The following is a 56849-nucleotide window of genomic DNA, read 5'->3' on the forward strand; positions in this document are numbered from 1 at the left end:
GGTAGCGGTCTACAACCACTACAAGCGGGTGCAGATGGGCTCGTCGGATCCCGAGGTGGAGCTGTCCAAGTCGAACATCTTGCTGCTCGGCCCCACTGGGTGCGGCAAGACGCTGATGGCCCAGACACTGGCCCGGATGCTCAATGTGCCCTTTGCCATCGCCGATGCCACCGCTTTGACCGAGGCCGGTTATGTGGGCGAGGACGTGGAGAACATCCTCCTCAAGCTGATCCAGGCCGCCGACTACGACGTCAAAAAGGCCGAGACCGGCATCATCTACATCGACGAGATCGACAAGATCTCCCGCAAGAGCGAGAACCCGTCCATCACCCGGGACGTGTCCGGCGAGGGCGTGCAGCAGGCGCTTTTGAAGATCTTGGAGGGCACCACTGCATCGGTGCCGCCCCAGGGGGGGCGCAAACACCCCCATCAGGAGTTCATCCAGATCGACACCACCAACGTCTTGTTCATCGTGGGCGGCGCCTTCGCCGGCTTGGAGCAGATCATCGAGCAGCGGGTGGGCAACGTCGGGGTTGGTTTCGGTGCCGACATCCGCACCGAGACCGAGCGCGACCACGGGGAGCTGTTCACCCAGGTTCAGCCGGAGGATCTGATCAAGTTTGGCCTCATCCCCGAGTTCATCGGACGCCTGCCGGTGGTCGGCGTGGTGTCCCACCTCGAGCGGGACATGCTGGTGCGGATTCTGGTTGAGCCCAAGAACGCCCTGATTAAGCAGTACTGCAAGTTTTTCGAGTTCGAGAACGTGGAGCTGTTGTTCTCCGACGAGTCGCTGGCCGAGGTGGCCGAGTTGGCCCTCTCCCGCAACACCGGCGCCCGGGGGCTGCGGGCCATCTTGGAAGAGGTTCTGCTCGACGTTATGTACGATCTGCCCAGCCGAGATGATGTGGTCCAGTGCGTGGTCAACGCCGAGGCAGTCCGCGGCGACCGAAGCCCCCAAGCTGCTCAATGCGGCCAAAGCCCGTTCAAGCGACCGGTCCCGTCGCCAAGCCAGCTGACTGCTTGGCGTCCCTCTAGGACCGGCTGAGCGTCGGCATGGACAACCTGGCCTCCTTTTCGTCGGTGGCCGAGGCCCGGGCGTGGCTGGACGGACACGTCAACTTGGAGGCCACCGCCGGCGATTCCGATGGCTTGTCGCTGGCCCCCATGCGCAGGCTGCTGGCCGCACTGGGCGACCCCCAAGCCGACTACCCGGCTGTCCACATCTCCGGCACCAACGGCAAAGGCTCGGTGGCCGCGCTGATTGCCGCGCTGGCCCAAGCGTGGGGCATGAGTGTCGGGGTCTATGCCAGCCCCCATGTCGAGCGCATCAACGAGCGCATGGCCGTGGGCGGCGATCACGTCAGCGATGCCGAGCTGGCCGAGCTGTTGGGCCATCTGCGGCTGGTGGAGAGCCATCTGGCCTCGGGCCCCGCCTGCGCCCAGCCCTCATGGTTTGAGCTGGTTACCGCGGCGGCTCTGCGCTGGTTCGCCGATGTGGCCGTGGACCTGGCCGTGGTGGAGGTGGGCAAGCTGGGCCGCTACGACGCCACCAACGTGGTGAACAGCCGGGTGGCGGTGATCACCAACATCGGTCGCGACCACACCGACGGCCGCTTTGGCTGGGAGGCCGCGGTGATGGGGGAGAAGGCGGGCATCCTCCATCCCGATATCACCGCCGTGCTGGGACCGATGGACGCCGAGTTAGTGGCGATTGCCGCTGAGGAGTCCCCTGGAGAGCTGCTGGTTTCCGGCCAGCACTTCGAGTTGGTGGAGAACCACCCGGCGGTGGGCGGCCGGCTGATCACGGTTCGCACCCCCCGGGCCAGCTACGAAGACATCTACGTCAGCCTGTTCGGCGCCCACCAGGGGCACAACGCCGCAATGGCCATCGCCGCGTTTGAGGCCCTGGTGGAACAAGCATTGGATGGGCCTCTCCTGGACGCGTTGGGCGCCGTGGCGGTTCCGGCTCGATTCGAAGTGGTGGCCCGTCAGCCCCTGGTGGTGATCGACGGGGCCCACAACCCTGACGGCCTCGCCGCGGCGGCGGCCGCGCTGGCCGACCAGTTCACCGTTTTGGGCACGGTCACCTGGGTGGTGGGCATGATGAGCGACAAGGATCCCGACGCCATGCTGGCCGCTATCGCTGCCTCCGACGCCCGCTGCGACTTGGTGGTGTGCTGCGCTCCCGACTGGCCGCGGGCCTTGCCGGCCGCTGATTTGGCGGACGCGGCCCGGAACCAGGGGATCGACGCCGAGATCGCTCACGACGTAACCGAGGCGGTGGAACGAGCCCTGGCGCTGTCTGGTGACGAGGGCGCGGTGGTGGTCACCGGTTCTCTGTATACCGCTGGTGCGGCCCGCCTTCACCTCGTGCCACGAGATCAGTAGGGTTCTGGCGGTGTTGAGTGACGGGTCGAGATCAGTAGGGTTCTGGCGGTGAATCGGACACTGGTGCTGTGCAAGCCCGATGCGGTGGAGAGGGGCCTGGTGGGGGCCATATTGTCCCGTTTTGAATCCCGGGGTCTGCGGATCGCGGCTATGCGCTTGCTGACCATTGACGCCGACCTGGCCGCCCGCCACTACGCCGAGCACGTGGACCGCCCGTTTTATCCCGACTTGGTGGCGTTCATCGGCCGCTCCCCCTCGGTCGCCTTGGTGCTCGAGGGGCCTGACGACGTCTATGCCGTTGTGCGCTCCATGATGGGGGCCACCAACCCCTTGGATTCCCCGCCGGGGACTATTCGGGGCGATTACGGCTTGGAGGTTACCGAGAACCTCGTCCACGGCTCCGACAGCAACGCCTCTGCGGAGCGGGAGATCGCCATATTCTTTCCCAACCTGTGAGGCGCGGCCCGGCACAAGTAGGTGCAGTCGGCGTCGGGCTGGCTTCTTTCCCAACCTGTGAAACGCGGCCTCTTGGCCGGTGTGCGGTTTCAGGTCGGCTGCTCTAACCTTGCAGCATGGCGAAGCGGCGGTTCTCTTCCGGCAGCGGATTGGCGGGCCGCGATATCGCGATAGACCTGGGCACCGCCAACACGCTCGTATATGTCCGCGGCGAGGGCATCTTGATCAACGAGCCCTCCGTGGTGGCGGTGGACAGCAATGGCACGCCCTTGGCGGTGGGCACCAAGGCCAAGCAGATGCTGGGTCGCACACCGGCCTATATCCAGGCTATCCGTCCACTCAAAGACGGCGTGATCGCCAACTTCGACATCTGCGAGAAGATGCTGCGGTACTTCATCCAGCGAGTGTCTCCGGGGAGATTGACACGGCCCCGCATGGTGATCTGCGTTCCCTCCGGCATCACCCCCGTGGAGCAGCGGGCTGTGCAGGAGGCGGCGGTCTCTGCCGGGGCGAAGAAGCCGGTCTACATCATCGAAGAGCCGATGGCCGCGGCCATCGGCGCCGGCCTCCCGGTGCAAGAGGCCTCGGGCAACATGATCGTGGACATTGGCGGCGGCACCACCGAGGTGGCCATGATCTCGCTGGGCGGGGTGGTCACCGGCCAGTCGATCCGGATGGGCGGTGACCGGATGGACGAGGACATCATCGCTTTCATGAAGAAGGAGCACAGCCTTACCATCGGCAGCCGAACGTCCGAAGAGGTCAAGATGGTGTTGGGGTCGGCGTGGACGGGCAGCGAGAACCGCTATGCCGAGGTTCGGGGCCAGGACATGGTTACCGGCCTGCCCAAGACCGTGGTCACCTCCACCTCCGAGATCCGCGAGGCCATCTCCGAGGTGGTTAGATCTATTGTGGACGCGGTCAAAGTGACGCTGGACGAGACTCCCCCCGAGCTGGCCGCCGACATCATGGAGGCGGGCATCGTGCTGGCTGGTGGCGGGGCCCTGTTGAACGGCCTCGCCCCACGACTCGAGGAAGAGACGGGGATGCCGATCCGCTTGGCGCCCAATCCCCTCCACGCCGTGGCCATCGGCTCGGGCCAGTCGCTGGAGGAGTTTGACGCGCTCGAGGGGCTCCTCTTCTCGTCGTCGTACGACTGATCGCTCGGATCGGCCCCGTGGCAACGGGCACTCGTACAGGACGGTCGCGAGTCACTCTCATTTTCCTGCTGCTTAGTTCGGCGACTCTCCTCACCCTGGACGCGCGCGATTTTGAGCCTCTCCAGCGCACCGAGGAGACGCTCACCGATCTGATTTCACCGCTGCGATCCGGGGCCGATCGGCTGTTCGACCCGGTGGGCAACGCCTGGAACGGCATAACCGGCTATGACGAGCTGGAAGCGGAGAATGCGATGCTGAGCGAGGAGCTGCAAAAGCTCGAGGGGCAGCAGATTTTGGACACCGACGCGGCCATCCGCTTGGAGTCGCTACTTGATGTGCTGGGCCTGCCCTATGTGCAGGACATCCCCAACGTGGTAGCCGAAGTGGTGACCGCTAACGTGGGCAATTTCGACCGCTACTCAGTGCAGATCAACCGGGGGGAGGAAGACGGGGTCCGCAACGGGATGCCGGTGGTCACCAGGGGCGGGCTCATCGGCCGGATCGACGGCGACCCCGGTCGTGGGCACGCCCGGGTGGCGTTGATCACCGACCCCGGCTTCGAGGTGGGCGTGCTGGTGGTGGGCACCGACGACGTGGCGCTGGCCTCGGGCAGCGGCCGCGGAGGTCCGCTGATCGTGGGCAAGGGGCTGGAGATCGACACCGAAGTGGCCGTCGGGGATGAGGTTGTCACCAGCGGAGTGGACCGCAGCCGCTACCCCGCAGGCATTCCCGTCGGCACCGTTACCGAAATCGACTATGACGAGGCCCGTCTGTTCCAAATTCTCACCGTGAGCCCCTCGGCCAATGCCGACAACTTGAGCTTCGTGACGGTCCTGCTCTACGACCCCCTGGCGGAAGACTCGTGAAGGGGGCAATCGTGATGGACCGCGAAGGAGCATTTCTCCACGACTCTCTGGGTCAACAAGCATGAGCACCGCCAGCGCATACGCTCGAAGCGCTCTGTTTTTGATCACCGCACTGGTGCTCCACTTGGCGTTGTTCTCCGATCTGCGGGTACTTGGGGTCGCTCCTGAGGTTCCCCTGGCCTTAGCAGTCACTGCCGGCCTCGTCGGCGGTCCAGAGCGGGGGGCGGCCGCCGGGTTTGCCATCGGCTTGGGCATCGATCTGTACCTGCCCACGCTATTCGGACTCTCCGCTCTCATCTATACCGTGTGGGGGTATTCCGTAGGTCTGCTGGAAGAGCGGATCTTTCGCAGCGCCTGGTGGATAAACGTGCTGGTCGCCGCAGTTGCCACCGCCGGCGGGCTGCTGGTGTACGCGGTGCTCGGCGAGCTGCTGGGCGAGGCCAACCTCTATACCGATCGTCTGTACGTGGTCATGGGGGTGGCTGCGGCCTACAACCTGGTGCTGAGCCTTCCCCTTCTCGGCCTATGGCGCTGGTCGTGGCCCAGGCTTCTTGGAGAAGAGCGATGAGTCCCGAGTCGCTCCGCTTGCGGTTGAGTTTTTTGGCTCTGTTGGCCCTATTAGCTTTTGGGGTGCTGGCCGCCCGGCTTTGGTACCTCCAAGTGATGAGCTCGGAGGAGTTCGTAGATCAGGCTGCTGCAAACACCATCCGGGTGTTATATGAGCCCGCTCCCCGGGGGCGGATCTTCGACCGCAGCGGGAATGTGCTGGTGGACAACCGGGAGTCCTTGGTGGTGACCGTGGACCGGTTCACTTTCGACACCGAGTTCGACGAGGACGGACAAGATTCGCTGGTTCTGCGCCTAGCCACCGAGATCAGCCGGGCTGGCCGGCTCACCAAGGTGTTCGAGATCAACGATGCGCTGGAAGATTCCCGGTTTGGCCCGCTCGATTCGGTCCCGGTGGCCGACGACGTCACCGAGAACTTCGAGATCATTCTGGCTGAGCGGGCTGATGAGTTTCCCGGTGTGAGCACCGACCTCCGCAGCGTCCGCACCTATCCCTACGGCGACTTGGCCGCCCACATTTTGGGCTATGTCTCCCTGCTCAGCGAAGAGCAGTTCGAGCTGGTAGCCGACGATCCCAAGACCTACCGGAGAAATGACGAGATCGGGCAAACCGGCATTGAGGCGGCTTTTGAATCGGTGCTGAGAGGCGTTCCTGGCCACACCCGGCTGGAAGTGGACAACGTCGGCGATCCGGTGCACGTGATCGAGCAGATTGACCCGGTTGCCGGTGCCGATGTCCACCTCACCTTGGACATCGACATCCAGGCGCTGGCCGAACAAGAGCTGCTCGCCGGTCTGGCCGAAGCCCGCCAGCAAGAGCGAGACGACCCCGAAGACCTCCCCTTCAGGGCCCCCGGCGGCGCCATGGTGGTGCTGGATCCCAATGGAGCAGAAGTGCTGGCGATGGCGTCGTTCCCCACGTACTCGCCGAGCGAGTTCGTCAGCGGCTTCTCCGACGAGCGGTGGGCAGAGCTTCAGGATCCCAACAACCACCAGCCCTTGCACAACCGCGCTCTGGCCGGCATCTACCCGCCGGGGTCCACGTTCAAGCTCTTCACCGCCTACGCCGCGCTGAACGGCGGCGTGATCGGTCCTCGGGGAGTGTTGGACACGCGCACCCTCTACGAGGACGCCGGGGTCTACGTAGTGCCGTCCTGTGAAGAGGAGTCGATCGCCTCGTGTACCTTCAAGAACGCAGAAGAGGCTACTTATGGGCCGATCGATCTGGTCCGAGCCATCACCGTGTCGTCCGACGTGTACTTCTATTACCTGGGCGACACTATGGATCGAGCCGACCGCTTCGACCGGGAGGGCATCCAGCGGGCGGCGTTGCTGTTCGGCTTCGGTGCCCAGACCGGTATCGCGCTGCCCGGCGAGGGGGTGGGCCGGGTGCCTACTCCGACGGCGGCAGAGGCCGCAGGGGAGCCATGGCGAACCGGTGACTCCATCGTTTTGGCTATCGGCCAGGGCGTGCTGGGCGCCACCCCCTTGCAGCTGGCCAACGGGTACGCCGCGTTCGCCAACGGGGGCACTCTGTATGCCCCCAAGATTGTGGACCGGGTTGAGAACCCGGTCACTGGAGAGGTGAATCAGGCCTTTGCCGACCGGGTGCTCAACCAGGTCTACTTGCCCGAATCCATCCGAATTCCGATCCTCGAGGGCCTGCTCGGTGTTACCGGCGAGGTGGACGGCACCGCCTATTTCGCCTTCGGCGGATTTCCCCATGAGCAGTGGCCGGCGGCGGGCAAGACCGGCACCGCCGAAGTGGTGGGCAAGGCCGACAATTCGCTGTTCGCCGCCTTCGGCCCCAATCCCGACCCCGAGTATGTAGTCGTGGCGATTATGGAGGAATCGGGCTTCGGGGCGTCGGTGGCCGCTCCCGCAGTGCGCCGCGTGCTGGAACCCATTGCCACCAACTCGGTGCCCGCGGTGCGCACCATCGACGATCTCGCCGATCTGAGCGAGCCGGTTGATGGCGCGGAGACCGAGGAGGATGGAGTCGAGGCTTCATCAGAGGGGCCAGGCTGATGGCCGTAATCTCCCTGGAGGAGCGCCGTTCCCGAGAGCTGGACTCCCGGAGCAGCCGGTACGCGCCGTGGATGCATATCGACGTGCTCCTGGTACTGGCCGCGGCTGGTTTGGCCGCCATCGGCGTGGGGGCCATATACAGCACCACTCGGGGACGAGACCCGGAGAGTTTCGACACCTTCTTTTTGGAGCGGCAATCGCTGTTCGCGGTGGCTGGGGCGCTGTTGATGGTGTTCGCGGCGTGGGTTCCCTATCAGGAGCTGGCGAAGTTCGCAGTGGCCATCTACGGCGTTGGCATTCTGGCGCTGATCGTGGTGCTGGGTCCGCTGGGCGAAGAGGTCAACGGCGCCCGATCGTGGTTTCGATTCGGCGACTTCCAGCTTCAGCCCTCGGAGTTTCACAAGCTCGCGGTGATCGTTGCCGTGGCAGCTTTCCTGTCCCGTTTCGAAGACCACATGAGCGCCCCCCGGGTGTTCTTTGCCGTGGGCATTGTGGCGTGGCCCGGCCTTCTGGTGATTCTCCAGCCCGATGTGGGCACGGCGCTGATCTATGTGTTCATCGGGTTCGTGCTGCTGCTGATCGGCGGGATCCGCTTCCGCCAGGTCATCGGCATCGCCCTGATCGCCACCACGGTGGTGGTGGTGATGGTCAACTCCAACATGCTGAAGGAGTACCAGACCAACCGGCTTCGCACCTTTGTGGACCCGACCAGCGATATCACCGAGGCCGCGTACCAGCAGCGCCAGGCCCAGATCGCCATCGGCAACGGCGGAGTAAACGGAACCGGCTACGGTGAGGGCTCCCAGACGCTGAGCGGGTTGGTTCCCCAGCAGCACACCGACTTCATCTTCACCGTGATCGGCGAAGAGTTCGGCTTCGTCGGCTCGGCCACCACCCTGGGCCTATACGCCCTTTTGCTGTTGCGGATTCTCCAAGCCGCCCGTCTGGCCCGAGACCGGTTCGGCGCGCTGATCTGCTCCGGGGTTTTCGCCATGATTCTTTTCCAGATGTTCGAGGCGGTGGGCATGACCCTGGGCATCACACCCATCACCGGCATTCCCCTGCCCCTGGTGTCCTACGGCGGCTCTTCGGCCATCGCCACCCTCATCGGCCTCGGCCTGGTGGTGAACGTCCGCATGCGCCGGTTCGTTTGAAACTGGAAACTGGGCAGTCCAATGCGCCGGTTCGTTTGAACTGGTTCTGCCATTCCGGCAGCCGAAGGTAGATTGGTGCTGATGTCCCTTTGGTCGGAATTGGAGCTGGTGCTGCCCGACGTGTCCAAACCGGCGCGCTACATCGGCGGAGAGGGCGGGATGGTGGAACCGGAGCACCATCCGTCGAAGGTGGCGTGGCTGCTGGCCTACCCCGACACCTACGAGATCGGCCTGCCCAACCAGGGTCTCCAAATCCTCTATGAGATCCTCAACGAGCGGGACGACGCGGTGGCCGAGCGGGCCTATGCCCCCTGGGTGGACATGGAGGCCGAGATGCGGGCCGCAGGACTGCCGCTGTTCTCGGTGGACACCCACCGGCGGGCGGCAGATTTCGACGTGCTGGCCTTCAATCTGTCGGCCGAGCTGGTATACACCAACGTGCTCAACTGCATCGACCTGGCCGGCGCGCCGGTGCGAGCCGAACGCCGGGCCGACAGCGACCTGCTGATCGGCGCCGGTGGGCACTGCACCTACAACCCAGAGCCGCTGGCCGACTTCGTCGACTTCTTTGTATTGGGCGACGGCGAGGAAGCGGTCTCCGAGATCAACGCGGTGGTCCGCGACTGGAAGAGGGCTGGCAAGAAGTCGCGCCAGGCCGTGCTGCGGGAGCTGGCCAACGTCGAGGGTGTTTACGTGCCGTCGCTGTACGACGTGGCCTACGACGGCCCGGCGCTGGTGTCGATTACTCCGCGTTTCGCCGATGTGCCCGCAGTGGTGGAGAAGCGCACGGTGGCCGACCTGGCTGCCTGGCCCTATCCCAAGCACCAGCTGGTGCCGCTCACCGAGGTGGTCCACGACCGGCTGAACGTAGAGGTGTTCCGGGGCTGCACCCGGGGATGCCGCTTCTGCCAGGCGGGAATGATCACTCGCCCGGTGCGGGAGCGGCCCGCCGAGCAGGTCCGCACCATGGTGGCCGACGGGCTGGCCCGCTCCGGCTATGACGAGGTGGCGCTGACCTCGCTGTCCACTGCCGATTTCAGCGGGATCGAAGAGGTGGTGTCAGCCACTATGGACTGCGGCGCCGGCGAGGTGTCGGTGTCGCTGCCCAGCCTGCGGGTGGACGCCTTCACGGTGGGGCTGGCGGCCCAGATCCAGCGGGCTCGGCGCACCGGGCTGACCTTCGCCCCCGAAGCGGGTTCGTGGCGAATGCGCCAGGTGATCAACAAGCTCATTGACGAGCGGGACCTCTACGGGGCGGTGGAGTCGGCCTTCTCCCAGGGGTGGCGGCGCATGAAGCTGTACTTCCTCACCGGTCTGCCCACCGAGACCGATGAGGACACTCTGGCCATCGGAGAGCTGGCTCGCAACTGCGTGGATCTGGGCAGAGCTCACACCAAGAACCCTTCGGTGACGGTGTCGCTGGGCGGATTCGTGCCCAAGCCGTTCACCCCCTTCCAGTGGTTCGGCCAGAACACCGTGTCTGAGCTCCGGCGCAAGATCTTCTTGTTGCGCGACGACATCAAGCGGAACCGGGGCGTCCAGATGAAGTGGCACGATCCCAAAGCCAGCCTGGCGGAGGGCATCGCCAGCCGGGGCGACCGCCGCATCGGACGAGTCATCGAGGAAGTGTGGCGCCAGGGGGGAACCTTCCAGGAGTGGTCTGAGCACTTCGACTACGACCGCTGGACCAAGGCCATGGAACGCAACGGGCTGTTGGTGGACTGGTATGTGCACCGACACCGCACCGAAGACGAAGTTCTGCCCTGGGATCACGTTTCGGCCGGTCTGCACAAGGACTTCTTGTGGCAGGACTGGAGGGACGCCCTCAACGAGGTGGGTTTGGAGGACTGCCGCTGGACCCCGTGCTATGACTGCGGCGCCTGCACCGGCTACAGCATCGAGCACATTGTGGCCTCTGCTGTTCCCCCCGCCGGGGGCAGCCAGGGCACCGGCCAAGTCCCGGCCGGGTACCAGCCTCCTGCGGCAGTGGCCGTTCAGCTCTCCGGCTTAGGCACAAGGGCTTCGTCGTGAATCCGACTGGCCAGCAAGTTGGCCTGGGAGCCTCGTCGTGAATCCGAACGAGGCGCCCCGTACCCGGGTCAGGCTGCGGTACGGCAAGAACGGTCGAATCCGGTTCACCAGTCATCGGGACATGGCCCGCATCTGGGAGCGCTCGCTACGGCGGACCGGGCTGCCGGTGGCCCAGACGGAGGGGTTCTCGCCCCGGGCCAAGTTGCACTTCGGGCTGGCGCTGGCCACCGGGTATGAGTCAGACGCCGAGTATCTGGACATCGACTTCAAGTGCGCCGAGGTGGCGGTAGGCGACGTGCTGGACGCCCTGGTCAGCGTGCTGCCTGATGGGATTGCCGCTACTGGGGGATCGGTGCTGGCCCCTGGGACGATGTCGTTGCAGCAGGCGGTCACCAGCTGCGACTGGGACATCGAGCTGCTGGGCGCGTCGGCCGACGATCTCGCCCGATGGGTGGATCAGGTGCGCGGGGCGACTACGCTAATGATCACGCGAGAACGCAAAGGCAAACAGATCACCGACGACTTGGCCCCTCAGGTGCATGTCCTGGAGGTCGGTGAGCCGACGAGCCGGGGGGTTCGCCTCTTGGCCACTTTGGGCACCCAGCCACGGTCAGCTCGACCGTCGGATCTCTTTGCCGCTTCCGAACTGCCGTACCGACCGGTGCTGGTTCGGCGCACTCGTCAATGGATTGAGCAGGATGGCGCCCGCTTGGAGCCACTTGAGGTCGGCGCAGCCCCTGCTCAGCGCACCCTGGTTGGTGTGCAATGAGAAAGGACCACATCGATGACCGACTCAGCAGAGCGGACCGCCAATCGGTCCGACGACGGCAATAGAGAGAACCGCCCCAAGATCGGGGATTCCCGCCCCGCGCCCCCTTCTTCTCAGAACCGCCCCAAGATCGGGGATTCCCGCCCCGCGCCCAGTGGCAACGGATCGGCTGCCGGCGGGGGCTCAGGTTCAAGGGGCAGTGGATCTGGTGGGGGTTCGGGGGGTGGCGGTTCCGGCGGGGGCCGCAAGCGCCGCCGCCGGGGCGGCCGAGGCCGAGGACGCGGGGGTGGGAACCGCCCCGTGCAGCCGGTGGAGCACCAAGTGTCCGACGGCCCGGTGGAACTAGATGAGAAGACCCTGGAGCGCCGGCGGGGCCGCCGCCGCAAAGGCCGTCCGGTAGGTCGTTACATGATGCTTGTCCAAGTCCGCCCCGAAGCCACCCAGATAGCGGTGGTGGAGGGCCGGGCACTGATCGAGCACTACGTCTCCCGCCCCGCGGACGATGTGGGCGAGATCCACGGCAATATCTACATGGGCCGGGTCCAGAATGTGCTGCCCGGCATGGAAGCGGCCTTTGTGGACATCGGCACTCCCAAGAACGCGGTGCTGTACCGCGGCGATGTGGTGTTCGATCCCGATGACGTGGAGACCTCCCAGGGCACTCCCCGAATCGAGAACCTTTTGGAAGCTCGCCAGACCATCATGTGCCAGGTCACCAAGAACCCCATCGCCCACAAAGGCGCCCGACTGACCCAGGAGGTTTCGCTGCCGGGCCGGTTCGTGGTGCTGGTGCCCAGCTCCAAGATATACGGCATCTCCAAGCGGCTTCCCGACAAGGAGCGCAAGCGCCTCCGCAAAGTGCTGGACCGGTGCAAGCCCGAAGAACACGGGATCATTGTCCGCACCGCGGCGGAGAACATCACCGCCAAGGAACTGGAGCGCGACGTGAAGCGGCTGGTCTCCCAATGGGAGAAGATCGACGCCCTGAGCAAGCGGAGCCAGGTCCCGGGACTGCTCTACCGGGAGCCGGAAATGGCGGTGCGGGTGATTCGGGAGGAGTTCAACCAGGACTTCCGCTCGGTTCACATCGACGATAGCCGGCTCTTCGAAGAAGTCAGCGACTACGTGTCCAGTGTGGCTCCCGAGCTGGTTGAGAGGCTTGAGTACTACGACGCAGAGAGCGAGCATCTGAGCCTGCTGGAGCGCCACCATGTACACGAGCAGTTCGTCAAGGCATTGGACAAGAAGGTGTGGCTGCCCGGTGGCGGCTCGCTCATTATCGAGAACACCGAGGCCCTCACGGTCATCGATGTGAACACCGGAAAAAATGTGGGTGACTCCAACCTTGAGGAAACCGTGTTCCGCAACAACTTGGAGGCGGCTCAGGAAATCCCCCGGCAGCTCCGGCTGCGCGACATCGGCGGCATCATCGTGATCGACTTCGTGGACATGGAGAAGCGGGGCAACCGCGAAGAAGTCATGAAGGTCTTCCGGGAGTCGTTGGCCTGGGACAAGACCCGCACCCAGGTACTTGACATCTCCGATTTGGGCTTGGTGGAGATGACCCGCAAGCGCATCGGCGAGGGGCTGTTGGAGTCGTGCTCGACGGTCTGCCCGACCTGCGAGGGGCGGGGACTCGAGCTGGATCGCCAGCTCATCGCTAAGAAGTGAGCGTGGTCAGCCCCCGTTGTCGGCGTGAAGTGTTAACGGTTGGGGTCGGCACCCGGTGGTTCGTCTAGAATCGCCCTTCGGACCTGCCAGCAAGTAGTGAGCGAGGCGCAAGCAGGTGTATGCCGTCATCCGCACAGGCGGAAAACAGTACAAAGTGGAACAGGGCCAGGTCCTCGACGTGGAGCTGCTGGGCGAGCCCGGCGCGGAAGTGGAGTTGACCCCGGTGCTGCTGGTGGACGGCGACTCGGTGACCGCTGCCCCCGAACAGCTCGGCAAAGCCACGGTCACCGCTACGGTGGTGGACTCGGTAAGAGACCGCAAGATCAACGGTTTCACGTACAAGAACAAGAGCAACCAGCGTCGGCGGTGGGGCCACCGCCAGCACAAGTCCCGCATTCGGATCACGGCCATCAAGGCCTAGTCCGAACGCTGAGGGGAGCTAGAGATGTCCAAGACGAAAGGCGGCGGCTCCACCAGGAACGGCCGCGACTCCAATCCCCAGTACCTTGGGGTCAAGGTGTTTGACGGCACCCAGGTGACCGCGGGATCGATAATCGTCCGCCAGCGGGGAACCCGCATCCATCCCGGAGACAACGTCAGGCGCGGTCGCGACGACACTTTGTTCGCCACCGCCGATGGACGGGTCAAATTCGGTCATCGGCGGCGCCGCAAGCTCGTCGACGTCATCACCGACTGACCGCCTACCGGCGGCTGATCGCCGCTCGGCTCAGGCGGGTGCGGATTGGCAGACGATGACCCAGTTTGCAGACGAGTGCGGCCTGAATGTGCGGGGCGGCGATGGCGGTGCGGGATGCGTCGCATTTCGCCGCGAGGCCCATGTGGCCAAGGGCGGTCCCGACGGCGGCGACGGCGGCGACGGCGGCAGCGTCTGGCTGGTGGCCGACCACAATGTGGCCTCGCTGATCGCGTTCAAGGACCACCCCCATCGCCGGGCTGACAACGGCAGCCACGGTCAGGGCAAGCGCCGCCACGGTGCATCCGGCGATGACGCCGTGGTGCGGGTCCCGGTAGGAACCTCGGTCAAAGACCAGGGCGGGGAGCTGCTCGCCGATCTCGCGGCCGACGGGGTCCGCTGGCTGGCCGCCACAGGAGGCCAGGGGGGCCAGGGCAATGCCCGTTTCTCCACCCATCAGAACCGGGCGCCGGCGTTTGCCGAGCAGGGCGAGGCCGGGGAGGAGCGCTGGCTGAGGCTGGAGCTGAAGCTGCTGGCCGATGTGGCGTTGATCGGCTTTCCCAATGCGGGCAAGAGCACGCTGATATCCCGCATCTCCGCGGCCCGTCCCAAAATTGCCGATTACCCGTTCACCACCCTCGAGCCCAACCTGGGAGTGGTCCGCACTGACGACGACTTCGAGATGGTGGTGGCCGACATTCCCGGTCTTATCTCCGGGGCCAGCGACGGCCGCGGTCTGGGCCATCGCTTCTTGCGCCACACCGAGCGGGCTCGGGTGCTGGTGGTGCTGCTGGATCTGGCCTCGGTAGAGGAGATCTCGCCCGCCGAGCAGCAGCAGGTGCTGCTCGAGGAATTGGGTGCCTACCGCCCTGAGCTACTGGAGCGGCCTCGGATCGTGGTGGGATCAAAGGCCGACGTGGGCCACCAGGATCCCCCGCCCGGGGCCTCGTGCATCTCTGCTGTGACCGGGAAGGGCCTACCCGAGCTGATCAGGCTCATGGCCGATTCCGTGCTGGAGGCCCGAACCCAGGGCAGTCTGGCCCAGGGTGCGGGGCGTTCAGAAGAGATGGTCATCCACCGGCCCGTACCCGAGGGGATCACGGTGGAACGAGCCGATGACGGCGCGTTCGTTGTAGTGGGCCGATCTGCCGAGCGCACGGTGGCATTGTCCGACCTCAACGCCCCAGGGGCGTGGGAATTCGCTCGCCGGCGCCTTGAGAGGCTGGGAGTGAATCGGGCACTGGCCCGAGCTGGGATCAATTCAGGTGACACCGCCCGGATCGGTGACTTCGAATTCGAATATCACGATGAAGACGAGTATTTCAACGAAGAGGTGTCGTCGTGATCGTCGTCGTGAAAATCGGCACGTCGTCAATCACCGAGGCCGATGGAACCATCAAGGCCGAGGCGGTGGCCAAGCTGAGCAGCGAAGTGGCCGCCGCGATAGCTGATGGGCATCAAGCAGTGGTGGTCAGCTCTGGGGCGATCGGAGCCGGGCTGCCGGTGCTGGGCTTCGAACAGGGCCGCCCCCGGGACTCGGTCACCCTGCAAGCGCTCTCCGCGGTGGGCCAGAGCAGGCTGATGGCCATGTACCAGGAGTGCTTGGACGGATATGGCCTAATTTGCGGCCAGGTGCTGCTGGCCCCCCGGGACTTCCTGGAGCGCACGCAGTATCTGCACGCGCAGCGCACGCTCAACCGGATGCTGAAGCTGGGGGTGGTGCCCATTGTGAACGAAAACGATGCGGTGGCCGACGACGCGATCCGCTGGGGCGACAACGATCGCATCTCGGCCCTGGTGGCCCACATGGTGGGGGCGGAGCTGCTGGTGCTTTTGACGGACACCGAGGGGGTCCATACCGCCGATCCCCGCTCCAATGATGAGACCCGGATCGTGGAGGAGATCACCGATCTGAGCCTGCTGGATGAGTTGGCCGCTGCCGCAGGCGGGGCAGGCACCGATCGGGGAAGCGGCGGCATGGTCTCGAAGCTGGCCGCTGCCCGAATTGCCAGCTGGTCGGGGGTTCGCACCGTGATCGCGGCCGCTGATCGGGACCAAGTGGTTGCCGACGCGGTGGCAAACCAGCCCGGTGTCGGCTCGACTGTGGCCGCCCAGCCCCAGCGACTGAGTGCCCGAAAGCTGTGGATAGGATTCGCCATGGTGCCCTCCGGCACGGTGTGGGTGGACGCCGGCGCCCATCGGGCGGTGGTGGAGCGAGGGGCCTCGCTCCTGGCTATTGGCATCACCGGACACGAGGGTGTTTTCCAGCCTGGTGATGCGGTGGATGTGCGGGGGCCCGACGATCAGATCTTTGCCCGGGGACTGGTGGAGGTGTCCTCAGACGACATGGGCTCGGTGGTGGGCTTGCGCTCCGAAGCCATGCCCCCTGGCGCACCCGACGAGGTCATTCACCGCGACTCTTTGACCGTGCTGCCCTAGAGATACGACCCCATATCTGCTCCAACAAGCCCGCAGCCTCCTCGGCAGCGACCACCCCCGAGCCCCGCCCCAAGACCACGTATACCACCCCGGTCACCAGCAGCGCGAGCGGTGCGGCGACCAGCAATGGCAGGGGCTCGAACCCCCAGGCCAGTACTGCTCCCAGCACTGCAGCGGACAGCCCGGCAATGGCCAGGCGCCCTGTCGGGCCTCGCACCGGTTGGCGTCGCCGCAACAGGTAGCGGACCCGGTGGCGCAATATGCCGTATTCCATCCAGGCAGCCACGGTGCTGCCCAGGGCCAGGCCCACCGCCCCCAGCCGAACAGCCCCTTCGGCCCGCTCCGCGTCTGACAGCGGAGACAGCACCTTGAAGTCACCGATGCGCTCCACGCTGCCGTCGACCACAGCGTAGGAGTCGAAGCTGAACATCAGCACCACCCCCACCGCCGCGGCCACCGCCACCCGCACCACCGCCACCCGGGCCGGGCCTTTGGCGTCGCCCGCCGCGAAGCAGGCATTTTGCAGCAGGCGGGCCGACGCCGAAGCCACCAGCCCCAGGCTGTAGGCGGCGAGGATCCACCAAACCTGCACTGAGTGGTCGCCGTTGAACTGCCCCCGTTCCAGCAGCGCTCCTACGATCAGCCCGCCCAGAGTTATGAAGGCAACCGCGGAGAACAGCACGTAAAACCCGATGCGGTCTAGCCCGGTTTGCAGCCGCCGCACCAGCGCCTCGGAGTTATCCTGCTCGCGGGCCATCTCCGGCAGGTCGCTGGCTGCCACGCTCATGGCGAACAAGCTGATGGGCAGGAAGTAGATCACCTGGGCGAACCCCAGTGCGGCGATGGCCCCTCCGGCCAGCAGCCCGGCCAAGATCAAGTCGACATAGGCCGACACCTGCACCACGCCCCGACCGATGAACGCGGGCCCGAACCGGCTGAGCACGATCCCGAGATCGGGGCGCCGCCAGTTCAGGCTGAGTCGCAGCGTCGGGACCAGCCGGAGCACCAGCGGCACCTGCACCAAGAACTGGAGGCCTCCCCCCAGCACCACCCCCCAGGCAGCCATCCTGGCCACGTCGGACGCCCGAGTAGAGGCGTCCACGTCTTGCCACACCAACCAGGCCCCCACCATGAACCCCACCTGGGCGGCGTTCCAGATCACCGGGGCGGCATAGGACAAAAAGAACCGGCGGTGGGCGTTCAACACCCCCAGCGCCCACGCGGCCAGCACGATGAAGCCGATCCCGGCGAACATGACCCGTGCCAACTCCACGGTCAGGTCGGCGGTGTCCTCCGACAGCCGCCATAACAGCAGCGACACCAGCGGCTTGGCCAGCACCCATCCGGCCAGAACCACCAGTCCGGTGACGACGGCCAGCAGTCCGAACACCGCTCCGGCCAGCCGGCCAGCGTCCTTGCGCCGTCCCTGCTCGACCAGTTGCGAGTAGATCGGGATGAACGAGGCCGACAGCACCCCCTCGCCCAGCAGATTTTGGAGCAGACGGGGAATGGTCAGGGCAGCCCGGTAGGCGTCGCCGATTCGGCCCCCGCCGATGAACGCGGCCACGGCCACCTCCCGGCCGATACCGGAGATGCGAGATAGGAAGATCCCTGCCCCCACTAGGATGGCCCCTTTGCCGCTAGGGCGAGGGGTGCCGTCGGGGCCGTCGAGTTGCTGTTCAACCGCTGGAATGTCAAAACACGCTACCGGAGCAAGTGGCTTTACTTGGGTCAGCTCGCGCTCGGCCATGCTCTTGCAAAAGGCGCTCCAAAGGGACAAGCCAAGGTCGGGTACGCTCGCGCGGTGAGCGCTGACACACCCATGGCGGAGTTGGCCGACCGGGCCAAGGCTGCGGCCCGAGTTCTGGCCACGGCTGATACTGAAACCAAGAACCATGCGCTACTGCTGGCCGCTGACCAACTGGAGCAGGCCCGAGACGATTTGTTGGAGGCCAATCGGACAGACGTGGAGTCGGCCAGCGCGTCGGGTATGAGCGCCACGCTGGTCGACCGCCTCCGGCTGACCGACTCCCGGCTGGAGGGCATGGCCGGGGGCTTGCGCAAAGTGGCCGGTCTGGCCGACCCGGTGGGGGAGATCGTCGGCGGCTGGGTGGTGCCCACCGGCCTGCGAATCAGCCAGGTGCGAGTGCCCCTCGGCGTGGTAGCCATCGTCTACGAGAGCCGTCCCAACGTGACCAGCGACGCTGCCGGTCTGTGCCTGAAGTCGGGCAACGCCGCCTTCTTGCGGGGGTCGTCCAGCGCCCTGGGTTCCAACCTGGCCATCGCCGGAGTGATGCGGGATGCCTACGAAAAGGCCGGCCTGCCCAGCGACTCCCTGGTGCTGGTGGCCGACACGAGCCACGAGGCAGCCGCGGAGTTCATGCAGCTCCGAGAAAGCATCGACTGCCTCATCCCCCGAGGCGGCCCCGGGTTGATCGCCTCCATCTTGGAGAACGCCACCGTGCCCTATGTGATTGACGGCGATGGCAACTGCCACGTGTACGTTGACGCCTCAGCCGATTTGGACATGGCCCGGCGCATTGTGGTGAACGCCAAGACCCAGCGCCCGTCGGTGTGCAACGCGGCAGAGTCCTTGGTGGTGCACCGGTCGGTGGCCGATGAGCTGCTGCCCCCGCTGGCCGACGACCTGGCCGGAGTCGAGCTGGTGGGCGATGAGTCAGCCCGGTCCATCCTGGGGCCCGACCGAATTGGCGAGGCCACCGAGGCGGACTATTTCACCGAGTTCTTGGACCTGAAGCTGTCGGTCAAGGTCGTCGACGACCTTGACGAGGCCATCGCCCATGTCAACGACACCGGCAGCGGCCACAGCGAGGCCATTATCACCGCCGACCTGGAAGCCGCCGACCGATTCTGCACCGAGGTGGACGCCGCTGCGGTGCTGGTCAACGCTTCCACCCGGTTCGTGGACGGAGAGGAGTTCGGCTTCGGCGCCGAAATCGGTATCAGCACCCAGAAGTTGCACGCCCGGGGGCCGATGGGCCTGCGCCAGCTCACTACCACCAAATACGTGGTCCGCGGAGATGGCCAGGTGCGGGGTTAGTTTTCCACCTGGCTAGCCCACTGATTTCGGAGCTTGATCGGGCGAGGCATACCCTTCAGTCATGAATTTTTCCTTTGCTGACGTCGACTCGGTGCGCAAGGGCCTGAGCGATGTGCAGTATCTGGCAGATGAAGGCATCGCCGGAGTGGTCTACTTGGCCGAGCGGCTGCAAAAGCCGGTGCTGGTAGAGGGACCGGCCGGCACGGGCAAGACCCAGCTGGCCAAGAGCGTGGCCGAGGCCACCGGTGCCCGCCTCATCCGCCTCCAGTGCTATGAGGGCCTCGACGAGTCCAAGGCGCTGTATGAGTGGAACTACAAGAAGCAGCTGTTGCGCATTCAGGCCGAGCGCCAGGGTGAGGACTCCGAGGGCGATGGCATGTGGCAGCAGATCGAGGACGACCTGTTCTCTGAGGAGTTCCTGCTCACCCGCCCGCTGCTGGAGGCCATCAGAGCTGCCGAGCCGGTGGTGCTGCTCATCGACGAAGTCGACCGGGTGGAGATCGAGACCGAGGCGCTGCTGCTGGAGATCCTGTCCGACTACCAGGTGTCCATCCCCGAGTTGGGCACTGTGTCCGCCAGCCAGATTCCGCTGGTATTCCTCACTTCCAACAACACCCGAGAGCTGTCGGAGGCACTCAAACGCAGATGCCTGTTCCTACACATCGACTATCCCGATCTGGATCGGGAGAAGGAAATTGTGCTGGCCAAGGTCCCCGGCGTGGGGGAGAGCCTGGCCGACCAGGTGGCCCGCATCGTGCGCTCGGTTCGCCAGATCGAGCTGAAGAAGGCCCCGTCTGTGTCGGAGACCCTCGACTGGGCTCGCACCCTGGTGCTCTTAGGTGTCGAGCACATCGACGCCGACACCGCAGCCGAGACGGTGAACATCTTGCTGAAGTACCGCAGCGACATCGAGAAGGCGCTAAAGGAGTTCGCCACCTCCGATGAGGACTTCGCGGTGCCCGCGGCGACCCCGTGATCTTGCCCAGTCGGCGCAAGGCTGTTTTTTCAGCTGGCAAGCCCTTCGCGTCCGGGTGCTGAGCCTGCCGTGAAAGTCGAGCCTGCCACTTCGCCACTGCTGGCGCTTTTGGCCGGGTTCATCTCAGAGCTGCGGGCCGCCGGGCTGCCTGTCAGCCTCACCGAGAACCTCGATGCCATGGAGGCCATCCAGCACATCCCCATCGAGGATCGTGATGCCTTCAAGTACGCCCTGGCCGCCACGCTGGTGAAGAACCACGCCCATTGGCGGGCCTTCGAGACTGTTTTCGAGGTGTACTTCTCGCTGCGGGGGGCCGAGTACGACCTAGTAGACGGCGAATGGCCCGAAGGCATGGACCTGTCCGACTTCGTCGACGGGTTGGACGGCCAGCAGCGTCGCCAAGGCGGGGGTGGCGGCGAGGCCATGACGGCGGAGCAACTGGCCGAGATGCTGTTTCAGGCTCTCATGCGGGGCGATGACGCTCTCATGCGGGCCATCGCCCGCCAGGCGGTGCAGCGCTACGCTGGCATGGAGCCCGGCCGCCCGGTGGGAGGCACCTATTACCTGTACCGCACGCTGCGAAACCTCGACCTCGACGGCGTGCTGGAGCGCCTGATGGATCAGGCCCGCCAGGACGCCCCCGGCGACCTCACCCCGCTGGAGGAGCGGCTGGAGCGAGATGAGTTCGAAGCCCGAGTCGACCAGCTCCGCAAGGAGGTGGAAGCCGAGATCCGCCGCCGGCTGGTGGCCGACCGGGGCGTGGAGGCCATGGCCAAGACGCTGCGCAAGCCGCTGCCTGAGGACGTCGACTTCATGCACGCCAGCCGAGAGGAGATGATGGCCCTGCGCCGGGCCATCTACCCGCTCACCCGCAAGCTCGCCGTGAGGCTGGCCCGCAAGCGCCGCCACGGCCGCAAGGGCCCGCTGGACTTCCGCAACACCATGCGCCACTCGCTGTCGTACGGCGGGGTGCCGGCGGAGCCCAAGTTCCGCTATCCCCGCCCGGCCAAGCCCGAGATCATGGTGGTGGCCGACGTGAGCGGGTCGGTGGCCGCCTTCGCCCGGTTCACCCTGCATTTGGTGTACGCCATCAGCAACCAGTTCTCGAAGGTGCGCTCGTTCGTATTCATCGACGGCCTCGACGAGGTGACCAGCTTCTTCGAGGGGGTGGACGACATTGGCGAGGCCGTCCACCGGGTGAACGCCGAGGCCGACGTGGTGTGGGTGGACGGCCACTCCGACTACGGCCACGCCTTTGAGGTGTTCTGGGAGCGCTACGGCAAAGATGTCGGTCCCAAGACCACGGTGATGATCCTGGGCGACGCCCGCAACAACTACCACGCCTCTCAGGCCTGGATCCTCAAAGAGATCGAGCACCGAGCCCGCAAAGTGTTCTGGCTAAACCCCGAGCCCGGCGCCTACTGGGACACCGGCGACTCCATTGTCTCCGAATACGGCGTCCACTGCGACGGCGTCTTCGAAGTCCGCAATCTCCGCCAGCTAGAGGGCTTCGTCGAGAATCTGGTGTAGTCCCAAGTCGCTTTATCTTTCTCAACAACAAGTCCCCCGGCGGCCCTGTCTCCGCTAAAGGGTCAGCAGCGGGTCCCGGGTGGGCAGTTGGGGGAAGAGGGAGAAGTCGCGATCGCGGGTGAGCAGGGCCTCGACGCCGTTGGCCATGCAGATAGCGGCGATCCGAGCGTCGTGGACGATGGCACCGGAGACTTTGGGGCGGTTGACGAATTCTTCGAGGACATCCATGAACCCGTCGGTCTCGCCGATCATGCGACACATCGGCGACGCCTCCCAGACCCGCAACTGGTGCCAGGCATCTTCAGGAGTGGAGGCAGCCTCCTTCCAGATCTTCCGGTTCGTCACCACGCTGAAGAATTCGTGACCGCATGGCCAAGGGATGGCCCAGGGCTGATCGCCTCGGGCCAATTCTTCAAGTGTTCGGCGCGCCAGGGGATAGGGCTCAGATTCGCGGCGATGCGCGTATACCAAGATGTTGGAGTCGACGGCCAGCATCAGCCTCCTCTGCCCTCGTAGATCAGCGCCCGCAGTTCGGGCCATGTGTAGTGCTTCAGCGGGTCTTCCCCGTCGGGATCGCCCACGCTACAATCCTCCAGCTCGTAGGGAACGGCCGGTGCCGGTTCATCCAGCACCCGGCGAATCCCGTCTTCCACCACTGCCCGCAGCGTGCAACCTCTGGCCTTGGCATGGCGCTTGGCCCGCTCCAGCAGCACATCATGGATGTCGATTGTCGTCTTCATACGCCCATACTACCCATATTCCAAAATATGGGTGAGCAATATCCTGGTGGTGTGTCGCAGCTGGCGTCAGCCTCGCCGCAAGTACCAATTTGGAGAGTGGTCACACGAGGGCCGGTGAGCGTGCGGGCTCTTTTCGAACAGGGGCAGTCAAGGGGCTGATTTCGCGGACTCGCTGTTTGATCCAGGTGGCAGCCTTGGCGATTTCTGCTGCCACTTCGGTAGGCGGACCGCTGAGATCGATGGCCAAAGTGTGGAGCAGCTTGCCGACGTGGCGGACAGTGATGGTCCGTTCTGGCTGACCGCCATCGGCGAGACAATAGACCAGCGCGCCCTCGGGCAGGTCGAGCGCGGTGGCGTAGGCCAAGAGCTGGTAGTAGTCACTTGTTCTGGCCCGGGCGTCGTCGGTGAGCTTGTACTTGATGTCGGCCACATAGACCTCGTGGCCTTGCCTGCGGAACACCAAGTCGGGGCGGATAGGCACCTGTTGGCGAGTGTCCAAGTAGTTATTGCTGACCTGATCCCGTACTTCTAGGTGCCCTTTCAAGGCACGGCGCAGCCGCTGGGTGACGAAGTTCTCGAAGAGGCGGTTCATGTCCACGACGAAAGACGAGGCGGCGTGTTGCCCTCGCTGGTCAGCCAGGGTCAGATTCTCCAACAGCAGCCGGGCTAGTCGCAGTGCTGGCTGGTAGTGGACATTCAGACGAGTTATCGCTATTTGGTCCAAGTAGTCAGCCGGCATGAAGCCGTCGGCCACATCTTCGAGGGATGCCACTTGCTGGAGCAACCGTCGCCGGTCCTCTGAGTCGACTCCGGGCACACGCAGCGCCAGGCGCGTTGCCGCCTTCAGGTAGCGGTTCTCGGCTATGTCCGGGGTGTGCTCTTCAAATCGGCAAGCCACCGGCAAAGCGACCCCTGCTTGGCGGAACTGGGCTGCGGTATCGATGCGGCCCCGCAGCGCGATAAGCCGGTCTCCTTCGGGTCGGTATGACCGGAGCAGGCCGCGGGCCAGGGTGGTCTCCAGAGTCCGGGCATAGAACGCAATAACCGACGGCAAGAGGTCGGCCCTTTTGGCGTAGTCGAAGGCCTCCTGCCTCCATGCATGCTCGTCGAGTCCCACCTCCAGCAGCAGAAACAAGTTCTCGGGGCGGATCTTCGGGCGGATCAGCAGTCGGAGATCGTCCACAACCAATGTCCCCACGAGGTTGTGGGCAGTGATCGAATAGTGGTTGGTTTGGCCGGCGGGCTGAACCGTTATGACGCTTTTCCCCCTGGTTGCGAGACGTTGTGCCTGAGGCTGAGAGAGTTCGACGACGGCTGTCTCGTACTCGATCAGCTCGATGAAGTCGCTCACGGATCTGGGCTCGATTCCGTGGTGTCCTCGGGATCGGCCGCGGCTCGTGGGAGGGCAGCATCCTGCTCAGCCATCTCGCCTCGTCCCGAAAGGTCGAGATAGCGCTTGAGGACCTGATCGAAGCGGAAGCGCTCGATCTGCTCCCGGTCGCCGAAGAACTGGTCTTCGATGAACGGCTCGATGTTGTACTTCCAGATGCGACGTATCGCCTCCTCGTCGAGGCCTTGTTTCATGAAGTGGCTTGGTCCCAGAAGCAAGTGAGGCCCGCCCAGCTCTCTGTCGAGCTCGTCGTTGACTTGGGCCACGAGCTCGCCTATCCAGTCTGGCTCATCGTTTGCGGCCAGCCAACGCTCAAGCAGCCCTTCCATCGGCCAACGATTGGGGAAGAACGGGATGAAGTGGAACCGGCGCCGCAATGCGGCGTCGACGAGGGCGATGGAGCGATCGGCGGTGTTCATGGTGCCGATGAACCACAGGTTTTGGGGAAGCTCAAATGCATCGTCGGGGCGGTAAAGGGTGCGCACGCTCTCGTCGCGGTACTCCAGCAGAAACAGCAGTTCCCCGAACACCTTGGGCAAGTTGGCCCGGTTGATCTCGTCGATGACCATCACATGCCGCTGGCCGGGGGCATCCGCGGCTCGCTGTGCCATGTCCGCCAAAGGCCCGGGTGTGAGCTCGTAGACCATGTCGCCGCCGTCAGCTTGGGGTCGGTACCCCTCGAAGAAGTCCTCATAAGAACTTGAAGGGTGGAACTGAACCAACGCCCTCTGCCCCGGTTCAGGTGCCAGTACCCTGGCAAGCTCCCGAGCCAGGTAGGTCTTCCCCGTCCCCGGCGGCCCGTAGAAGATCACCTGCCCCTTGTCTTCCAGCAACTTGACGACGTCTTCTAAGAAGCTCCGTTCAACCAGCAGCTCCTCTGCCAACGTGCCAAGGTCAGGGTTGCTGGCCTCATCACGATCATCCTGATACGCAAAGGAATAGAAGAACTGGGACATCCCCCAAAGGTCGTTACCGAAGTAAGGCTGAAGGCACTCGCGTAGCAGCCTGTTGGCTTCCACTTGGATCTCGCCTCGCGAACCAGTTGGTTCCTCAAGCCCAAGGAAGGAGAGCATCGCCTTCTTTCCCTTGTCACCGCGGCCGTGGTAGGGGTAGACGCAGAGATATTCCTCTGGATGCGTGAGCGCCAGCAGCTTCATGATGACCGTCTCGCCGAGTCCTGCGACGCGGTATTGCTCGTAGGTGAGCAGCCGGTCGATGCGCTCTGAGTCTGGGTCGTCTCCCCAGCAGAGATAGTGGATGGAGTCCATTATGCGATTTAGCTCGGCAGCGTCGGCATCGCGAAACGACCCATTCAACCTCGACATTGGCCCTGTGCCGCCGTATCCTCCGCCACTCCAAATATGTCGTATATCGGCGGGATCCGCCTGATGAATGGAGTCAGGGGCCAGCAGCTCTGCGAAGCGACGCTGATCCGCCCTATGACTCTCATCCCAGTCTCTCGGGTACCCGGACTCGGCTAGGAATTGATCGACCAGGGAGGTGATGCGATCGTCGCCGCCCCCTGGCGTTGCCTTCCTTCCCGTTGCAGGTGCCACGAGCTCGTCGAAGAGGGGCTTCAGTTGTGTAGCCGTCTTGACAATCGTCGCCGCCAAGTCGATGTTTTCGAACTCTCCCTGGTCGAACCAACGTCCGTAGACGAATTCAGCATCATGAACTCCCAAAAGGCCGACATCTTCTCCGATCTGAGAGTTCGAACCGCCCAGAACTCGACAGCCGTCATATCTGGCCGAAGAAAGCACCGGCGCAACCGTGTCCATCCACCTTTTGGAGTTGGTTCCTGGGCACAGCCCAATGGCGGCACCCTGGTCGTTTACCCATACCCTCATGCTGAGTCCATTCTCAGCTGCTTCGTTGATTCGCCAGTCCACCCATAGATCGGGCCTGGCGCTAGCGGCCTTCGGCAGCTTCACTTTGATTGCGTGGCCAAGAGCTTCTTTGACGTCGGCGGCAAGCTGTTCTCCCCAATAGTCGGCGATGCTTACCAAGGCGCGGGCGTTGATCTCCAGGTCTTCTTCTGTCGCAGCCTCTGTGTCGAGCCCGAAGGCGGCGCGATTCGACAAGACCTCGTCAAGGAACACCGGGCGCTTGCTATGCCACCATTCGGCGGTCGTCTCAAACTCGACATGGTCAGAAGTAAGTTCCCGAACCCTCTCGACAAACACCAGGTACCGCTCGGGAGGATCACCCGGGAGGCTCTCACCGGTAGAGAACTCGATGAAGCGGGCAGCGCTAGCCCATATCACCGGCCAGCGGTCCCAGTCAGCGAGCCCCCAGAAATTTGACAGGAGGAACGGCAGATGGCCGGGTGCGGGATGGGCGCCAATCCTGATGGTCTCCACATAGTCCACCATTGATGCGAGTTTTTCGACGGCTTCTTGGTCGGAAGCGGGAACCGTGAGCGACTCGGCCAGCAGGCCAGCGAGTCTTTGAGGCTCTTCGGTTCGCTTGGCCAATTGGTTCAACATCCCCTGGCCGCTGAATCCGTTGAAGGTCAGTGTCCCCGGCGCCACCGCCCATTTCTTCATCCCCTCCATGAACATGTCGAGGTCGCTGGTGCGTCGAAGTTCTGTTAGCAGCCTGAGAGCTTCGTCTGCGCTGGCCGAGAATCCGTCGGTCAGTTCCTTGGCCTTTCGGTAATGGTCTTCATCCGCAAGGAATCGCGCCACATGCGCCTCGTACCACTGCCGGCGGAACTCAGTTTCAGTCACGCCGAGCACTCTACTTACAAGGTGCGACAGCTTGTCCCTACCTGTGACTGCTACTCGGTGGCCTTGGGGTGGCCGGCGTGGACGGCGGTCAGCCAGACGGTTTTCTTGTCGTCGTCGATGCAATACCAGATGCGGCCACCGCCGGTGACCTCGTATTGCCACTGGGGTAACGCCACGCCATTGATTGTGTGTGTGGACAAGTCGTCCTTTAGCGGCTTCTGGCGACTATTCCATCGCCAAGGATCTGCGGTGATGAGTTCCCACGCCTTTCTGGTGTTATTGGGGGCGGCGGCGCTGAGCCGTTCCCAGGATTTGGCCGCGTCATTGCTGGCGAAACGGCAGTCCCACCCGCCCTTCCGCGGCGGTGGTGCGACGCGGTCCCGGCGACGGGGCGTCAATCGACGGCCGGGGGAGGAAGGACGCGACGGCCGTCAGTCACCGTGATGGGGGTGGTGAGCAGGGCAGTGAGCTCAGGATCGCTGAGGATCTCAGCTGTATTTTGCCAAGAGTCGATAGTGAGGTCGACTTGTTCAAAGTTCTCAACACTGGCAGAGGCGAGAATGATCCGCGTCAGCTCCTCGGCAAATTCGCGACGTCCATCGCTGGAGAGGAATTCGACCCAGGGGAAGGCGGACTCAACGGCGTCATCCATTGCCTCGGGGGAATCAGCGGAAATCTTGCAGAGAAGGCGAGCCAGACACTCGATGGTCTTGGCTCGGCTGATGTCTTTAGCAGCGAGGCTGAGGTATAGATCAGGAGCGTTGCGGCGGCGCAGCACCACGTCGTGCTGGGCGAGATCTGCCACTACCTCTTTAGGTTGTCGGAGGAACTCGGAGAAGGTGCGCTCGATTACCTGCATGGAGCCAGGATATCTGAGCTACTTCAGATATCAAGCAGGTATCAGCCAGTTAGCTAGCACTAAGGCCTACATGCGGGGCCCTACCTAGCTCCGACTACCGAGCACCACGTTTTCGAGGACTTCGCTGTCGCCGGTTCGGACGTACCATTCCCAGGCGGTGCCGTCGGGGTCGGTGATCCAGGTCTCGGTCTTCTCGGCGAAGCAGCACTGGGTGTCGTCCACCCCGGTGGTTTCCAGCCCCGAAACGCTTAGGCGGCGCTCGGCGTCTAGCACCTCGTCGGTGGTCTCAACCTCCACTCCAAGGTGGTTGATGGTGCCACCGCCGCCGTCGAAGCATCCTTCATCGTCGGTCGTCCCGTGGCCAGCCTCGAATAGCACCAGCTTCAGCGGCGGCTGGTCGATGGCGAAGTTGGCGTAGCCCGGCCGTCGCCGGGCCGGCTCCACCCCGAATAGGCGGGAGTAGAACTCCACCGCCTTCTCCAGGTCGGACACGTTCAGCGCAAGCTGCAATCTCATCAGGCCTCCCTTCCCATGAACTCTAAGCGGTTTCCAAACGAATCACAGATGTACACCTGTTCGGTCCCATCGGCCTGTTCCTGTACAACCTCATGACCTTGGGAACGTGCTCTCTCAGCCAATTCGGCTCCATCGGCAGTCAAAAAGGCCACATGCGCCTTTCGGGCCGGGCGAAAATCCGGGTCGACCCCCAAGTGCAACTGCCCACAAGTCCCCTCGGGCAACTCGAACCAGCACCCACCCCGCTTGGCCAGCTCAGACGGCTTGGGAATCTCAGTCAGCCCCAGCAGCCCGCCATAGAACGCTCTCGCCTTATCCTCGCCACCCTCTGGAATGGCGACCTGTACATGGACGATCGAGCTGACCAGTGGTTTCATGCCCTCGCCCACATCTTAGTCTTCTAACGGTATGTTGTGCTGCCCCGCTTGTCTCTTCCGTCAAGCGTGCCGCTTTTGGGCCGTCTCGCCCAAACCGAGTTCCTCGATCGACTGCTCCCGCATTAGGTACTTCTGGATCTTGCCGGTGATGGTCATGGGGAACTCGTCGGTGAACTTGATGTAGCGGGGGATCTTGTAGTGAGCGATCTGGCCTCGGCAAAACTCCGTGATGTCTTCGGCATCCAGTAAGGCGCCGTCACGCAGCTGTACCCAGGCCATTATCTCCTCTCCGTATCGGGCGTCGGGCACGCCGATCACCTGTACTTCCACTACATCGGGGTGGCGGTAGAGGTACTCCTCGATCTCTCGGGGATAGACGTTTTCGCCGCCGCGGATGATCATGTCCTTGATCCGACCGACGATGTTGACATAGCCATCGTCGTCCATGACCGCCAGATCCCCGGTGTGCATCCAGCCTTCGTCGTCGATGGCCTCGGCGGTCCGGGCCTCGTCGTCCCAATAGCCCAGCATCACCGAGTAGCCCCGGGTCATCAACTCGCCGGCCTGGCCGCGGGGCACGGAGTCGCCGGTCTCGGGATCGACGATGCGGACCTCCACATGGGGGTGGGCCCGGCCCACGGTGGACACCCTCTTGTCCAGCGAGTCGTAGACCGATGTCTGGGTGGACACCGGCGAGGTCTCGGTCATGCCGTAGGCGATGGTCACCTCGCTCATGTTCATCCGGTCCACCACCTGCTTCATCACCTCCACCGGGCACGGCGAGCCGGCCATAATCCCCGTCCGCAGCGACGACAGGTCGTAGTGGTCGAGGTCGGGTTCGCCCAGCTCGGCTATGAACATGGTGGGGACTCCGTACAAGCTGGTGCAGCGCTCCTGCTCACAAGCCCGCAGCGTGGCTGCGGCGTCGAACCCGGCTGCGGGCACCACCAAGGCCGACCCGTGGGTGGTGCAGGCCAGGTTGCCGAGCACCATGCCGAAGCAGTGGTAAAACGGCACCGGTATGCACACCCGGTCGGCAGAGGTGTAGCCGCAGGCCTCGCCCACGAAAAAGCCGTTGTTCAATATGTTGCGGTGGCTGAGCACAGCCCCCTTGGGGAACCCGGTAGTCCCGCTGGTGTACTGGATGTTGATCGGATCATCCGGGCGTAGCCCCCCGGAGCGCTCGGCAAGCTGATCAGCCGACACCGATGCGCCTCCGGCCAGCAGATCATCCCAGTCCGAAGTCTGGAGATACACCACCTGCCGAGCAGGCACCCGGTCCCACACATCTTCGACCATGCCCCGGTAGTCGCTGTGGGAGAACGACTCCGCGGCCACCAACACGCTGATCTCCGGCTGGTTCAGCACATACTCCAGCTCGGAAACCCGATACGCCGGATTGATCGTAACCAGAATCGCCCCGATCCGAGCAGTGGCGTACTGCACCAGCACCCACTCGGCGCAGTTCGGACTCCAGATGCCCACCCGATCGCCCACCTGCACATCCAGCGCCATCAGCCCCGCAGCCACCTGATCGACTGCCCCAGCGAACTCGCGGTAGGTGTAGCGGAGCCCTTGTTCGACAGAGACCAGCGCGTCCTGGTCGCCATGAGCAGCCACCGTTCGGGCCAGATTGGCCGAGATGGTCTCCTCCAACAGCGGGATATCAGACGGTCCCAAAGCCGATGACAGCATTGCCTTCTCCATATCGGAACGCCGCCTCAGTCGTGGCTGGTGACACCGCCGTCGACGATGAGGGTGGTGCCGGTGACGAAGCCAGCTTCATCGGACATGAGGAAGCGGGCCGCTTTGGCGATGTCTTCGGGCACGCCCACCCGGCCCAGCGGGGCCTTTTCCACACAGGCGGCCTTGCTCGGGGCGTCGTCCATCATCGCGGCGGTCATAGGCGTCTCGATGTAGCCGGGGCACACGGCGTTGACCCGGATGCCGTCGGGCCCCAAGTGGTTGGCCAGCGACTTGGTGATGCCCACAACTCCGTGCTTGGAGGCGGTATAAGACGGGATGGATGCGTTGCCCACCACCGACATGATGGAGCCGATCCCCACGATGGCGGAGCTTTGGTGGCTGCGGAGGTCGCCCAGCAGGGCTTGCGCCACGAACACCTCGGCTCGCAGGTTCACGCCCAGCACAGAGTCCCAGATCTCCTCGGTGAGGTGGTCTATATCCATCGCGGTGACGATCCCCGCCGCGTGGACCAGCCCGCCGATGGTGCCCAGCGCCTCTCGAGCGGCGACCACAGCGTTGTCCACCGCGGCCCGGTCGGTCACGTCCAAGCCTAACGAGTGAGTCTTCACTCCGCAGTCGGCCGCTATGGAAGCTGCTGCCTCCGCGGCTCCCTTGGAATTGAGGTCCCAAAGCGACACCGGTCGCCCCACTTCGGCCAGCGCTCGGGCACAGGCCCGACCGATTCCCGAACCCCCTCCCGTAACCACTACTCCAGTACCAGGCGACATCTCCAAAACAGACATGGGAGCCACCCTATGCGGTGACGGGCTAGAAGATGATCTCGCCCGACAGCCTGGCCGGGACTAGTCGTGTAGGCCGCACTCGGTCTTGTCGGAGTCGGCCCAGCGGCCGGAGCGGGGGTCGTTGCCGGGGGCCACCGGCTTGGTGCAGGGCATGCAGCCGATGGAGGGGTAGCCCCGCTCCAGCAGGGGGTTGAAGGGTACCCGGTGGTCGGCCATATAGTCGGCCACCTGCTCGTCGGTCCAGGTGGCGATGGGGTTCAGCTTGACCAGGCCCCGCAGGTCGCGCACCACGATGGGGGCCGACACCCGGGTCACCGCCTCCACCCGGCGCAGGCCGCTCATCCACGCCGCCTTGCCGGCCAATGCCCGGTCGAGCTGGCCGGCCTTGACCGCTGAACAGCAGTTCTCCGGGTCCATGTTCCACAGATCGGGGTCGTGGCGGGCCACCGTCATCAGCTTCAGGTTCAGTCCGTAGTGGCGGCGCACCCGCTCGACGGTCTCCAGCGTCTCGGGGAAGTGGAAGCCGGTGTCGATGAACACCACCTCGATGGCCGGATCCACCTTCACCGCCAGGTCGATCATCACCGCATCGGTCATCGAGGCGGCCAGCGACAAGTGGGGGGAGAAGTTGTCCACGCCCCACTGGATGATCTTCTCCGCGGGCAGGCGCTCGAACTCCTCGTTGAGCGCGGCCAGCTCGGAATCGGAGTAGGACGGTATGGTCAGGTTGCGCATTCTGAATCCCCGATCACTGCCTCGTAGGGGCCGGTCTCGTCGTAGTCCACATAGAACTCAGGGCCGATGTCTGGCTTGGGGAACTCGTCGAGGTCGGCGAGGCCCTTGCCCACTTCTCGGGATCCGCCCTTGCGATCCAGCCAGTGGCGGAACTCCTCGCCGGCCTGGCGCTCGGCGGTGAACTGGCGCACCACCCGCACAACGGCATCGGGGGCGTTGCGGGCGGGCAGGCGCAGGGCCTTGGTTCCGAAGTGGATCTGGGCATCGCCGACGTAGCCCCCCAGCAGCATCTGGTAGCCCGGCGCGGAGCGGCCGTGGGCTCGGCGCTCGGCGCCGAAGAAGCCGATGTCGGAGGCGTGATGCTGTCCGCACGAGTTAGTGCAGCCCGAGATATTGATGCGCAGCCCGCCCACCTCGGCCAGCCCCTCCTCCTCCAAGCGGTCGCCGATGGCATCGGCCAGTCCTCGAGACTGGGTCACTGCAAGGTTGCAGGTGTCAGCGCCGGGGCAGGCCACCACGTCGCGCACCAGCTCGGCGCCGGGCTCGGCCATGCCGATGGCCGACAAGGCCTCGAACAGCCGGGGGAGCTGCCCTTCGGCCAGGTCGCGAAAAACAATGTTCTGGCGATTGGTCACCCGGCACTCGGCGCCCAATTCCCGCTGGATGGCGGCCAAGGCGTCGAACTGGTCGGCGGTGATGTCGCCCAGCCGCGCCCAGCCATAGGCCGAGACGGTGCCTTTGGCCGCGCCTCGCACCACATTGGCCTGTTCCCACCGCTCGTATGGCGACCGGCCCCCGATAGCCACCGGCACGCCATGGCCCACCGGCGTGGCCTCCACCTCGGCGTGGCGGCCTGCGGGGGCGTCGCCGTGGACCCTCACCAGATCGGGAATCCCGCCGGGCCAGCTCGATGAGGCCAAAAGGAACTTGCGCTCCCGGAGAATGCGGCGTTGGAGCTCCTCGAAGCCCAGCTTCTCCACCAGCCACTTCATGCGGGCCCGCAGCTTGTTGTCCCGGTAGCCGTCGTGGTCGAACACCCGCAGGCAGGCCTCGATGGTGGGCAGCAAATCCTCGCGGGAGGTGAACTCCTCCAGTGCCAGCGCCGGATGGGGGTTGGCCCCCAAGCCCCCGGCCACGTACACCCTGAACCCGGCTTCGACGCCGCCTTCAACCTCTCGGGTGGCGGCGACCACGCCTACATCGTTGAACATGGCCTGCCCGCAGTCGGTGGCGCAGCCCGAGAAGTTGATCTTGAACTTGCGGGGCAGGCGCTGGGCGTAGGGGTGGCGAAGGAAGTGAAGAGCTGTGGCCCGGGCCCAAGCGGTGATGTCGAGCACCTCGTGGGGGCAGGCACCGGCCAGATGGCAGCCCTGCACATTGCGGACGGTGTCGCCGCAGGCCTCCCGGGTGGTGAGCCCCACCGAGGCCAGCACCCGCATTACGTCGGGGACGTCGTCGAGCTCCACAAAATGGAATTGGAAGTTCTGCCGAGTGGTGATGTGCCCCCAGCCCCGCGAGTAAGTCCGGGAGATATGGGCGAGCGCCTCGAAGTGCTCGGGATGGATGATGCCAGCGGGGAACTTGACGCGCACCATTTGGTTGGTGCCGCCTTGGCGCTGACCGTAGATGCCGTTGTTCAGGCGGAAGACCCGCATTACGTCTTCGGGGATCTCACCGGCCTTGTAGCGGACAAGCATCTGCTCAAACTTGTCGATGTCTGCCTGCTGGGCGGGGTCTACCACCGCGGTGTTGTCGATTTGAACCGTGACCATCGGACCTGCTTTGGGGTGTTGGGAAAAGAGCGGGGTTCAGGCAGCGACGAAATTCGGACTACTTTGATCCGATTACTTGTTTATCAGGATAGAGCCCTGAGATCAAATTCCGAGTGTTTTGGTCCGAATAATCCGAAAAGAGGCGGATCAGGGGATTCAGATGCTGAGCCGCTCTGCGACTCGGAAGGCCAGTTCCAGGCTCTGGGCCCCGTTCAGCCGGGGGTCGCACATGGTCTCGTAGCGCCGCTCCAGGTCTTCGTCGCTCAGGGCCTCGGCGCCGCCCACGCATTCGGTCACGTCATCGCTGGTGATCTCCACGTGGATTCCGCCCGGCCAGGTGCCGGCCTCGGCGTGGGCGGTGAAGTAGCGGTCGATCTCGGCCATCACGTCTTCGAAGTGGCGGGTCTTGCGTCCCCCGGAGGTGGTGTAGGTGTTGCCGTGCATGGGGTCGCACTCCCATACCACCGGATGTCCGGCGTCTCGCACCGCGGCCAGCAGCGGAGGCAGGGCATCGGACACCTTTTCGGCGCCCATGCGGCTGATGAGGGTCAGGCGGCCGGCAATGCGGTCGGGGTTAAGGAGCTCGCACAACTCGAGCACCTCAGCGGGGGTCGCGGTCGGTCCCAGCTTGCAGCCCAGCGGGTTCTTGATGCCCCGCATGAACTCCACATGGGCCCCGTCGAGGTGGCGGGTGCGCTCGCCGATCCACAGCATGTGGGCCGAGCAGTCGTACCACTGGCCGGTGATGGAGTCTTGGCGGGTGAGGGCCTGCTCGTAGTCGAGCACAAGGGCTTCGTGGCTGGTGTAGAAGTCCACCTGGTGCAGCTCGGGAGCGTCTGTGGAGATTCCGCACGCCCCCATGAAGCGCAGGGCGGCATCGATGCCGTCGGCCACCCGTTCGTAGCGCTTGCCCTCGGGGCTGGCTGCGATGAACTCCTGATTCCACATGTGTACTTGCCGCAGGTCGGCATAGCCCCCCTTGGTGAACGCCCGCAACAGGTTGAGGGTGGATGCCGACTGGTGGTAGGCCCGCACCAAGCGCTCTGCGTCGGCGGTGCGAGAGTTCTCGGAGAAGCCGATGTCGTTGACCATATGCCCTCGGAACGAGGGCAGTTCCACCTCGTCGATCACCTCGGTGGACGAGGATCGGGGCTTGGCGAACTGGCCTGCGATTCGACCGATCTTTACTGTGGGCACCCCGGCCGAGAAGGCCAGCACCACCGCCATTTGCAGGATGACCTTGAGCTTGTCCCGGATGTTGTCGGCGGTGACTCCGTCGAATGACTCGGCGCAGTCGCCGGCTTGGAGCACGAAAGCCCGGCCGGCGCAGGCCTCGGCAAGCTGGTTCTGAAGCTGGCGGGCCTCACCGGCGAACACCAGAGGAGGCAATTGGTCCAGGGTCTTTCGGACCTGATCGAGCGAGGCCGGATCGGGCCACTGCGGCTGCTGGTCCACAGGCCGGTCGCGCCACGACGTGGGATGCCAAGCAGACTGGGGCGCGCTGGCCGCTTCGACTGGAGCCGAACTCATAGCAAAATGGTCGCCTGTGGCCGACTGCGGGGCAAACTGAATAACCGCTGGCGGCTACGCGGCGTCGATGTCCTGAAGCTCGGCTCGAGCCCGCACTGAGTCCAATGACCGCCCGATGACGCGGCGGACGGCCTCTGAGGTGAGGCCCAAGACCTCGCCGATCGCCCGGTAGCTGTGCTTTTGACCGTCGATCAGGCCGTAGCGCATCTCAAGCGCGAAGCGGGAACGCTCGTCCAGAACATCGAGGAGCTCGGTCAGCATTGCCAACTGGTCTGCGGCTAGCACCATATCTTCAGGACCGGGGCCGGAGTCGGGTTGCAGGTCAACCAGCTCGCTGTTGTTGTCGTCGCCCACCGTGGCGTTGAGGGAGGTGAGCGAAGTTAGCCGGTGGAGCATGGCGTGCTCGGAGTCGAGCTCTTCGCCGCCTCCGGTGGCTTGGCGCACCGCAGCCCGCAGGCTGGCCGCCCGCTCGCCCGGGAGCCGGATGAGGTTGGCCTTCTGGTCGAGCGCCCGGCCGATGGACTGGCGAATCCAGAACGTGGCGTAGGTGGAGAATTTGAATCCCTTGCGCCAGTCGAACTTCTCAACTGCCCGGTTCAGACCCAGGTTGCCCTCCTGGACCAGATCCAGCAGCTCCATGCCAGTGGGCAGGGGGTATTTCTTGGCCACGCTCACCACCAGCCGGAGGTTGGCCCGGATGAAGCGCTCCTTGGCCTTGGCTGCTTCCCGGACCTGAGTGTGCAGCCGGGGGCTGCTTTCTCCGGCATCCAATCGGGCTTGGGCCTCGCGGCCCCGCTCGATCTTCTGGGCAAGTTTTCGTTCGTCGTCTTTGGTGAGGAGAGGCACCAAGCCGATGGCATTGAGGTACTGGCCTGTTGAATCGTCCATGTGTTCCTGTCTTGTTGTCTTCTTGTCTTCGTAATCTGCAACCGCTCCTCCCCCTGATTTGTTCCCGGTTGCCTTTTACTATTGACTCGCAAAATTACCGTTGGGTTGCGCCAATGTCGCACGAATTATTGAGCGCTAGGTCTCACGGTCGGTGGCAGGGAAGCCGGCCCCAGGTTTCGTACACTGCGGACAGTGAGTCGCATCGGCATTTTCGGGGGCACGTTCGACCCAGTCCACGTCGGCCACCTTGTGGTTGCTGCTTGGGTACGGGCCGCGCTTGAGCTCGACAGGGTTGAGCTGGTGGTGGCCAACGAGCCGTGGCAGAAGCTGGACCGGCCTCAGCTCAGCCCGGCTCAGGATCGACTGGCCATGGTGGAAGCGGCAGTAGAGGGAATCGAAGGGATAGCGGCCTCCTCAGTGGAGATCGACCGGGGAGGCCTTACCTACACCGTGGACACCCTGGAGGCATTTCGGGTCGACAACCCCAATGGCTCGCTGTTCCTCATCTTGGGCAGCGATGCTGCTGGCGGCCTGAACACCTGGCACCGGCACGAGGAGATCGCCGAGATGGCCGAACTGGTGGTAGTAGACCGGCCCGGTGCGATCGGCCAGCGCCCTTCGGTGGCCCACCGGGTGGTGGACTGTCCGATGCTCGACCTGTCAAGCACCCTGGTTCGGGAGTGGGCTGATGCCAGCCGGCCGCTCGACGGACTGGTGCCTCCGGCCGCGCTGGCCTACTGCAGCGACAAGGGGCTTTATGGATAAGCGAGGCCGTCTTGGCCGGTGGCGCTGGGGCTGGCCGGTGATGCTGCTAGGAATGGCCGCAGTAGTGCCACTATTGGTCTGGCTGGGGTGGTCAGCCATTTCTGGCAGCAGCGACGGCACCGACGTGAGCGCTACGGTCGATCCCTCGGCTCCCGGTTACCAGGCATATGTGGAGCCGACACCCACGCTGCTGCTCATCCACGGAGATGGTGAAAGCCTCTATGGAGTGACTCTGTTGGCGCTGACTGATGCCGGAGTTGAGGGTGCTGTCCTGTTTCTCGCCCCTGAGACCCTGACCCCCATTGGGCCGCTCAGCGTGCGCTGGGCTGAGTCGGGAAGCTCCGGGGTGGTCGATGCAGTGGCTGAGCTGCTGGGCGTTCCCGTCGGCGAGTCCCAAGTGACAGATGACCGAGGCTGGGCCGCATTGGTGTCCGCTGTGGCCCCCATCGCGCTCGACAACCCTGACGCGCTGGTCTCACCCTCCGGAGGGCCTCGCTTTGAGTCTGGAGCTCTTACCCTGGCTGCGGCTGATGTCGGCCCTTATCTGGGGTGGCGCAACCCAGGCGAGTCGCCGGTTGCGGCCTTGTTCCGCCATGAGTTGTTCTGGGAGGCCTGGCTGGGCCAAGTGGCTCTCTCGTCAGCTCCCGACGTGATTCCTGGCGAGACCGACCGAGGTGTGGGCCGCTTCGGACTGGCCTTGGCCAATGGACGGGTCCGTCTGGAGGCGGTGCCCGGCCTCGTCGATGTGAGCGGTGCGGTCGTCTTGGATGCGACCGCGGTTGGCGAGATGGTAAGCGAGCTTATCCCGTTTCCGATATCGGTCTTGAACGGCAGCTCGCCCAGGGTCCGTTTGCTAAACGGCACCGGCGCCCCCAACCTCATCAGAATCGCGGCTCGCTCGCTCAGCCGGGCCGGGGCCCAGATCGAGATCATTGGGAATGCCACGGAGTTTGGTTGGGAGACCACCAAGATCGCCTATCACGACATGGGATTTGCCTCCCACGCTGAGGCCTTTCGCAATGCCTTGGGTACCGGTTCGGTGGTTGCTGAGGAGCAGGCTGGATCTTCCATCGACATCACGGTGACGTTCGGCGCAGATTTCTCCCATTTGATGGCGGGAGATGGATAAAGTTGGAGAGTGATCGCTGCATGAGCACAAAACCCACCCCACGAGCAATGCGGGCAAAGACATGATGGCCGCATGAGCGTCAGCGCCGCTGACACAAAGGTCGTGGAGGATTGGGTAAGGGCCGCAGCGGCTGCGGCTGAAGAAGGGCCAGGCTCAGACACGCTCATCATTGATGTCGGCGATGTGCTGGTCATCACCGATCACTTCGTGATCACCAGCGGGGCCAACACTCGAGCGGTTCGGGCGCTGGCCGAGCGGATTGAAGAGGCGGTAGGTCTTAGCGGGGGTCCCAAGCCCTTCTGTATCGAGGGCCTCTCCGACTACGAATGGGTTCTGATGGACTATGGCGACTTCATTGTCCACATCTTCACCGCCTCAGCCCGCGATTACTACGCCTTGGATCTGCTCTGGAAGGACTGTCCGGTCCTGGCCGCTAATCCATTGCCATCCTAGACACAGCCCGATACAGTGGCCACGGGTTCCCAACCCGGATTCTGGTCAGAGCATTGGTCCCGTAGGACGCCGGGTGGGGATCCGCAGCGCGTCTGAACCCTAGAGGGAAAACTTGCGTTTCAACTACTGTCAGTGAGTTTCAATCAACTACTGCTCGCGTAGAAGGCGGCCGGGAGAGGTGCAGGTTTCCTTGTCCTCATGGATGGTGACCTCGCCGTTGACCAGCACGTAGTGGTAGCCGGAGGCCCGCTGGACTCGGCGCCATTCTCCGGCGGGCATGTCGTGGACCTTCTCGCTGGCGCCGATGGCCAGGCTGTCGAGGTCGTAGACGATCACATCTGCCGCGTTGCCCTGGGTCAGTGTTCCCCGGTCGGTGAATCCGGCGCACTGGGCCGGAAGCCCGGCCATGCGCCAGTGGGCGTCTTCCAGCGAGATGATCTCGCGGTCGCGCACCCCGTTGATGAGCAGCTCGGTGGGCCACCGGCCTGCGGTGAGGAAGCGGGTGTGGGCGCCGCCGTCGGACACCCCGGGCAAGGCCCACTGGTAATTGAGCAGGTCCACCAGATGGTCGGGGTTGTTGAACGTGCCCGAGGCGTAGAACGTGGCGGCCAGGTTGTCGGCCACCGCCACGTCGAGCATGGCGTCCACCGGATGCACCCCTAGGTCGGCGGCAATGTCGCCCACCCGGGTTTCGGCGTAGCGCTGGTACTGCGGGCTGGCTGTCTCTAGCAGCACGATGTCGGCAATCGGGCAGGTGACCGCCAGCGACTCCGAGTCCCGCAGGGCCGGGCGGCGGGCCGGGTCGGCCAGCTTCGCCAAACGCTCCCCAACGGTGCCCAGTGTGGCCTCCCGCCAGGCATCCATGTCGTCCCACAGGTTCCACTCCTCGAAGGTGAAGGCCAGCCCCACGTCGGTGGTCACAGCCTGGCCGTAGATGGGCAGGCCCCGCAGCCGGCAATCCTCCACCCATTCGATCTGCTTGAGGTGCTGCTCGGGGCGCTGGGCGTTGGGGGTGATCACGTTGAAGAGCACCGGCCGGCCGCTGATGTCGGCTAGGCGCTCGTAGGTGCGCCGGTGCTCGGTGCGGGTCTCGTCGGCCGGGTCGGGCGCGAAGGTGGCCTGGATGAACCCGTGATTGCGCTCAGCCAGCACCTCGGCCAACTGGAACAGCGTCTCGTTGGGCATCACGTCGGTGTTCATGGGGTTGCCGTCGTGGTCGCGCTGAACGTTGGAGTCCCGCAGCCGCTGCACCGACCAGCCGCCGGCACCGGCGTCCATGGCCTCGTGCAACAGCGCCCGCAGTTGGGCGTGCTCCTCGTCGGTAGGCATCTCGCCGGCCTTGGCCCGCTCGTAGCCCAGCACCCAGTTGAGGGCCGGGTTCAGCGGGAAGAACGACCGCATGTTGACCGCCTTGGGAGTGCGGTCCACCGCATCCAAGAACTCCGGATAGGTGACCCAGTCCCAGGGCATGCCCGCGTCCATGGCGTCGAACGGAATGGCCTCCGTGCGGGTCATAGTCAGCATGGCCCGCTCCCGGTCATCGGGGGCAACCGGTGCGAACCCAAAGCCGCAGTTGCCGATGACGATCGACGTAACTCCGTGCCAGCCCGAAAGCGTGCAGTACGGGTCCCAGAAAAGCTGGGCGTCGTAGTGGGTGTGGAGGTCGATGTGGCCCGGGGCCACGATCATCCCGTCGGCGTCTAGCACCTCATCGGCGTCGGAGGCCTTGAGCCGGCCGATCTTGGCGATCTTCCCGTCTTTGATGCCCACATCGGCCCGAATCCGCTGGGCTCGGGTCCCGTCGATCACCATTCCACCGGCAATGATCGTGTCGTACGTCGCCATCTTGTCCCCCTGGTTTTGCGGTGGACCCAGCATAGTGAAGCGGGAACGTCCCGCTTAATGGACAGACCACTAGCGTGGCTTCGATGGAGGTCGCCGATGGTTGAGCCGGTAGAGCGCCGTTCCTGGCTGGCTTTGGGGGCGGCCACCGCGGCGGCGTTCATGGTGGTGGTGGACGTCTCCATAGTCAACGTGGCCTTCCCGTCGATCCAGAAGTCCCTGGGGGCGTCCAACGCCGCACTGTCGTGGATTGTGAGCGGCTACTCCATCACGGTGGGGTCGTTCTTGCTGCTGTCCGGTCGTCTGGCCGACAGGCAGGGGCGGCGCAAGATGTTCAATCTCGGGTTGGCCATCTTTGCGGTCGGGTCGCTGTTCAGCGGGGTGGCGCCCGAAGTGGAGGTGCTGATCGCCGCCCGGGTGGTGCAGGCGATGGGCGGGTCGCTCATCATGCCGTCGTCGCTGGCCATGGTGCTGCCGGAGTTCCCGGTGTCCCGCCGCTCGGCGGCCATCGGCATGTGGGGGGCGATGGGAGCGCTGGGGGCGGCGTTCGGCCCGTCCATCGGTGCGCTGTTGATCGAGGGCTTGGGCTGGCGGTGGATCTTCTACGTCAACCTGCCCATCGCCGCTCTGGTTTTCATGGCATCCACTCGCTTGGTGCGGGAGTCGCGCGACGAAGACTCCGAGGGCCGTCTCGACGTGGTGGGCGTGCCGATGGGCACCCTGGCGCTGGCGCTGGTCATGGTGGCCATCGTCCAGGGCGAGGGGTGGGGCTATGGCGATCCTCGCATCGTTGTCTTCGCGGTGGTGGGCGTGGTGCTGCTGCCTTTCGTGGTCTGGCGGTCGCGGTCCCACCCCAACCCGCTGCTCGACCTGAGCCTGTTCAGCTATCGGTCGTTCTCGTCGGCGACCGCCTCGTTCGGGCTGTACGCACTGGGGTTTGTGCCCGGGTTTTTGATGAGCTCTTTGTTGCTGCAAGATCTGTGGGGGCTCTCGGTGCTCGAGGCCGGGCTCGGACTCACCCCGGGGCCGATCATGGCGTCGGCGCTGTCAGTGCCCATAGGGCGGATGGCCGATCGGTGGGGGCATCGATGGCTGCTGACTTCGGGAGTGGCGCTTTGCGGCCTGTCGTATCTGTGGCTGCTGTTGTTGGCGGGGGAGTCGTCGGCCTATTTCGCGGTTTTCTTGCCCTCCAGCATTGTGTTGGGCACCGGCGTGGGGCTGTCCATCGCCACGTTCGTCAGCGCGGCCATGTGCGACATCTCGCCGTCTCGCTTCGCCATTGCCAACGCCACCACCCGCACCGTCCAGCAAGTGTGCTTCGCCCTGGGAATCGCCGTGGTGGTGGCGCTGTTCAGCTCTGCGCCCGCCGACGACATGCTGGTGGGGTTCCAGCGGGCCTGGATCTGGGTCATCGCCTCATTCGGCGCCTCAGCAGCCCTGATCATGGCCGCCTTCCCCGCCGGCACCGCCACCCGCCGCACCCAGTAGGACTGATGGCCGGGCAATCCGGTGTGAGACGCTAAGGCCATGTCGGAATCAATTGAGTCGCGGTTGGCTGCGCTGAGCACCGAGGAAAAGGCAGATCTGGTGGCCGGTGAGGCTATCTGGACCACCAAGAGCTTTCCGGAGGCGGGCATTCCTGCCATCGGTGTCACCGACGGGCCCAACGGCGCCCGGGGCGGCGGGCTTTTGGGCACCGGCACGGCCACGGCCTGCATTCCCGCCGGGGCGGTGCTGGGGGCCACCTGGGATCCTGAGCTCATCGAGCGGCTGGGCGGGGTTCTGGGCGAAGAGGCCCGGGCCAAGGGCTGCCGGGTGCTCTTGGCCCCCACCATCAACCTGCACCGCAACCCGCTGGGCGGGCGCAACTTCGAGTGCTACAGCGAGGATCCGCTCTTGTCGGGGTTGGTTGCCGCGGCGTTCGTGCGGGGTGTGCAGTCTCGAGGGGTGGCCACCACCCCCAAGCATTTCGTGGCCAACGACTCCGAGTTCGAGCGTAACTCCATCGACTCCCAAGTGGACGAGCGCACCCTGCGGGAGGTGTACCTGGTGCCGTTCGAGTACGCGGTGCTCGAAGGCGGCACCTGGGGGATCATGAGCGCCTACAACCGGCTAAACGGCACCTTCTGCTCCGAGAACGAGTGGCTGCTCACCCAGGTGTTGCGCCACGAGTGGGGCTTCGACGGGTTCGTGGTCTCCGACTGGTTCGCGGCCCGGTCGACTGCGGGGTCCGCCCGAGCCGGCTTGAGCCTGGAGATGCCCGGGCCGGGCCAGTGGTACAACCGAGGACCGATCAGCGAGGCGCTGGCCGCGGGGGAGATGGACGAGCGCCATCTCGACCGGATCGCCGGCGACGTGCTACGCCTGCTGGAGCGCACCGGGGCCTTCGGCGGAGACGATGGATGCGTGCCCGGCCAAGAGCACGAGTTGGACCGCTCTGAGGACCGAGCGCTGCTGCGGGAGGCGGCCGCGGCGGGAACCGTCATGGTGGCCAACAACGGGGTCCTACCGCTGGATCCGGCCATGTCGAAAACGTTGGCGGTGATAGGCCCCAACGCTCGCAAGGCCCAGATCATGGGCGGGGGATCGGCCACCGTGCAGGCCTATCGCAATGTGAGCCTGATTGATGCGCTGAGTGACGAGCACAGCCACCTCAACGTGAGCTACGCCCAGGGCTGCGACATCGAACGCTCCCTGGTGGCGCTGGCTGCCCCGACGCTGGGGGGAAAGCTCCGACTGGAGTTCTTCAACGGCCACGACTGGTCGGGACCGGCGGTGCATGCCAGCGAGTCGGCTTCGGCCGAGCTGGTGTTCTTCGGCGAGCCGGGGCCGGGGGTTGATCCCGAGGCGTTCTCGGTGCGGGCATCGGGCGTCGTGGTGGCTGAGGACACTGGCGAGCACACCCTGGGCTTGGTGCAGCTTGGACGCTGCCGGGTTCTGCTCGACGGAGAAGTGGTGTTGGACGCCACCAAGGGGGACTACGACCGAGGCGACGACTTCTTCGGGATGGGCTCTGAGGTGGTCTCCGCGCCGGTGCAGCTAACCGAGGGCCGCGAGACGCCCATCGTCATCGAGTACTCCAGCCGGGACAGCTTCATGTTGTGCGGAGTTCGGGTGGGGTTGAAATCCCAGGTTAAGCGGGATCTGCTGGCCGAAGCGGTGCAGGTCGCCGCCGCGGCCGAAGCGGCCGTGGTGGTGGTGGGAACCAACGCCGACTGGGAGACCGAGGGGCGCGACCGCGACTCGTTCGACCTGCCCGGCGAGCAGCCCGAGCTGATCCGACGGGTGGCCGCGGCCAACCCCAACACGGTGGTGGTGGTGAACACCGGCGGGGCCTGCAACCTCGATTGGGCCGACGATGTGGCCGGGGTGCTGGTGGCCGGGTTCGGCGGCCAGGAGATGGGCTATGCGGCGGCCGACGTGCTGTTCGGGCTGGCCGACCCCGGGGGGCGGATGACGATGACGGTGCCGGCCCGCTACGAGCACAGCCCGGCGTATCTGAACTATCCGGGGGAGAACGGCGTGGTCCGCTACGGCGAAGGCCTCTACATCGGCCACCGCTGGTTCGACGCAAGGGCCATCGAGCCGGCGGTGCCCTTGGGCCACGGTTTGTCGTATGCGGTATTCGAATGGTCGGCGCCCCGAGTCTCAGGCGGGGGCGACACCGAGATGACCAACCCGGTGGTCGTGGAGGTCGATGTGGCCAACACCAGCGACCGGGCGGGAAGCGACGTGGTGCAGGTATACGTGGCGCCGCCCCCGTCGCTGTTGCACCGCCCGGTCCGGGAGCTCAAGGGCTTCGCCAAGGTCCACCTGGCCCCCGGCGAGGCCACCACCGCCCGCATCGTGCTCAACCGCCGGGCCTTCGCCTACTACGACCCCGGCGACCAGTCCCCGCCCGGACTAGACATCGGCAGCCCCGTTCCCGCCGGGGAATCACAGAAGCGCACCGCCGCCGGCTGGTACGTAGACCCCGGCCCCTACACCATCTGGACCGCCCGCTCCAGTGCCGACCTCGTCGGGGCCGTCGAGATCCAGCTTGGTTCTATTACAAGCTAATTCATATTATTTCATTGATCGACAACCTAGAATGGGGTGGGTTAGAATTTCGGTATGGGAATCATCACTGTGCCAATCCAGATCTCGGTTGCGGACGGCGGGGAGACCTTGGAGATCGAGGCGATAGTGGACACCGGTTCCTTCTACACCATGCTGCCCGGCCGTCTGTTGCGCGACCTGGGCGTGGTTCCAATCGGCACGCGGCGACTCAGTCTGGCCGACGGACGGCGGATACTCATGAACTACGGCCGTGCGTGGGTGACGGTGGAAGGTGAGAACGAGGTGACGTTGGTGGTGTTTGGCGAGGACGATGGTCCAGCGCTGCTAGGGGCGTACACCCTACAAGGGTTGGCCCTGGCCGTGGATCCGACGGAAGAGCGGCTGGTTCCCTCCGACGTCATCATGTACCGGTTGGCCGGCTGACCAATCCGCCGCGGTGGAGCTGATGGGACTCGAACCCACGACCTCTTGCATGCCATGCAAGCGCTCTAGCCAACTGAGCTACAGCCCCGCGAGCAGAAAACTCTAACAGCCGTCGAAGGGCCGACCCACATGGGATAACGGTTATTGGCCCCGACCGGGCGCTCGGTAGATTGAGCGGCCATGGACGGCTACGACCCGGCGGCCATTGAGCCGAAATGGCAGCAGCGCTGGATCGACGACGCCACCTACGACATCGACAACGACGATTCCCGGCCGCCCTACTACGTGCTGTCGATGTACCCGTATCCCAGCGGCCCGGCCCACATCGGCCACGTCCGCAACTACACCTTCGGCGACCTGCTGGTGCGCTATCGCACCATGTGCGGCGACGGGGTGCTTTCGCCCATCGGCTTCGACAGCTTCGGCCTGCCCGCGGAGAACGCCGCCATCAAGACCGGCACCCACCCCCGAGAGCACACTGACGCCAACATCGAGCGGCTGTCGTCGTCATTGCGCCGCATCGGCGCGGTGTACGACTGGCGCCGGAGCCTGAGCAGCCACGACGCCGACTACATCGGCTTCACCCAGTGGATCTTCTTGAAGTTCTACGAGGCCGGCCTGGTGTACCGGGCCACCGCCCCGGTGAACTGGTGCCCCGGCTGCCAGACGGTTCTGGCCAACGAGCAGGTGCTGGCCGACGGCACCTGCGAGCGCTCCGGCGACCTGGCCCAACAGCGCGAGCTGGAGCAGTGGTTCTACCGCATCACCGCGTACGCCGAGGAGCTGCTCGACGGGTTGGACGGCCTGGACTGGCCCAACCGGGTCAAGGTCATGCAGCGCAATTGGATCGGTCGCTCCGAGGGCGCCGAGTTCACGCTGCCCATCGCCGATGAGGCCGGCCGGCCCCGCGACGACGTCGAGGGGGTCCCGGTGTTTACCACCCGGCCCGACACCAGCTTCGGCATGACCTTCGCGGTGATGTCCCCTGAGCATCCCCGGGTGGCGGAGCTGGTGGCCGATCACCGCCGAGCCGAGGTGGAGGCGTTCATCGCCGAGGTAGCCGAGCGCAGCGAGTTCGAGCGGCTGTCGGCAGGCGGCCCGGCCGACAAGCGGGGGGTGGACACCGGCACCCGGGTGGTCAACCCGTTCTCCGGCGAGCCGATCCCGCTGTTTTTGGCCGACTACGTGCTCACCACCTATGGCACCGGGGCGATCATGGCTGTGCCCGGCGAGGACCAGCGAGACTGGGACTTCGCCACCGCCTACGGCCTGCCCATCATCCGCACCGTTCAGCCCTCCGACGGCTTCGACGGCGAGGCCTACGCCGGCGACGGGCCGTCCATCAACAGCGAGTGGCTGAACGGCCTGTGGATGGACGAGGCCAAGGCCGCGGCCATCGACTGGCTGGAACGCGAGGGCCTCGGCCAGCGCAAGGTGAACTACCGCCTGCGCGACTGGCTGCTGTCCCGCCAGCGCTACTGGGGTTGCCCCATCCCCGTGGTGTACTGCGAGGGATGCGGGACGGTGCCGGTTCCCTACGACGACTTGCCGGTGGGCCTTCCCGACGACGTGGCCTTCATGCCCACCGGGCGGTCCCCGCTGGTGGACCACCCCGGTTTCTTGCACACCACCTGCCCCGGCTGTGGCGGCCCAGCCCGGCGGGAGACCGACACCATGGACACCTTCGTGGACTCGTCCTGGTACTTCTTGCGATTCGCCGACCCCCACAACTCCGAGATGCCGTTCAGCCAAGAGGCGCTGGAGCGGTGGCTGCCGGTCGACCAGTACATCGGCGGGGTGGAGCACGCCATCTTGCATTTGATGTATGCCCGGTTCTTCACCCGGGCGCTGTCTGACCTGGGGGTGGCCCCCGCCGGGCTGAGAGAGCCCTTCCAGCGGCTGTTCACCCAGGGCATGGTGCGAATGGGCGGGGGCAAGATGTCCAAGTCGAAGGGCAACCTGGTGGCCCCCGAGGACATCATCGACGCCCACGGCGCCGACGCCCTGCGCCTGGCCATCTTGCAGGTCAAGCCCCCCGCCGAGGACGTGGACTGGGAGGACTTCGGCCTCGAGGGCTGCGCCCGGTTCTTGGGCCGGCTGTGGCGGCTGGCCGCCGGCACCGCCGAGCGGACCAACCCGGCCCGCACCGGTGCGCCCTCACCGGCCGACGAAGCCATCGACGCGGCCACCCACCGGCTCATCGACCGCATCACCTCGGAGTTCGACCGCTGGTCGTACAACACCGCGGTGGCCGGCTGCATGGAATTTACCAACGAGCTGTACCGCTACGTGCAGCTAGACGACGGCCCCCACCACGACACGCTGGCCTTCGCCGTCGACTCGCTGCTCTTGGTGATGGCGCCCATGATGCCCCACATCTGCGCCGAGCTGTGGGAGATGCGCCGGGGAGGGAACATCCACACCGAGCAATGGCCCACAGCCGATGATGCCAAGCTGGTGCTGGAGACGGTCACCATGGTGGTGCAGGTGAACGGCAAGGTACGCGACCGCATCGAAGTAGCCGCCGACATCGCCGACGCCGACGCCGAGGCACTGGCGCTGGCGTCAGAGCGGGTGCAGGCCTACCTAGACGGCGGCGAGCCCCGAAGGGTCATCGCCCGCCCCCCCAAACTGGTCAACGTGGTGGCCTGACGCCCTATTCGGGCGACCGTCCCGGGATGGCTCGGAGCGCGTCGCGCACCTCGGCCCAGGGGCCGTCGGGGCGGAGGCCGTGGCCGAACGACAGGCGGTCGATCAGACCTCCGTAGCTGGCGGCCACGCCGTCGGCCAGGTTCTGGGGCTCAGACACAACGCCGAATGTTGCCAGCATGGTGTCGTCGATCACGTCGGCCATCTCCACCCACTGTCCCTGCTTCGACATGCGGTTCAGCTCGTCTTGGGCGTCGCCCCAGCCGTGGTGCTCTAGTACCGGGCGATAGGCGGGCGTCGAGCCGTAGAAGGCCAGCTGCTGGCGGGCTGCCTGGGCGGAAGAGGCCATCTCCTCCTCGGACTCTCCGGTAACGATGAACACCGGCATCGACACCTCTATGTCCATGGGGTCGCGGCCTGCCTTTGCGGCCCCGCGCTCGAGGGCGGGCAGAGACACATCCCTCACGTAGCTGGGGGTGGTGAACCCGTGGCTGATCCAGCCGTCGGCCGACTCTCCGGCCACCTCGGTCATGAGGTCGCCCACCGCGGCCAAATGGATGGGGGGTGGGCCGAAGGGGTTGGCGCCGGGGCTGAACATCGGCGTCATGAGGGTGTGCTGGTAGAACTCCCCCCGAAACGACAGCCGCTCGCCGCTCTCCCAGCTATCCCATATGGCCTTGATGCCCTCGACCATCTCCTTCATGCGGGCGGCGGGGTGAGACCAGGGCATGGAGAACCGCTTGGTGATGTGGGGCTTTATCTGTGAACCGAGGCCGAGAATGAAGCGCCCTCCGGAATAGGCCTGGAGATCCCATCCCAAGTTGGCCAAGACCATCGGGTTGCGGGCGAATGCCACCGCAATCGAGGTCCCGATCTGGATGCGGCTGGTGTGCTCGGCGGCCAGCACCAGAGGCAGGAACGGGTCGTGGTCGAGCTCGGCCGACCAGACTCCGTCGTAGCCGGCGCCCTCCAAATGGCGGGCGTTGTCGGCGGCCTCGCCAAGTGGCCCCACCGTTCCCTTTCTGGCCGCTCTGGTAATGAGGTTGCCGTCTAGCTTCATGATCTGTCCTCTCGGGTGGTGGTCTTGGTCACTTGGACTCGTCTTGGTCGCGCAAGAAGCGCTCCAGCTCTTCGGCCAGTTCGTCCCCGGTGGGAAGCTCGTCGCCGTGTTCTCCCATGGTGGTGTCGTAGGCGCCTTCGAGCTGTCCCAACAGGCGCTTGTGGCTGGCGTTCTGGGCGATCATGGAGTCGAGCCGACGCGACACCTCCAGCCCCTCGGCGATCAGCGGTGCCGGATCGAACCGCAACTCGGTGACGACGCGCAGACCCTGGATGAGGGCCGCAGCGGCGGCCGGGAATGGCGATCCGGATGCGTAGTGGGGCACTTGGGCCCACACCGATACCGTTTCCAGTCCGGCGGCCTCGAATCGCTTGGCCAAAGCCGCGCTGATGCCGGCGGGAACCTCCAGGGTTCCCTGAAAAGAGCCGAACCGCTCGATCAGATCCTGGGTGGTGCCGGTGGCTGACAGGCGCACTGGTCGGGTATGGGGCACCGCTGCGGGGTAGGCCCCCAACGACACCACCCGGGCTACCCCCAACTGCTGCACCAATTCGTCGACCGCAGTGCAGAACGCCTGCCAGCGGAAATCGGGTTCGGGGCCGTGGAGCATCAAGAACTTGCGCTGGTCGAGGTCGCTCAGCACCTCGAGCCTTATCGCCGGCCACGATATGTCGTCGACCCGGCCGTCTCGTACGGTCATAGTGGGACGGCGGGCTCGGTGATCTATCAACAGGTCGGAATCGAAGCTGGCCGCCAGCACCGCTTCGTTTGAGTCGATCATGATCTCAGCGGCGTTGCGCATGCCGTAGCCGGCGTCCACCCACCCGTCGAGGGCCACTACCAACACTGGGTCGACCAGGTCGGGCAGTTGCTGGACGGTGACCAACTCGCTGCTCATGCCACCTGCTCCGCGGCTGATGTGGCCATGTCAACCAGGGCGTCCACCCGGGCGACGAAGCTCTCGGCCCCCTGCGGCGGCGCCTTGTCGCCCATTGCCCCTCCCACATAGCGGCTGTACACGCCTTCCAGGATGCAGGCCAGCTTCCAGTAGCCGAAGGCCATGTAAAAGTCGAAGCTGTCGATTTCGCGTCCCGATGCCTCCAAGTACAAGTCGAACATCTCGGCCCGGCTAGCGAACCCGGATTCGGCGGTGGGGGGATCGTCCAGTGCAACCTCCAAGTCATTGGGCTCGGCCCAATACACCAGAAGCTGGGCCACGTCCGCGTTGCGGTCGCCCAGGGTGCACAGCTCCCAGTCGAGCACCGCCACCACCTGGCCTTGTTCGCTCAGTATGCAGTTGTCCAGGCGGTAGTCTCCGTGGACGATGCCGGCTTCTCCCTGGTCGGGGATGCGGGCGACAAGGTGGTCGTGGACCTCTTGAATCTGGGGGCGGTCCTGGGTCTTGGACTCCTCGAACTGGCGCAGCCAGCGCCGGAGCTGGCGGGCGATGTAGTCCTCCTTGCGGCCTAGATCGCCCAGCCCTACCTCATCCACGTCCACCGCGTGGATGAGGGCCAGCGTCTCGGCGATCGACTGGGAGGCGACCCGGCGCTGCTCTAAGGCCAGCGAAACAGCATTCCTGCGGTTGCGCACCACCATCCCGTTCACGAAATCCATGACGTAGAACGGGCGCTCGTTGACTGATTCGTCCTCGCAGAGCCCGAACGTGCGGGGAACCGGTACATCGGTGTCTTCCAGGGCGGCGATGATCTTGTGCTCTCGGCCCATGTCGTGGGCGGTGGCCAGAACCTGGTACAGCGGGGGCCGGCGCAGCACGTAGCACCGGCCATTGGCATCGGCGACCTTGAATGTGAGATTGGAGTGTCCGCCGGCAATCAAGTCGAACGTCAGCGGCAAGGCCACGCCGAGAACATTGGCCTCGAACCACGCGCTGACCGCGTCATGCTGGATGCCTCGGATGTGGTCCATGCAATTGGTGAGGGTAGCGTTCAATCCGGGTCAATGAGAGGTAGCCGATGGCCGATGTAAGCGACGCAACGTTTGCGACCGAAGTAGTAGAGCGATCCCACACCGTGCCGGTGGTGGTGGATCTGTGGGCGCCGTGGTGCGGACCGTGCAAGACGCTTGGGCCGATTTTGGAGCAGGTTGTGGCGGCCGCCAACGGGGCGGTGGAGCTGGCCAAAGTCAACGTGGACGACAGCCCCCAGACCGCCCAGGCCTTCCAGGTGCAGAGCATTCCTGCCGTGTACGCCATGCGAGCCGGCAAGGTGGTGGACGGTTTCATCGGTGCCCAGGGCGAGGCGGCGGTGACTGAGTTCGTGCAGCGCCTGCTGCCCACTGAGCAGGAGAGCGAGGTGGATGCGCTGGTAGCCGCGGGCGACGAAGCATCCCTTCGGCGGGCCTTGGAGTTGGACGCCGACCACGAGGGTGCAGTGGTGGGACTGGCCGAATTGCTGGTGGCCCAAGAGCAGGGCGAGAAGGCTCTCACGCTTCTGGAGAGGATTCCCGAGAACGCCGAGGTCCGCCGGGTGGCCGCTCTGGCCCGCACCGGCCGCGGGGCCGACAACGGCGATGTTGAGGCCCGGCTGGAGAACCTTCTCGGCCAGGTGAAGGCCGACCCGGCCGCCCGTCAGGAATTCGTCGACCTGTTGGAAATCATGGGGTCCGACGATCCCCGCACCTCCGTCTACCGCCGCCGCCTCACCACCCAGCTTTATTGAATTACAGTAATTCTAATTTATTTCTGATACTGTAAAAGGGCTTCCCCTCTGGCTGCGACGGCGCACCGCGCCCGGATACAACCATGGAGCACCCATCGCTTCCTCCTCCTCGGTTGACCCCTGCGGAGCGGGTTCGGGAGATGTGGGACGACTACCGCCATCTAATCACCGGCCCTCGGCTGCTGATGGCTGGGGCCGGACTCGCGATTGCCATCGCAGTGGCCGCCTACCTGATGGTGGGGGCCAGCGGGGCCCCCCGACCTGAGGCGGTCATTCCCATGGCCACACCGCTGCCTACTTCTGCGATTCCCACGGCCGAGCCGAACCCGATCCTGGTCCACGCGGCCGGTGCGGTGCACACACCGGGGGTGTATCTGTTTCGAGGCGAGGCCCGGGTGCTCGACTTGGTGGAAGCCGCCGGAGGGATGACCCCTGACGCCGACTACGACCGGGTGAACTTGGCCGACACGCTGTTCGACGGGCAGTGGGTGTACTTCCCCCGTGTCGGTCAAACCGAGATACCCGCGCCCCTGAACGGAAGCGGACCGGTCGGTAGCGGGGCTGCTGTCCGATCGGGGCCTTTGAACCTCAACACTGCCACCCCCGAACAGCTGGAGTCTTTGCCTGGGGTCGGTCCGGCCATCGCTGCCGCCATCGTCGAGCACCGCCAGCGCATTGGCGGGTTCGCCACAGTTGAAGGGTTGCTGGCGGTGTCGGGCATAGGTCCCAGCAAACTTGAGTTGCTACGCGAGCTAGTAGCCGTGTGAGCCTCCGACGGCGATGAGCGACCGCCAAGCAGTGGCCCTCGCCGTTGCCGCCATAGTCGGCGCCGGGTGGTCAGCGTCCGTTCCGCTGATTCCGGCGATTGCCCTGGGGGTGGTGGCCTTAGCCATCCGCAAGCCGTGGCTGCTGGTGGCAGCAGTCATGCTGCTCGGCTCATCGCTAGGAGCCCGGGCCTGGGCGGGACTCGACCCGGTTGAGGCTGCTGCGTTTGAAGGCGAAGCAACCCTGGTGGCCGATCCGGTTCCTGTGGGCGAAGGGATGCGAGTGAGCGTGCGGACGGAGGGACGGCGCTACGAAGCCTGGGCCTACGGCCGAGCGGCCCGCGACCTGGGCGAGCGGCTGGCCGGGGACCGCATCCTCATTACCGGAAGCGTGCGCCCGATTCAGCCGCTGCCCGACTACCAAGCGGCCCGCCACATCGCCAACCGGCTGAGCATCGACCGCATCCACAGCCATCGCGACGGGTCGCCGCCCTACCGGTTGGCCAACTGGCTGCGCCGCACCATCGCTTCCGGTGCCGAGTCACTCGACGACGACCGCCACGCCCTGTTCACCGGGCTGTCGTATGGCGACGACCGCTATCAGTCGCCGGTGGTGTCCGACGACTTCCGGGCCGCGGGCCTCACCCACCTTCTGGCCGTGTCGGGCCAAAACGTGGCCTTCGTATTGATTCTGGCCCGGCCTCTGATCGAGCGCTTCGACTACCGGGGTCGCTGGGTGCTCACGCTGGGGGTGATCGGCTTCTTCGCGCTGGTCACCCGGTTTGAGCCCTCGGTGCTGCGGGCCACCGTGATGGCGGCAATAGCCGCTACCGCGACCTTGTTGGGCCGCGATGCCTCCAGCCGTCGGGTGCTGGCCCTAGCCGTGGCCCTGTTAGTACTGGTCGATCCGTTGTTGGTGCATTCGGTGGCCTTCCGGCTGTCGGTGGCCGCCTCGGCGGGCATCATCTTGTGGGCGCCCCGGTTGGCCGAGCGCCTGCCCGGCCCCCGGTTGCTGGCCGAGGCGCTGGGGGTCACCGTGTCGGCCCAGCTAGCCGTGTCGCCGCTGCTGATCGCCACCTTCGGCGGAGTGCCGGTCGCGTCCTTGCCCGCCAACCTGCTGGCCGCCCCGGTGGCCGGGCCGATCATGATGTGGAGCATGTCCGCCGGAGTGGTGGCCGGACTCCTCGGCGGCACCACTGGCCCACGCCATCCACTGGCCCACCAGCTTGGGCATCGGCTGGATCCAGGCTGTGGCCGGATGGGCGGCCTCAGCCCGATTGGGCGAGCTGCGGGGGCATCGCACCTCGCCGCCGTGGCAATCGGCGCCGCGGCATGGTGGCTGGCTCGACGACGCACCTGCTGCGGGCGGTGGCCGCAGCCGCACTGGTCACAGCGCTGGCTGGTGCCTGCGGTCGCCTTGCGAACCTCCGACCCGCCATTCCATACCGTCTTCGATTCCGGGGTCGAGGTATGGCGCGAAGACCAGTCCGTGGTGATCGCGCTGGGTTCCAACCGGTCAACCGAAAGGCTGTTAGAGGATCTGCGCCGGACTGGCGTGGGCGTCGTCGACATCGCGGTGGCCGACCGAGGTACCCGCGCCCAACGCGACCAGATTCGGTCGCTCCAAGAGCGGATGTGGGTAGGAACAATCATTGCCCCACCCGGCCACCGCATCGGCGGTGCCACCACTGTCCAGACCGGCCAAAGAGTGCTGGTGGGGGGTCTTGTCGTAGAAGTGACCTCCCACGACCCTCGCCTGGCAGTCACAGTCACCCCGGCAGGCGGTGTAGCGTCGCCTGCGTGATTGTGGAGCTGGGGCCGCATCGCTATGACGTGACCACGCGGGCTCTGGTTATGGGGATATTGAACCGGACGCCTGACTCTTTTTACGACGCCGGCCAGTACTGGGATTTCGACGATTTTTTGGCCAAAGCGGAGAAGCTGGTGGCCGAGGGGGCCGATTTCTTGGATGTGGGCGGGGTGAAGGCCGGCCCTGGCCCGGAGGTGACTGAGGCTGAGGAGATGGATCGGGTGGTGCCGGCCATCGAGGCGTTGCGCGAGCGCTTCGACCTGCCCCTCTCAGCGGACACCTGGCGGGCCTCGGTGGCCCGGGAGAGCTACGCCGCTGGGGCGGTGGTGGGTAACGACATCAGCGGATTTGCCGATCCCGACTATCTCTGCGCTGCCGCCGAAGCCGGGGCGTCGGTGGTGGCCTGCCATGTGCGTTTGGCCCCGCGGGTGGCCGATCCGGAGCCGGAATACGACGACCTAGTGGGCGAAGTGAGCCAATTCCTATCAGAGCGGGCCCAGTGGGCGGTGGACTCGGGGATTCCTGGGCAGCGGGTCATGCTTGATGCGGGCCATGATCTGGGCAAGACCCCCGAGATGTCGGCGGAACTCCTTCGCCGGGCCGACGAGCTGGTTGGCTTGGGCTATCCGGTGTTCCTTTCGGTGTCCAACAAGGGCTTCTTGGGGGCGCTGACCGGAACCGAGGTAGGGGACCGGAGGGAGGCCACACTGGCGGCCCACGCCCTGGGTATTGGTCTGGGCTGTCGAATTCTGCGGGCCCACGATGTGGCTGGCACCCGCCGAGTGGCCGACTTCATGAGCGCTATTCTCCAGTATCGGCGAGACTCCCAATGAGCGCCACCGTGGTCTTGCTGCACGGAGGTGACGACGTACTGCTGTCGGGCGCGGTGCGCGACCAGGTTGCCGAGCTGGTGGGCGACGGCGACCGGTCACTGATGGTTGCCGAGCTGACCGAGGCCGCCTACCTGGAAGACGAGGACTACCACATCGCCCCGCTGGTTGACGCGGCCCAGACCCCGCCGTTTCTCACCCCCCGGAGGGTGGTGGTGGGCCGGGAGCTGGGCCGGTTCTCCACCGTCGACTCCCTCGGCCCCCTGCTCGGCTATCTGGAGAATCCCCTGGACACCACCGATCTGGTGCTGGTGTGGGAGAAGGGGCCGGCGCTTCAGAAGCTGGGCGCGGTGCCCAAGCGCCTGTCGGAAGCGGTGGCTGCGGCCGGCGGGGAGGTGATCGGCGCCGGGATACCCCGGGGTCGTGACGGAACTGCCCAATGGATGGACGCCCAGATCGCCGCGGCGGGACTGCGGCTGCGGGCCGGGGCCAAGCGGATGCTGGCCGATCACCTGGGAGAGGACTTGAGCCGCCTTCCCGCGGTGCTGGCCACCCTGGCATCTACCTATGGGCCAGATCGTGCATTGGAGGCTGACGATGTGGTCCCGTTCGTGGGTGAAGCCGGATCAGTGCCGCCTTGGGAGCTGACCGACGCGGTGGAGTCGGGCAACATCGCCGATGCTCTGGAGAAGCTGCACCGGATGCTTAATGCCGGGGGCCGCAACGAGATGCAGGTGCTGGCCTCGCTGCACAACCACCACGCCCGGCTGCTGCGGCTCGACGGCACCGGGGCTGCCGATGAGAAGGAGGCGGCCGAGCTGCTGGGCATCAGGGGCTCCACCTTCCCCGCCCGCAAGGCGCTGCGCCAAACCCGCAAGCTGGGGACCAAGAGAATCGCCCGTTCGATCGAGCTTTTGGCCCAAGCCGACTTGGATCTCCGGGGGGCCACCGCTATATCACCGGATGCGGTGTTGGAGGTGCTGGTGGCTCGCCTGACTCAGCTCAATCGCTAGAGGGTTGGGGTTGGGTTAGCCCTATTCAGCCTGGAGCCGCGCCAAGCGCTTCATCAGGCGGGATTTCCTCCGAGCTGCGGTGTTGGGGTGCAGCACGCCTTTGCTGGCTGCTTTGTCGATGCGCTTGATGGCCATGCGGGCCGCTTCGGCGGTCTCGGTGGCATCGCCCTGCTCCGCGGCGGCCTCTGCGGTCCGAGTGCGGGTGATGATCTCGGAGCGCACGGCCCGGTTGCGCTGACGGCGCTTCTCGTTCTGGCGATTGCGCTTTATCTGGCTCTTGATGTTTGCCACAGAATGACGACTCTACCGCCCGCCGACCCCACCAACCACACGGGAGGGGCGGTAGCGTTTCTAGTTGTCGTGCTATTAGACCTCACTCGAATCCGCAACACCTCGATCATCGCCCACATCGACCACGGCAAGTCCACGCTGGCCGACCGCATGCTGGAGATTTGCGGGGCAGTCGACCCCCGGGAGATGCGCGCCCAATACCTAGACTCCATGGACTTGGAGCGGGAGCGGGGCATCACCATCAAGCTCCAAAGCGTCCGCCTCGACCACGACGGCTACGTCATCAACCTCATCGACACACCCGGCCATGTGGATTTCGGCTACGAGGTGAGCCGCTCTTTGGCCGCCTGCGAGTCGGTCATCTTGTTGGTGGACGCCGCTCAGGGCATCGAGGCCCAGACACTGGCCAACTGCTATCTGGCCATCGAGAACGACCTGGAGGTGGTGGCCGCGCTGAACAAGATCGACCTGCCCGCGGCCGAGCCCGAGCGCCGGGCCTCCGAGATCGAGCAGGTGCTGGGCATCCCGGCAGAAGACGTGTTCCACATCAGCGCCAAGACCGGCGAAGGCGTGGCCGAGCTGCTCGACGCAGTGGTGGCCCGCACACCTCCGCCGACCGGAGACCCTGATGCCCCGCTCCAGGCGCTGATATTCGACTCGCACTTCGACCAGTACCGGGGCGTGGTCAGCTCGGTGCGGGTGATGAACGGGAGGCTGCGGTCGGGAGCCAAGATCCGCTTCATGCAGGCCCGCACCGAACGGGAGGCCGACGAGATCGGGACGTGGCGCCCTCATCCGACACCGGTAGACGAGCTGGGACCCGGTGAGGTGGGCTACCTCATCGCCGGCATGAAGAACGTGGCCGAGGCCCGCTCGGGCGAGACCGTCACCACCGCCCGCGACGGCTCAGCCGAGCCATTGGCCGGCTACCAAGAGCCCAAGTCGATGGTGTTCTGCGGGCTGTATCCCATCGACGGCGACGAGTTCGCCGCGCTGCGCGACTCCCTGGAGCGGCTGCGGGTGAGCGACTCCAGCTTCAACTATCAGCCCGAGTCGTCGGGCGCCTTGGGCTTCGGCTTCCGCTGCGGGTTTCTGGGGCTCTTGCACATGGAGATCGTAAGGGAGCGCCTCGAGCGTGAGTTCAACCTCAGCCTCATCGCCACCGCCCCTTCGGTGGCCTACCGGGTGGAGCTGGAAAACGGCGAGGAGTTGGAGGTGGACAACCCCTCGGCCATGCCCCCGGCCGCTGAGGTGCAGGGCATCCA

Annotated in this window: 51 protein-coding genes and 1 tRNA gene (2 of these 52 only partly in view); 31 read left to right on the forward strand and 21 right to left on the reverse strand. The window is 65.2% G+C overall.

Features of this window, described 5'->3' with window-relative positions; genetic code table 11:
- From clpX to proB, 15 genes are all read left to right on the forward strand, one after another.
- On the forward strand, positions 1 to 1045 hold the 3' portion of the coding sequence (gene clpX / locus ACOOGG_RS02500) for an ATP-dependent Clp protease ATP-binding subunit ClpX (protein WP_420431945.1). It extends 257 nt beyond the left edge of the window; only the last 1045 of its 1302 coding nucleotides appear in the window; the start codon falls outside the window, past its left edge; it ends in the stop codon at positions 1043 to 1045.
- 8 nt (positions 1046 to 1053) lie between these two features.
- Positions 1054 to 2388, forward strand: a complete 1335-nt coding sequence (locus tag ACOOGG_RS02505) for a bifunctional folylpolyglutamate synthase/dihydrofolate synthase (RefSeq protein WP_420431947.1) — start codon at positions 1054 to 1056, stop codon at positions 2386 to 2388.
- Positions 2389 to 2436: 48 nt separating this feature from the next.
- Positions 2437 to 2844 (forward strand): nucleoside-diphosphate kinase, encoded by a 408-nt coding sequence (gene ndk, locus ACOOGG_RS02510; protein ID WP_420431949.1) that lies wholly within the window; start codon positions 2437 to 2439, stop codon positions 2842 to 2844.
- A gap of 116 nt (positions 2845 to 2960) precedes the next feature.
- Entirely contained in the window at positions 2961 to 4004 is a 1044-nt protein-coding gene (locus ACOOGG_RS02515; RefSeq protein ID WP_420431951.1) for a rod shape-determining protein, read from the forward strand.
- Between the two features lie 17 nt (positions 4005 to 4021).
- Entirely contained in the window at positions 4022 to 4870 is an 849-nt protein-coding gene (gene mreC, locus ACOOGG_RS02520; protein WP_420431953.1) for a rod shape-determining protein MreC, read from the forward strand.
- 61 nt (positions 4871 to 4931) lie between these two features.
- Positions 4932 to 5438 carry a rod shape-determining protein MreD gene (gene mreD, locus ACOOGG_RS02525; protein ID WP_420431955.1) on the forward strand — a complete coding sequence of 169 codons (507 nt, stop codon included), beginning with the start codon at positions 4932 to 4934 and terminating at the stop codon, positions 5436 to 5438.
- Positions 5435 to 7465 carry a penicillin-binding protein 2 gene (gene mrdA, locus ACOOGG_RS02530; RefSeq protein WP_420431957.1) on the forward strand — a complete coding sequence of 677 codons (2031 nt, stop codon included), beginning with the start codon at positions 5435 to 5437 and terminating at the stop codon, positions 7463 to 7465. The genes mreD and mrdA overlap by 4 nt, the downstream gene beginning before the upstream one ends.
- Positions 7465 to 8619: a rod shape-determining protein RodA gene (gene rodA, locus ACOOGG_RS02535; RefSeq protein WP_420431959.1), complete on the forward strand. Its 1155-nt coding sequence runs from the start codon at positions 7465 to 7467 to the stop codon at positions 8617 to 8619. The genes mrdA and rodA overlap by 1 nt, the downstream gene beginning before the upstream one ends.
- Before the next feature lie 81 nt (positions 8620 to 8700).
- Complete coding sequence (locus ACOOGG_RS02540) at positions 8701 to 10650, forward strand: TIGR03960 family B12-binding radical SAM protein (protein WP_420431961.1); 1950 nt, start codon at positions 8701 to 8703, stop codon at positions 10648 to 10650.
- Between the two features lie 37 nt (positions 10651 to 10687).
- Positions 10688 to 11419 carry a TIGR03936 family radical SAM-associated protein gene (locus ACOOGG_RS02545; RefSeq protein WP_420431963.1) on the forward strand — a complete coding sequence of 244 codons (732 nt, stop codon included), beginning with the start codon at positions 10688 to 10690 and terminating at the stop codon, positions 11417 to 11419.
- Between the two features lie 15 nt (positions 11420 to 11434).
- Positions 11435 to 13090, forward strand: coding sequence for an Rne/Rng family ribonuclease (locus tag ACOOGG_RS02550; protein WP_420431965.1), 1656 nt, complete (start codon positions 11435 to 11437; stop codon positions 13088 to 13090).
- Positions 13091 to 13205: 115 nt separating this feature from the next.
- Entirely contained in the window at positions 13206 to 13511 is a 306-nt protein-coding gene (rplU, locus tag ACOOGG_RS02555; RefSeq protein WP_420431967.1) for a 50S ribosomal protein L21, read from the forward strand.
- Between the two features lie 24 nt (positions 13512 to 13535).
- Positions 13536 to 13787: a 50S ribosomal protein L27 gene (rpmA, locus tag ACOOGG_RS02560; protein ID WP_419845637.1), complete on the forward strand. Its 252-nt coding sequence runs from the start codon at positions 13536 to 13538 to the stop codon at positions 13785 to 13787.
- Positions 13788 to 13842: 55 nt separating this feature from the next.
- Positions 13843 to 15129, forward strand: a complete 1287-nt coding sequence (gene obgE / locus ACOOGG_RS02565) for a GTPase ObgE (RefSeq protein WP_420431969.1) — start codon at positions 13843 to 13845, stop codon at positions 15127 to 15129.
- Positions 15126 to 16223, forward strand: coding sequence for a glutamate 5-kinase (proB, locus tag ACOOGG_RS02570; protein WP_420431971.1), 1098 nt, complete (start codon positions 15126 to 15128; stop codon positions 16221 to 16223). The genes obgE and proB overlap by 4 nt, the downstream gene beginning before the upstream one ends.
- Here proB and murJ read toward each other — a convergent pair.
- Entirely contained in the window at positions 16189 to 17973 is a 1785-nt protein-coding gene (gene murJ, locus ACOOGG_RS02575; RefSeq protein WP_420431973.1) for a murein biosynthesis integral membrane protein MurJ, read from the reverse strand. The two genes, proB and murJ, sit on opposite strands and share 35 nt — an antisense overlap.
- A 54-nt stretch (positions 17974 to 18027) precedes the next feature.
- On the opposite strand from murJ, the gene ACOOGG_RS02580 reads away from it, so the two are divergent.
- The 3 genes from ACOOGG_RS02580 to ACOOGG_RS02590 all read left to right on the forward strand — a co-directional run bounded on the left by ACOOGG_RS02580 (position 18028) and on the right by ACOOGG_RS02590 (position 21790).
- On the forward strand, positions 18028 to 19284 hold the full coding sequence (locus tag ACOOGG_RS02580) for a glutamate-5-semialdehyde dehydrogenase (protein ID WP_420431975.1): 1257 nt from the start codon (positions 18028 to 18030) through the stop codon (positions 19282 to 19284).
- Between the two features lie 61 nt (positions 19285 to 19345).
- The gene (locus ACOOGG_RS02585; protein ID WP_420431977.1) at positions 19346 to 20260 is read left to right on the forward strand and encodes an AAA family ATPase; all 915 of its coding nucleotides are present in this window, start codon (positions 19346 to 19348) and stop codon (positions 20258 to 20260) included.
- A gap of 69 nt (positions 20261 to 20329) precedes the next feature.
- Positions 20330 to 21790, forward strand: coding sequence for a VWA domain-containing protein (locus ACOOGG_RS02590; protein ID WP_420431979.1), 1461 nt, complete (start codon positions 20330 to 20332; stop codon positions 21788 to 21790).
- A gap of 54 nt (positions 21791 to 21844) precedes the next feature.
- Here the strand turns inward: ACOOGG_RS02590 and ACOOGG_RS02595 are convergent, their stop codons facing one another.
- The 14 genes from ACOOGG_RS02595 to ACOOGG_RS02660 all read right to left on the reverse strand — a co-directional run bounded on the left by ACOOGG_RS02595 (position 21845) and on the right by ACOOGG_RS02660 (position 35815).
- A complete protein-coding gene (locus ACOOGG_RS02595; RefSeq protein ID WP_420431981.1) occupies positions 21845 to 22285 on the reverse strand; it encodes a type II toxin-antitoxin system VapC family toxin in 441 nt (146 codons plus the stop codon).
- A complete protein-coding gene (locus tag ACOOGG_RS02600; protein ID WP_420431983.1) occupies positions 22285 to 22530 on the reverse strand; it encodes a hypothetical protein in 246 nt (81 codons plus the stop codon). Before ACOOGG_RS02600 ends, ACOOGG_RS02595 begins: the two co-directional genes overlap by 1 nt.
- Positions 22531 to 22630: 100 nt before the next feature.
- Positions 22631 to 23881 (reverse strand): McrC family protein, encoded by a 1251-nt coding sequence (locus ACOOGG_RS02605; RefSeq protein ID WP_420431985.1) that lies wholly within the window; start codon positions 23879 to 23881, stop codon positions 22631 to 22633.
- Positions 23878 to 26649 carry an McrB family protein gene (locus ACOOGG_RS02610; protein ID WP_420431987.1) on the reverse strand — a complete coding sequence of 924 codons (2772 nt, stop codon included), beginning with the start codon at positions 26647 to 26649 and terminating at the stop codon, positions 23878 to 23880. The genes ACOOGG_RS02605 and ACOOGG_RS02610 overlap by 4 nt, the downstream gene beginning before the upstream one ends.
- A gap of 50 nt (positions 26650 to 26699) precedes the next feature.
- Positions 26700 to 26825, reverse strand: a complete 126-nt coding sequence (locus ACOOGG_RS02615) for a hypothetical protein (protein ID WP_420431989.1) — start codon at positions 26823 to 26825, stop codon at positions 26700 to 26702.
- A 218-nt stretch (positions 26826 to 27043) separates the two neighbouring features.
- Positions 27044 to 27508, reverse strand: coding sequence for a hypothetical protein (locus tag ACOOGG_RS02620; RefSeq protein WP_420431991.1), 465 nt, complete (start codon positions 27506 to 27508; stop codon positions 27044 to 27046).
- Between the two features lie 84 nt (positions 27509 to 27592).
- Positions 27593 to 28024: an ArsI/CadI family heavy metal resistance metalloenzyme gene (locus ACOOGG_RS02625; protein WP_420431993.1), complete on the reverse strand. Its 432-nt coding sequence runs from the start codon at positions 28022 to 28024 to the stop codon at positions 27593 to 27595.
- Positions 28024 to 28401 (reverse strand): VOC family protein, encoded by a 378-nt coding sequence (locus tag ACOOGG_RS02630; RefSeq protein WP_420431995.1) that lies wholly within the window; start codon positions 28399 to 28401, stop codon positions 28024 to 28026. The genes ACOOGG_RS02625 and ACOOGG_RS02630 overlap by 1 nt, the downstream gene beginning before the upstream one ends.
- Before the next feature lie 60 nt (positions 28402 to 28461).
- Entirely contained in the window at positions 28462 to 30108 is a 1647-nt protein-coding gene (locus ACOOGG_RS02635; RefSeq protein WP_420431997.1) for an AMP-binding protein, read from the reverse strand.
- A 14-nt stretch (positions 30109 to 30122) separates the two neighbouring features.
- The gene (locus ACOOGG_RS02640) at positions 30123 to 30890 is read right to left on the reverse strand and encodes an SDR family NAD(P)-dependent oxidoreductase (RefSeq protein ID WP_420431999.1); all 768 of its coding nucleotides are present in this window, start codon (positions 30888 to 30890) and stop codon (positions 30123 to 30125) included.
- Between the two features lie 60 nt (positions 30891 to 30950).
- On the reverse strand, positions 30951 to 31625 hold the full coding sequence (locus ACOOGG_RS02645) for a phosphoadenylyl-sulfate reductase (RefSeq protein WP_420432001.1): 675 nt from the start codon (positions 31623 to 31625) through the stop codon (positions 30951 to 30953).
- Positions 31613 to 33397: a nitrite/sulfite reductase gene (locus ACOOGG_RS02650; RefSeq protein ID WP_420432003.1), complete on the reverse strand. Its 1785-nt coding sequence runs from the start codon at positions 33395 to 33397 to the stop codon at positions 31613 to 31615. Before ACOOGG_RS02650 ends, ACOOGG_RS02645 begins: the two co-directional genes overlap by 13 nt.
- A 156-nt stretch (positions 33398 to 33553) precedes the next feature.
- Positions 33554 to 34927: a class II 3-deoxy-7-phosphoheptulonate synthase gene (locus ACOOGG_RS02655; protein ID WP_420432005.1), complete on the reverse strand. Its 1374-nt coding sequence runs from the start codon at positions 34925 to 34927 to the stop codon at positions 33554 to 33556.
- Positions 34928 to 34981: 54 nt separating this feature from the next.
- Entirely contained in the window at positions 34982 to 35815 is an 834-nt protein-coding gene (locus tag ACOOGG_RS02660) for a sigma-70 family RNA polymerase sigma factor (protein WP_420432007.1), read from the reverse strand.
- Positions 35816 to 36007: 192 nt separating this feature from the next.
- Here ACOOGG_RS02660 and nadD point away from each other — a divergent pair, with 192 nt between their 5' ends.
- The 3 genes from nadD to rsfS all read left to right on the forward strand — a co-directional run bounded on the left by nadD (position 36008) and on the right by rsfS (position 38162).
- Positions 36008 to 36580, forward strand: a complete 573-nt coding sequence (nadD, locus tag ACOOGG_RS02665; RefSeq protein ID WP_420432009.1) for a nicotinate-nucleotide adenylyltransferase — start codon at positions 36008 to 36010, stop codon at positions 36578 to 36580.
- Positions 36573 to 37709 carry a LytR C-terminal domain-containing protein gene (locus ACOOGG_RS02670; RefSeq protein WP_420432011.1) on the forward strand — a complete coding sequence of 379 codons (1137 nt, stop codon included), beginning with the start codon at positions 36573 to 36575 and terminating at the stop codon, positions 37707 to 37709. The genes nadD and ACOOGG_RS02670 overlap by 8 nt, the downstream gene beginning before the upstream one ends.
- A 72-nt stretch (positions 37710 to 37781) precedes the next feature.
- The gene (gene rsfS, locus ACOOGG_RS02675) at positions 37782 to 38162 is read left to right on the forward strand and encodes a ribosome silencing factor (protein ID WP_420432013.1); all 381 of its coding nucleotides are present in this window, start codon (positions 37782 to 37784) and stop codon (positions 38160 to 38162) included.
- A gap of 147 nt (positions 38163 to 38309) precedes the next feature.
- Here rsfS and ACOOGG_RS02680 read toward each other — a convergent pair whose 3' ends face one another.
- Positions 38310 to 40007, reverse strand: a complete 1698-nt coding sequence (locus ACOOGG_RS02680) for an N-acyl-D-amino-acid deacylase family protein (protein WP_420432015.1) — start codon at positions 40005 to 40007, stop codon at positions 38310 to 38312.
- Positions 40008 to 40103: 96 nt separating this feature from the next.
- On the opposite strand from ACOOGG_RS02680, the gene ACOOGG_RS02685 reads away from it, so the two are divergent.
- Genes ACOOGG_RS02685 through ACOOGG_RS02695 form a run of 3 tightly spaced genes read left to right on the forward strand, consistent with a single transcriptional unit; the run spans position 40104 to position 44486 of the window.
- Complete coding sequence (locus tag ACOOGG_RS02685) at positions 40104 to 41492, forward strand: MFS transporter (RefSeq protein ID WP_420432017.1); 1389 nt, start codon at positions 40104 to 40106, stop codon at positions 41490 to 41492.
- 39 nt (positions 41493 to 41531) lie between these two features.
- Positions 41532 to 44063 carry a glycoside hydrolase family 3 protein gene (locus ACOOGG_RS02690; protein ID WP_420432019.1) on the forward strand — a complete coding sequence of 844 codons (2532 nt, stop codon included), beginning with the start codon at positions 41532 to 41534 and terminating at the stop codon, positions 44061 to 44063.
- Between the two features lie 54 nt (positions 44064 to 44117).
- Positions 44118 to 44486 (forward strand): aspartyl protease family protein, encoded by a 369-nt coding sequence (locus ACOOGG_RS02695; RefSeq protein ID WP_420432021.1) that lies wholly within the window; start codon positions 44118 to 44120, stop codon positions 44484 to 44486.
- Between the two features lie 14 nt (positions 44487 to 44500).
- On the opposite strand, the gene ACOOGG_RS02700 is transcribed toward ACOOGG_RS02695, so the two are convergent.
- Positions 44501 to 44574, reverse strand: a tRNA-Ala gene (locus ACOOGG_RS02700).
- A gap of 92 nt (positions 44575 to 44666) precedes the next feature.
- Here ACOOGG_RS02700 and leuS point away from each other — a divergent pair.
- The gene (leuS, locus tag ACOOGG_RS02705; RefSeq protein WP_420432023.1) at positions 44667 to 47138 is read left to right on the forward strand and encodes a leucine--tRNA ligase; all 2472 of its coding nucleotides are present in this window, start codon (positions 44667 to 44669) and stop codon (positions 47136 to 47138) included.
- 4 nt (positions 47139 to 47142) lie between these two features.
- Here the strand turns inward: leuS and ACOOGG_RS02710 are convergent, their stop codons facing one another.
- From ACOOGG_RS02710 to ACOOGG_RS02720, 3 genes are read right to left on the reverse strand one after another with little or no spacing between them, the layout of a single operon-like run.
- Positions 47143 to 48195: an LLM class F420-dependent oxidoreductase gene (locus ACOOGG_RS02710; RefSeq protein WP_420432025.1), complete on the reverse strand. Its 1053-nt coding sequence runs from the start codon at positions 48193 to 48195 to the stop codon at positions 47143 to 47145.
- A gap of 28 nt (positions 48196 to 48223) precedes the next feature.
- Positions 48224 to 49093, reverse strand: a complete 870-nt coding sequence (locus tag ACOOGG_RS02715) for a proteasome assembly chaperone family protein (RefSeq protein WP_420432027.1) — start codon at positions 49091 to 49093, stop codon at positions 48224 to 48226.
- Positions 49090 to 50124, reverse strand: a complete 1035-nt coding sequence (locus ACOOGG_RS02720; protein WP_420432029.1) for a phosphotransferase family protein — start codon at positions 50122 to 50124, stop codon at positions 49090 to 49092. The genes ACOOGG_RS02715 and ACOOGG_RS02720 overlap by 4 nt, the downstream gene beginning before the upstream one ends.
- A gap of 47 nt (positions 50125 to 50171) precedes the next feature.
- Here ACOOGG_RS02720 and ACOOGG_RS02725 point away from each other — a divergent pair, with 47 nt between their 5' ends.
- The 5 genes from ACOOGG_RS02725 (at position 50172) to holA (ending at position 55293) form a co-directional block, all read left to right on the forward strand.
- Positions 50172 to 50876, forward strand: a complete 705-nt coding sequence (locus tag ACOOGG_RS02725) for a tetratricopeptide repeat protein (RefSeq protein WP_420432031.1) — start codon at positions 50172 to 50174, stop codon at positions 50874 to 50876.
- An 83-nt stretch (positions 50877 to 50959) separates the two neighbouring features.
- A complete protein-coding gene (locus ACOOGG_RS02730) occupies positions 50960 to 51643 on the forward strand; it encodes a helix-hairpin-helix domain-containing protein (protein WP_420432033.1) in 684 nt (227 codons plus the stop codon).
- A 13-nt stretch (positions 51644 to 51656) separates the two neighbouring features.
- Positions 51657 to 53444 carry a ComEC/Rec2 family competence protein gene (locus ACOOGG_RS02735; RefSeq protein ID WP_420432035.1) on the forward strand — a complete coding sequence of 596 codons (1788 nt, stop codon included), beginning with the start codon at positions 51657 to 51659 and terminating at the stop codon, positions 53442 to 53444.
- Complete coding sequence (gene folP / locus ACOOGG_RS02740; protein WP_420432037.1) at positions 53441 to 54283, forward strand: dihydropteroate synthase; 843 nt, start codon at positions 53441 to 53443, stop codon at positions 54281 to 54283. Before ACOOGG_RS02735 ends, folP begins: the two co-directional genes overlap by 4 nt.
- On the forward strand, positions 54280 to 55293 hold the full coding sequence (holA, locus tag ACOOGG_RS02745) for a DNA polymerase III subunit delta (protein WP_420432039.1): 1014 nt from the start codon (positions 54280 to 54282) through the stop codon (positions 55291 to 55293). The genes folP and holA overlap by 4 nt, the downstream gene beginning before the upstream one ends.
- A gap of 21 nt (positions 55294 to 55314) precedes the next feature.
- Here the strand turns inward: holA and rpsT are convergent, their stop codons facing one another.
- Positions 55315 to 55584: a 30S ribosomal protein S20 gene (rpsT, locus tag ACOOGG_RS02750; protein WP_420432041.1), complete on the reverse strand. Its 270-nt coding sequence runs from the start codon at positions 55582 to 55584 to the stop codon at positions 55315 to 55317.
- A 3-nt stretch (positions 55585 to 55587) separates the two neighbouring features.
- Here rpsT and lepA point away from each other — a divergent pair, with 3 nt between their 5' ends.
- On the forward strand, positions 55588 to 56849 hold the 5' portion of the coding sequence (lepA, locus tag ACOOGG_RS02755; protein ID WP_420432043.1) for a translation elongation factor 4. The gene runs 595 nt beyond the window's last position; 1262 of the gene's 1857 nt are visible here — the first part of the coding sequence; it begins with the start codon at positions 55588 to 55590; the stop codon falls past the right edge of the window.

The organism is Candidatus Poriferisocius sp. (assembly GCF_965214065.1).
Lineage (GTDB): Bacteria > Actinomycetota > Acidimicrobiia > Acidimicrobiales > Bin134 > Poriferisocius.

What these genes read in the sequence shown, in the direction of transcription:
- ACOOGG_RS02645 (WP_420432001.1), bottom strand. Translation starts at nt 31,625, where the DNA reads ATGCGCAACCTGACCATACCGTCCTACTCCGATTCCGAGCTGGCCGCG.
- ACOOGG_RS02725 (WP_420432031.1), top strand. Translation starts at nt 50,172, where the DNA reads ATGGCCGATGTAAGCGACGCAACGTTTGCGACCGAAGTAGTAGAGCGA.
- ACOOGG_RS02635 (WP_420431997.1), bottom strand. Translation starts at nt 30,108, where the DNA reads ATGGAGAAGGCAATGCTGTCATCGGCTTTGGGACCGTCTGATATCCCG.
- ACOOGG_RS02505 (WP_420431947.1), top strand. Translation starts at nt 1,054, where the DNA reads ATGGACAACCTGGCCTCCTTTTCGTCGGTGGCCGAGGCCCGGGCGTGG.
- ACOOGG_RS02680 (WP_420432015.1), bottom strand. Translation starts at nt 40,007, where the DNA reads ATGGCGACGTACGACACGATCATTGCCGGTGGAATGGTGATCGACGGG.
- murJ (WP_420431973.1), bottom strand. Translation starts at nt 17,973, where the DNA reads ATGGCCGAGCGCGAGCTGACCCAAGTAAAGCCACTTGCTCCGGTAGCG.
- ACOOGG_RS02625 (WP_420431993.1), bottom strand. Translation starts at nt 28,024, where the DNA reads ATGAGATTGCAGCTTGCGCTGAACGTGTCCGACCTGGAGAAGGCGGTG.
- ACOOGG_RS02710 (WP_420432025.1), bottom strand. Translation starts at nt 48,195, where the DNA reads ATGAAGCTAGACGGCAACCTCATTACCAGAGCGGCCAGAAAGGGAACG.
- mrdA (WP_420431957.1), top strand. Translation starts at nt 5,435, where the DNA reads ATGAGTCCCGAGTCGCTCCGCTTGCGGTTGAGTTTTTTGGCTCTGTTG.
- holA (WP_420432039.1), top strand. Translation starts at nt 54,280, where the DNA reads ATGAGCGCCACCGTGGTCTTGCTGCACGGAGGTGACGACGTACTGCTG.
- ACOOGG_RS02715 (WP_420432027.1), bottom strand. Translation starts at nt 49,093, where the DNA reads ATGAGCAGCGAGTTGGTCACCGTCCAGCAACTGCCCGACCTGGTCGAC.
- ACOOGG_RS02660 (WP_420432007.1), bottom strand. Translation starts at nt 35,815, where the DNA reads ATGGACGATTCAACAGGCCAGTACCTCAATGCCATCGGCTTGGTGCCT.
- rodA (WP_420431959.1), top strand. Translation starts at nt 7,465, where the DNA reads ATGGCCGTAATCTCCCTGGAGGAGCGCCGTTCCCGAGAGCTGGACTCC.
- ACOOGG_RS02640 (WP_420431999.1), bottom strand. Translation starts at nt 30,890, where the DNA reads ATGTCTGTTTTGGAGATGTCGCCTGGTACTGGAGTAGTGGTTACGGGA.
- ACOOGG_RS02540 (WP_420431961.1), top strand. Translation starts at nt 8,701, where the DNA reads ATGTCCCTTTGGTCGGAATTGGAGCTGGTGCTGCCCGACGTGTCCAAA.
- ACOOGG_RS02670 (WP_420432011.1), top strand. Translation starts at nt 36,573, where the DNA reads ATGGATAAGCGAGGCCGTCTTGGCCGGTGGCGCTGGGGCTGGCCGGTG.
- ACOOGG_RS02695 (WP_420432021.1), top strand. Translation starts at nt 44,118, where the DNA reads ATGGGAATCATCACTGTGCCAATCCAGATCTCGGTTGCGGACGGCGGG.
- mreD (WP_420431955.1), top strand. Translation starts at nt 4,932, where the DNA reads ATGAGCACCGCCAGCGCATACGCTCGAAGCGCTCTGTTTTTGATCACC.
- ACOOGG_RS02515 (WP_420431951.1), top strand. Translation starts at nt 2,961, where the DNA reads ATGGCGAAGCGGCGGTTCTCTTCCGGCAGCGGATTGGCGGGCCGCGAT.
- ACOOGG_RS02550 (WP_420431965.1), top strand. Translation starts at nt 11,435, where the DNA reads ATGACCGACTCAGCAGAGCGGACCGCCAATCGGTCCGACGACGGCAAT.
- ACOOGG_RS02650 (WP_420432003.1), bottom strand. Translation starts at nt 33,397, where the DNA reads ATGGTCACGGTTCAAATCGACAACACCGCGGTGGTAGACCCCGCCCAG.
- ACOOGG_RS02685 (WP_420432017.1), top strand. Translation starts at nt 40,104, where the DNA reads ATGGTTGAGCCGGTAGAGCGCCGTTCCTGGCTGGCTTTGGGGGCGGCC.
- ACOOGG_RS02655 (WP_420432005.1), bottom strand. Translation starts at nt 34,927, where the DNA reads ATGAGTTCGGCTCCAGTCGAAGCGGCCAGCGCGCCCCAGTCTGCTTGG.
- obgE (WP_420431969.1), top strand. Translation starts at nt 13,843, where the DNA reads ATGACCCAGTTTGCAGACGAGTGCGGCCTGAATGTGCGGGGCGGCGAT.
- ACOOGG_RS02600 (WP_420431983.1), bottom strand. Translation starts at nt 22,530, where the DNA reads ATGAAGACGACAATCGACATCCATGATGTGCTGCTGGAGCGGGCCAAG.
- ACOOGG_RS02595 (WP_420431981.1), bottom strand. Translation starts at nt 22,285, where the DNA reads ATGCTGGCCGTCGACTCCAACATCTTGGTATACGCGCATCGCCGCGAA.
- rpmA (WP_419845637.1), top strand. Translation starts at nt 13,536, where the DNA reads ATGTCCAAGACGAAAGGCGGCGGCTCCACCAGGAACGGCCGCGACTCC.
- leuS (WP_420432023.1), top strand. Translation starts at nt 44,667, where the DNA reads ATGGACGGCTACGACCCGGCGGCCATTGAGCCGAAATGGCAGCAGCGC.
- ACOOGG_RS02690 (WP_420432019.1), top strand. Translation starts at nt 41,532, where the DNA reads ATGTCGGAATCAATTGAGTCGCGGTTGGCTGCGCTGAGCACCGAGGAA.
- ACOOGG_RS02720 (WP_420432029.1), bottom strand. Translation starts at nt 50,124, where the DNA reads ATGGACCACATCCGAGGCATCCAGCATGACGCGGTCAGCGCGTGGTTC.
- ACOOGG_RS02620 (WP_420431991.1), bottom strand. Translation starts at nt 27,508, where the DNA reads ATGCAGGTAATCGAGCGCACCTTCTCCGAGTTCCTCCGACAACCTAAA.
- ACOOGG_RS02585 (WP_420431977.1), top strand. Translation starts at nt 19,346, where the DNA reads ATGAATTTTTCCTTTGCTGACGTCGACTCGGTGCGCAAGGGCCTGAGC.
- ACOOGG_RS02735 (WP_420432035.1), top strand. Translation starts at nt 51,657, where the DNA reads ATGAGCGACCGCCAAGCAGTGGCCCTCGCCGTTGCCGCCATAGTCGGC.
- rsfS (WP_420432013.1), top strand. Translation starts at nt 37,782, where the DNA reads ATGAGCGTCAGCGCCGCTGACACAAAGGTCGTGGAGGATTGGGTAAGG.
- ACOOGG_RS02730 (WP_420432033.1), top strand. Translation starts at nt 50,960, where the DNA reads ATGGAGCACCCATCGCTTCCTCCTCCTCGGTTGACCCCTGCGGAGCGG.
- ACOOGG_RS02630 (WP_420431995.1), bottom strand. Translation starts at nt 28,401, where the DNA reads ATGAAACCACTGGTCAGCTCGATCGTCCATGTACAGGTCGCCATTCCA.